The 57,671-nt window shown below is 72.2% G+C and carries 31 protein-coding genes and 1 pseudogene (2 of these 32 running past the window's edge); 18 read left to right on the plus strand and 14 right to left on the minus strand.

The features are described from left to right. From AB0I23_RS09285 to eccD, 9 genes are all read right to left on the minus strand, one after another. Positions 1 to 15,595: the 5' portion of a hypothetical protein gene (locus tag AB0I23_RS09285; protein WP_359108339.1), read on the minus strand. The gene continues 36,581 nt to the left of window position 1, outside the view; the window shows 15,595 of its 52,176 coding nt (coding positions 1-15,595); its start codon is at positions 15,593 to 15,595; its stop codon lies off the left edge, out of view. After that, a complete protein-coding gene (locus AB0I23_RS09290) occupies positions 15,592 to 15,936 on the minus strand; it encodes a hypothetical protein (protein WP_359108341.1) in 345 nt (114 codons plus the stop codon). Before AB0I23_RS09290 ends, AB0I23_RS09285 begins: the two co-directional genes overlap by 4 nt. 122 nt (positions 15,937 to 16,058) lie before the next feature. Continuing rightward, a complete protein-coding gene (locus AB0I23_RS09295; protein ID WP_359108343.1) occupies positions 16,059 to 16,574 on the minus strand; it encodes a YbaB/EbfC family nucleoid-associated protein in 516 nt (171 codons plus the stop codon). Then, entirely contained in the window at positions 16,571 to 19,225 is a 2,655-nt protein-coding gene (locus AB0I23_RS09300; protein WP_359108344.1) for an AAWKG family protein, read from the minus strand. The genes AB0I23_RS09295 and AB0I23_RS09300 overlap by 4 nt, the downstream gene beginning before the upstream one ends. Positions 19,226 to 19,291: 66 nt before the next feature. After that, complete coding sequence (locus AB0I23_RS09305) at positions 19,292 to 19,762, minus strand: type VII secretion system-associated protein (protein WP_359108346.1); 471 nt, start codon at positions 19,760 to 19,762, stop codon at positions 19,292 to 19,294. Positions 19,763 to 19,790: 28 nt separating this feature from the next. Beyond that, on the minus strand, positions 19,791 to 20,114 hold the full coding sequence (locus AB0I23_RS09310; protein WP_359108348.1) for a WXG100 family type VII secretion target: 324 nt from the start codon (positions 20,112 to 20,114) through the stop codon (positions 19,791 to 19,793). A 96-nt stretch (positions 20,115 to 20,210) separates the two neighbouring features. Then, positions 20,211 to 20,555, minus strand: coding sequence for a WXG100 family type VII secretion target (locus AB0I23_RS09315; protein ID WP_359108350.1), 345 nt, complete (start codon positions 20,553 to 20,555; stop codon positions 20,211 to 20,213). A 111-nt stretch (positions 20,556 to 20,666) separates the two neighbouring features. Further along, on the minus strand, positions 20,667 to 22,214 hold the full coding sequence (gene eccB / locus AB0I23_RS09320) for a type VII secretion protein EccB (RefSeq protein WP_359108352.1): 1,548 nt from the start codon (positions 22,212 to 22,214) through the stop codon (positions 20,667 to 20,669). Between the two features lie 85 nt (positions 22,215 to 22,299). Continuing rightward, positions 22,300 to 23,688 (minus strand): type VII secretion integral membrane protein EccD, encoded by a 1,389-nt coding sequence (eccD, locus tag AB0I23_RS09325; protein WP_359108354.1) that lies wholly within the window; start codon positions 23,686 to 23,688, stop codon positions 22,300 to 22,302. Between the two features lie 168 nt (positions 23,689 to 23,856). Between eccD and eccCa the strand changes: the two genes are divergently transcribed. Next, the gene (gene eccCa / locus AB0I23_RS09330) at positions 23,857 to 27,810 is read left to right on the plus strand and encodes a type VII secretion protein EccCa (RefSeq protein ID WP_359108355.1); all 3,954 of its coding nucleotides are present in this window, start codon (positions 23,857 to 23,859) and stop codon (positions 27,808 to 27,810) included. Between the two features lie 39 nt (positions 27,811 to 27,849). Here eccCa and AB0I23_RS09335 read toward each other — a convergent pair whose 3' ends face one another. After that, on the minus strand, positions 27,850 to 29,025 hold the full coding sequence (locus tag AB0I23_RS09335) for a S8 family serine peptidase (protein ID WP_359108357.1): 1,176 nt from the start codon (positions 29,023 to 29,025) through the stop codon (positions 27,850 to 27,852). Between the two features lie 217 nt (positions 29,026 to 29,242). On the opposite strand from AB0I23_RS09335, the gene AB0I23_RS09340 reads away from it, so the two are divergent. From AB0I23_RS09340 to AB0I23_RS09350, 3 genes are read left to right on the plus strand one after another with little or no spacing between them, the layout of a single operon-like run. Next, positions 29,243 to 32,632, plus strand: a complete 3,390-nt coding sequence (locus AB0I23_RS09340) for a right-handed parallel beta-helix repeat-containing protein (RefSeq protein WP_359108359.1) — start codon at positions 29,243 to 29,245, stop codon at positions 32,630 to 32,632. Further along, positions 32,629 to 35,151, plus strand: coding sequence for a hypothetical protein (locus tag AB0I23_RS09345; protein WP_359108361.1), 2,523 nt, complete (start codon positions 32,629 to 32,631; stop codon positions 35,149 to 35,151). The genes AB0I23_RS09340 and AB0I23_RS09345 overlap by 4 nt, the downstream gene beginning before the upstream one ends. 58 nt (positions 35,152 to 35,209) lie before the next feature. After that, the gene (locus tag AB0I23_RS09350) at positions 35,210 to 36,661 is read left to right on the plus strand and encodes a hypothetical protein (protein ID WP_359108363.1); all 1,452 of its coding nucleotides are present in this window, start codon (positions 35,210 to 35,212) and stop codon (positions 36,659 to 36,661) included. A 9-nt stretch (positions 36,662 to 36,670) separates the two neighbouring features. Here AB0I23_RS09350 and AB0I23_RS09355 read toward each other — a convergent pair whose 3' ends face one another. Both AB0I23_RS09355 and AB0I23_RS09360 read right to left on the minus strand, forming a co-directional pair. Beyond that, complete coding sequence (locus tag AB0I23_RS09355) at positions 36,671 to 37,105, minus strand: response regulator transcription factor (RefSeq protein ID WP_359108446.1); 435 nt, start codon at positions 37,103 to 37,105, stop codon at positions 36,671 to 36,673. Beyond that, a complete protein-coding gene (locus AB0I23_RS09360; RefSeq protein ID WP_359108365.1) occupies positions 37,095 to 37,277 on the minus strand; it encodes a hypothetical protein in 183 nt (60 codons plus the stop codon). Before AB0I23_RS09360 ends, AB0I23_RS09355 begins: the two co-directional genes overlap by 11 nt. Positions 37,278 to 37,705: 428 nt before the next feature. Here AB0I23_RS09360 and AB0I23_RS09365 point away from each other — a divergent pair, with 428 nt between their 5' ends. The 7 genes and pseudogenes from AB0I23_RS09365 (at position 37,706) to AB0I23_RS09395 (ending at position 46,217) form a co-directional block, all read left to right on the plus strand. Then, the gene (locus AB0I23_RS09365; RefSeq protein ID WP_359108366.1) at positions 37,706 to 40,498 is read left to right on the plus strand and encodes a helix-turn-helix transcriptional regulator; all 2,793 of its coding nucleotides are present in this window, start codon (positions 37,706 to 37,708) and stop codon (positions 40,496 to 40,498) included. A 119-nt stretch (positions 40,499 to 40,617) separates the two neighbouring features. Beyond that, positions 40,618 to 40,869 (plus strand): hypothetical protein, encoded by a 252-nt coding sequence (locus AB0I23_RS09370; protein ID WP_359108368.1) that lies wholly within the window; start codon positions 40,618 to 40,620, stop codon positions 40,867 to 40,869. A gap of 134 nt (positions 40,870 to 41,003) precedes the next feature. Continuing rightward, positions 41,004 to 41,309 (plus strand): annotated as a pseudogene (locus AB0I23_RS09375) (class I SAM-dependent methyltransferase); the annotation flags it as partial. Positions 41,310 to 41,540: 231 nt separating this feature from the next. After that, the gene (locus AB0I23_RS09380) at positions 41,541 to 42,020 is read left to right on the plus strand and encodes a DUF6643 family protein (RefSeq protein WP_037696125.1); all 480 of its coding nucleotides are present in this window, start codon (positions 41,541 to 41,543) and stop codon (positions 42,018 to 42,020) included. Positions 42,021 to 42,067: 47 nt separating this feature from the next. Further along, the gene (locus tag AB0I23_RS09385) at positions 42,068 to 42,892 is read left to right on the plus strand and encodes an MOSC domain-containing protein (RefSeq protein WP_359108370.1); all 825 of its coding nucleotides are present in this window, start codon (positions 42,068 to 42,070) and stop codon (positions 42,890 to 42,892) included. A 133-nt stretch (positions 42,893 to 43,025) separates the two neighbouring features. Continuing rightward, entirely contained in the window at positions 43,026 to 43,634 is a 609-nt protein-coding gene (locus AB0I23_RS09390) for an Rv1733c family protein (protein WP_359108372.1), read from the plus strand. Positions 43,635 to 43,784: 150 nt separating this feature from the next. Further along, a complete protein-coding gene (locus AB0I23_RS09395) occupies positions 43,785 to 46,217 on the plus strand; it encodes a right-handed parallel beta-helix repeat-containing protein (RefSeq protein ID WP_359108374.1) in 2,433 nt (810 codons plus the stop codon). Here the strand turns inward: AB0I23_RS09395 and AB0I23_RS09400 are convergent. Continuing rightward, positions 46,187 to 48,514, minus strand: a complete 2,328-nt coding sequence (locus AB0I23_RS09400) for a hypothetical protein (protein ID WP_436846903.1) — start codon at positions 48,512 to 48,514, stop codon at positions 46,187 to 46,189. The genes AB0I23_RS09395 and AB0I23_RS09400 overlap by 31 nt on opposite strands. Positions 48,515 to 48,800: 286 nt before the next feature. On the opposite strand from AB0I23_RS09400, the gene AB0I23_RS09405 reads away from it, so the two are divergent. From AB0I23_RS09405 to AB0I23_RS09435, 7 genes are all read left to right on the plus strand, one after another. Further along, positions 48,801 to 49,646 carry a DeoR/GlpR family DNA-binding transcription regulator gene (locus AB0I23_RS09405; protein WP_359108377.1) on the plus strand — a complete coding sequence of 282 codons (846 nt, stop codon included), beginning with the start codon at positions 48,801 to 48,803 and terminating at the stop codon, positions 49,644 to 49,646. Positions 49,647 to 49,722: 76 nt separating this feature from the next. Further along, positions 49,723 to 50,169: an SRPBCC family protein gene (locus AB0I23_RS09410; protein ID WP_359108379.1), complete on the plus strand. Its 447-nt coding sequence runs from the start codon at positions 49,723 to 49,725 to the stop codon at positions 50,167 to 50,169. 152 nt (positions 50,170 to 50,321) lie between these two features. Further along, on the plus strand, positions 50,322 to 52,343 hold the full coding sequence (locus AB0I23_RS09415) for a hypothetical protein (RefSeq protein WP_359108381.1): 2,022 nt from the start codon (positions 50,322 to 50,324) through the stop codon (positions 52,341 to 52,343). Positions 52,344 to 52,533: 190 nt separating this feature from the next. Then, positions 52,534 to 54,021 (plus strand): SDR family oxidoreductase, encoded by a 1,488-nt coding sequence (locus tag AB0I23_RS09420; protein ID WP_359108448.1) that lies wholly within the window; start codon positions 52,534 to 52,536, stop codon positions 54,019 to 54,021. A gap of 586 nt (positions 54,022 to 54,607) precedes the next feature. Next, on the plus strand, positions 54,608 to 55,162 hold the full coding sequence (locus tag AB0I23_RS09425; RefSeq protein ID WP_359108383.1) for a hypothetical protein: 555 nt from the start codon (positions 54,608 to 54,610) through the stop codon (positions 55,160 to 55,162). 69 nt (positions 55,163 to 55,231) lie between these two features. Then, positions 55,232 to 56,083, plus strand: a complete 852-nt coding sequence (locus AB0I23_RS09430) for an MOSC domain-containing protein (protein ID WP_359108385.1) — start codon at positions 55,232 to 55,234, stop codon at positions 56,081 to 56,083. Between the two features lie 266 nt (positions 56,084 to 56,349). Next, positions 56,350 to 56,646: a 2Fe-2S iron-sulfur cluster-binding protein gene (locus AB0I23_RS09435; protein ID WP_359108450.1), complete on the plus strand. Its 297-nt coding sequence runs from the start codon at positions 56,350 to 56,352 to the stop codon at positions 56,644 to 56,646. On the opposite strand, the gene AB0I23_RS09440 is transcribed toward AB0I23_RS09435, so the two are convergent. Continuing rightward, a protein-coding gene (locus AB0I23_RS09440) for a PLP-dependent cysteine synthase family protein (protein WP_359108387.1) crosses the window boundary here: on the minus strand, positions 56,550 to 57,671 show its 3' portion. It continues 12 nt past the right edge of the window; the window shows 1,122 of its 1,134 coding nt (coding positions 13-1,134); the start codon falls outside the window, past its right edge — the gene reads right to left on this strand; its stop codon occupies positions 56,550 to 56,552. The two genes, AB0I23_RS09435 and AB0I23_RS09440, sit on opposite strands and share 97 nt — an antisense overlap.

Here is a 57,671-nt window from a genome sequence, read left to right on the forward strand (position 1 = left end):
GCGTGCCCTGCGCGCTGTGGGAGGAGACGACATCGGTCGCGGTCTGGAGCAGCCGGGTCGCGTTCCCGGCCCGGTCCCACAGGCGCAGCTCGCTCGTGCTGCCCAGCGGCACGGCACGGTGGAGGTTCGCCTTGAACACGATCTCGGCAACGGAGGTGGTGCCCAGGTCGCGGTCGGGGACGTGCAGGGTGAGCCCGTCCAGCAGGGCCTCGACGGACGAGCGGACGCCGGTGCGGGAGGCCAGCTTGAAGAACTCCCGCTCCACGGCCGCGGCGTGCTCGCGCCCGAGGTTGGCCCTCATCCAGGGCATCACCCGGTCCGTGAGGAACGCCCGCAGGTCGGGGACGTCCCGGACCAGCGAGATCCCGAGCGCACCGTCCTCTTCGACGGGCGCCACCAATGGTTCGGCCGAGCCAATGGTGCCGACGGAACCGTCGGAGTCGCCGGGGGCCTCGGGCAGGGCCGCCATGGGGTGGTCTTCCGGAAGGAGCTCCAGTGCCACGGCCTCCGCGGCGCTGAACAGCATCAGGCCGTCGACGGTCACTTCGCCGGTCGAGGCCCGCTCACCGAAGCGGCTGAGGCCGAGCGCGCCGCCCACCAGCTCGGGCAGACCGCTCTCGTTCCATGCGGAGAAGCCGAGCCGCAGTCTCACCCGGGCGTCGCTCCACACCTGGGCGCCGAGGGAGGCGTCGATGAGATCCGTACGGCCGATCAGGCCCTCGACGGAGGTCTCGGGGGCGTCGTCGGTGTACTGGTAGCCGCCGCGGACGCGCAGGGTCTGGTCGGGGGCGACGCCCAGCGGCAGTTCCACGCCCGTGCCCACGCCGGAGAGGACGTTGCTCCTGTTCCGGGTGACGACGCTGCGCGCGCTGTGCCCGTACAGGGAATAGCCGAGGGACGTGGTGGGGCCGATGGAGCTCAGCCCCACCACCTCGGCATGCAGGGTGACAGCCGCCATCTGCCGGGCGCCCGACCAATGGGTGCCGACCTCGCGCTGGAACAGTGTCTGGGATCCCTGGGTGAAGTCCGGCAGCCGCTGGCCGAGGGTGTGCAGGATCCCTCGCAGGGCCGCGTGGTCGATCGCGTGGAGCCCGCTGACGCCGACGCTCGCGAGACCGGACTCGATCGCGGTGAGCGCCGGCCCCGTGTGCAGGTACGTCAGGGTGTCCAGGGGCAGGTGCCCGGTGGGATCGGGGGTCCCCACCAGGCCGCTGTCGGCGTGTCCGGTGGGGACGCGGGCGGGCAGGCCGTCGGGTCCCTCCTCGGAACGCAGGGACGTCGACGACACGGGCTCATGGCCGTCGGTCGGCGTCTCGTCGAGGAGTTCGTCGGGCAGGACGAAGGTACCGGTGAAGGTGACCGGCACCGTCCGCAGTTCGCGGGGCGGGGCGCCGGCGGTGACGGGGCGCGGGAGTCCCGCGTCCGCGTCGTGGGGGCCCGCCGGCTCACCGACTTCACTCGGTTCGTAACCGTCCCCGTCCCCGTCCACATCCCCGCTGCCGGGGAGCGGGCCCTTGACGTCCCGGTCGTCCGGGTAGGCGCCGGGCATGCTCTCGCTCGATCCCTGCCGGGACGGGGCGGATCGGTCCTGGAGTTCGATCTCCTCGGCCTCCTGGGCCGGCGTGTCTCCCCCGATGGTGGCGGGCGTCGGCGTGGGCAGCGGCAGCCGCTGCTCCACGCTGACCTGGACGGTGAACCGGGTGACGAACTCGGTCATCCATTCCGCGAGCACTCCCGTGCCGGCGCGCGCCATGACACCGCTCTGGGTGATCTGCGTGCGGGTCAGGCCCCGGGAGGCGTTGCCCCGGGGCACCACTCCGTCGAGCGGCCCGATCTGGGCTGCGGCGATGTTCAGGGACAGGTCGGCCGCGGCGCTGAGCGCGCTCCCGCGGGTGGAGGTCGTCGTCAGGTCGTGTCCGTAGGCGCTCAGGATCTCCATGTCGCCGGAGAGGGTGCGTACCTTGGCCGCGCTCGCCTGGTCGTACGTGGCGCGCGCGGTGACCTGGATCTGGTGCTCGTCGTCCAGCCCGGTCAGGACGACCGACTCGCCGACGTTCAGCATGGCGGCGAGCCTGCCGCGCAGTTGCTGGCCGCCCAGGGCAGCTGTCAGCTTGGCGAGGTTGCCGTGGAGCCGCAGGGTGTCCGCGTCCGCGCGCGGGCCCGGCCCGCCGGTCCCTTCGGGCGGCAGGAAGCCGGGGAACTCGGACCGGACCAGCGCCAGGGTCCGCAGCAGGATCTGCCGGGGGCCCTCCGGGTCGAGGTCGCCGATCCATACCGCTCCAGGCAGGTATGCGCGGAACCTGTCCGGAATCGTCAGCCGGCGCTCGGGGGCGGTACGGGCGCGCTGCTCCGCGCCGTGCGAGTCCACCTCCTCTGCGGGTTCCGTGCGCCAGCCGTCCGGTACCTCCGCGGCGAGCATCCGTACGTACGACGTGAGCGGGACGGTCTGGGTGCCGCCCTGATCGTCGGTGAGGGTCAGTTCGGTGTCGAACCGGACCACCGTGGAGCGTTCGTGGAGCATCAGCTTGGACGTGTCGATCCCGGTGACGGATTCCCCGGGCGTGCTCGTGCGGACGGTACGGGTGCCGGTCAGCCCGGCGTTGGCGGTCAGCCGCACCTGGGAGGTGCCCGCCGTGAAGTTGACGGAGCCGCCGAGCTGCAGACGGTCGGTCTTGGTGAGCTGCCGTCCGGCGGTCGTGATGTGGGCCCGTTCGAACTCGGTACGGCTGAAGTCGTCGTCGCGCACCACCGTCGGGTTGACATGGCGGGCCCTGACGCTGATCACCCCGTGTCGGGTCCCGTCGGCGGAGAAGTACTCCGGTGAGCGGAAGAACCCGTCGGTGGCGTCGTGCATGCCGGCGATCAGGGTGTCGAAGGAGGCGAAGTCCATGAGGACGGCGTGGCTGGGGTGACCCACCTCGGCGAACTCGGCCCCGACGAGCCGGAACACGGCGGACCGGAAGGCGGCGGCGCCCTGAAGCACCTCGAAGTGGGCGCGGCTGCCCAGGCGCACGTCGCCCGCCAGGGTCGGCGTACCGGGGACCGGGGTGGCCGGGACCGGGGAAGCCGGGACCGGGGAAGCCGGGACCGGGGTGTCGGCCGGTTCCCAGGACTGCCAGGCGAGCTGCCCGGCGGCCGTGTTCGCGCTCCGCAGCTGGGAGGCGGTGTCGAGTGCGGCGCGCAGCAGTTCGGCGTCGGCCTCGCGGGTGGCGGTCCGCTCGTTCCAGTACTCCGAGGTGGCGTAGTCGGGGCCGTCCTCGTCCCGGGGCAGGGTACGGGTGGCCTCGCGGGCGACGTTGATGAAGAGGGCGTTCTCCTTGAAGGCGTGCCACTGGCCCCGGCCGCCGCCCGGGAGCAGGACCACCGTGTCCAGGCCGAGGCCGGACAGGAAGGTCACGGCCCGGTAGGAGGAGTGCTTGACGCCTTGGTGGTCGAGGACGGTGGAGCCGACGTAGGTGGTCTCCGCCCTGTTCGCCGCCGACCACGGGCCGCGCAGCAGGGCACCGAAGCCGCGCAGCCCCCCGGTCAGGCCGAGGGCGCCGGACAGGGAGGCGTCCTGTTCGGTCGCTCCGGTCCGGGTGCGGCCGGCGAACTGGGTGGCGCGACGGTCGGTCATCCCGTGGACCCGGGCCTGCCGCTCGCCGTCATCCTCGCGCAGTTCGCGCGTGGCCGTGTCGAACACCCCTCTTCCTACGAGGACTTCGCCGCGCGGGTTGGTCAACTGCGTCCAGCCGGCCGGACGGGCCCGGAGGATCAGGGTGAACGCGGTGTCACCGCTGCCGATGGGGAGGGTGAGCGCGTCACTGATCGCGGCGCGCAGGTCGTTTCCGGCGTTCAGGCCGCTCAGGCGCTGGTCAAGGGCGGGGCCGGCCTGCGCGCGCAGGGATTGCGGCAGCAGGCCGAGTACCGCGTCACGCACGGAGGCGAGCAGCGTGTCGTCGACGATCTCGTACCCCTCGCTGCCGCTGCCGAGCCGGAAGTCCGGGTCGGTGAGGTGGCTGGGCGGCGCGAAGAGCAACAGGGTGTCAACGGCGTCCTGTTCGGCGACCCGGTCGACCGGGGCGTGCTCCGTCGCCGCCTCCCCGAACTCCTCGTGCGGGGCATCCCCCTCGTGGGACAGCGGCCCCACCACCCCGAGCGGGTCGGCGTCGACGGGGACGCGGGCGGGCCCGACGGGTCGCGACCCGGGCTCGGGCACGGGGTCGGGCAGGGGCGCGGGAGCGGGCTCCGGCGGGGCCGAGTGGCGGTTGAGGTCCGCCAGGGGGATGCCCTGGATGCGGGAGACCGTGTTGAACGCGGCCCGGGACACCGGCTCCGGCCACTCGGATGCCATGGCCACGGCGTAGCGGGTCCGCTGGATCCCCTCCAGCGAGGCCGGGCCGAGCTTGCCGGTGAGGACCGCCTGGGTGCGCTGCTTCGGGGTCAGGGTGATCCCGGCGCCGTCGAGCTGGCTCAGGGCGATGGCCGGGCCACTGAGGTCGACGGGCCCGGGCGGCAGGTCGGCCTCGGTCATGGCGGCGGCGACCCAACGGCCCAGCGCCGCCAGGTCGGGCCGTCCGTCGGCGTCGCGCATCCCCGGCTCCAGGGCGTCCCGGGTTTCCAGGGCCCGGAACAGACCCTGCGGGCTCGGGTCGGCCGCCTCGAGGGTGTGCTCCGGGCCCTCCTGGACAACCGGGGTATCGGCCACGCTGCCGGGCTCCGGGACCGCGCCGGACTCCGGCTCGCCCGGGGACTGCGACTCTCTCCGGGACTCCGGCTCCTGCTGCGGCTGCGGTTCGGGGCGGGGCTCCGGCTCGGCGGTGACGGATTCCGGCGTCGCCGGGTAGTCGACCGTGATGACCGCGCTGCGGCCGCTCGTACGCAGCTCCGGCTCGAGCAGGGCGCTCGCCCGGTGCGAGGTGGCCGACCCGGTCGTGGTGAACCTGAACCGGTCCGCCAACCCCGGCTCCGCGCCCAGCGCGCCGAGCTCCTCCGACACCAGACGGAGCAGCTCCGTACCCGCGGCCTCGGCGCGCCGCTCCCCCTTCTGCCGGGCGGCGGCCGAGGAGAGTGCGAGCAGCTGCCCGTTGCCGTACCCCACGATCCGGATGTCCGGCACGGCCCCGGGCACCGCGCGGTGCTCGTGCGCGTACCCGGCGAGCCGCCGCGCCAGCGGGCGCAGCGCATCGGTCTGTGCGCCGCTGATCCGGACGCCTTCGGCGAACATGACGCTGTGAGACTCGTCCGGGCCGGTGGCCGTGGTCCGCTCGGGCCGCGGCAGCGGGTGGTCCCGGAGCACGGGCCCGGAGGCGTGCGCGGCCTCGATGGCGGCGAGCGAGTCCTCCGTGACGACGAGCCCGCCCTCGGGGTCCGCCATGACCCCGTGCTCCTTCACCGCCGTCGAGTCGGCGGAGGAGCGGAACACCGCGTTCTCGGAGGCGTAGCGGTCGGACTCACCGAGGTAGTGCAGCAGTTCGTGGAGCAGGATCTCGTCGGTCTCCCCGAGGTCGAGGTGCAGTTGGTCCGCGTCCGGCAGGAGCTCCCCCTTCGGGGTCGAGGTGACGGTGATCGCCTCGTCGTGCGTGTCGCCCCGCTTCAGCTCGACGCGCACGTACAGCCGGTCGCCGGAGTCCTTGAACCTGTGCCCGCGGTCGTTCAGCGCCTGGTCCAGGATGCCCTGGAGCCGCTGCTCGAAGACCTCCCGGTCGGCGGTGCGCAGGCCGATGACGGGGAGTTCCAGCGTCACGTCGCGGACCCACGCCTCCGGGGTCACCTGGATCCGCCGGATCTGCGACCGGATCAGAGTGGTGTGCCCCTCGGCCATGGTGCGCGACGGGTCGAACCGCTCCGTGCTGAGGTGCACCACCGGGGCGTCGTCCCGGCGCGCGGCCCAGGCGGCGTCGCGACGCAGGGCGGACGGGCCGGGCTCGGGCGCCCAGGGGCCCCGGCTGACCCTTTCCGAGTGCGGAGCCGGCGAGGTCCGGAGTCCCGCCCTGCCCTGCCTGGCGCGGAAGGCGTCGACCAGCGTGTCGATGCCGGCCCGGGTCCGCAGCCGCTCGACCAGCTCGCGGGAGCGGATCAGCTCGGGGGCCTCCTCGGCGTATTCGATCGGGAGCGGGCCGTCCTTGGGCCGGGCGCCGCTGTTCTCCCACACGTAGCCGTTTCCCGAACGGGCCCGGCGCGTGGCCCGCGCGTAGACCAGCAGGTCCACCGTGCCGTCCTCGGGATTCGCGACGTACGTGTAGGAGATGCCGCCCCAGCCCGAGCCGAGGTGGGCGTGCAGGGCGCCGTTGAGGTACGCGGAGCCCTCTTCCGGATTCTTCGCTCCCGAGGCCAGCCTGGACAGGAGCCCCTCGTGTCCGCTGAGCAGGCCCTCGTGCATCCGGTTCGCGTACCGCACGCGGCCGGTGTACTCCCAGGTCGCCGGGGTGACCGGGTCCAGTGCGGTGAAGCGCGCGCGCACCCGCTCGACCCGCTCCTCCACCGCCGCACGGCGCTCGTCGTCGCCCCGGCGCCAAGCCGGCCGGACGGCGTCGCGTACGAGCGCGCGGTTGTCGTCCGCGAGGGCCACGTCGATGGAGCCGAGGTACCCGTCCACGTCCTGGTCCAGGTCCCCGGTGAGGGGTTCCCTCGCGGCGTAGTGGGCGAAGGTGAGGGTGGACGCGTCCTCGGGCTGCTCCTCCAGCAGCTCGACGAGGTCGGGCCGCAGGAGCAGCAGGGCGGCCAGTTCCGGCTGGCCGGGCAGTCGGGTCAGGATCGCGGGACGGTCCACGAGCCAGTCGGTCAGGGCCTGGTCCTGGGCCAGGAGTGCGGCGACGGGCGGGGCGGCCTCGGCGAGGGCCGCCAGCTGTGCGGCCTGCGCCGGTGTCTCGCCCGTCCCGGGCCGCGCCTGCGTGGGCGACGGCACGGGGGTGGGTGCCGGTTCGGGGGCGGCCACATGTGCCGGGGCGGGTACCGGTACGGGATCGGCGTCCGGTCCGGGTTCCGATGTGGTCGCGGAAGCGGGGTGCTTCGCACCGTACTCGTCCACGGCGCGCCGGAGCGCGCCGGAGCCGGCCCTCGCGGTCTTGCCGAGCTTTCCCTTCTTGCCGGTGCCGAGGGCGAGGACGGCGGCCTCGAAGTGCGGCTGCCCGAGGCCGTACCGCAGCAGTTCGGGGTCGCCGAGGAGGGCCTTGGCGAGCGCGGGCTGGGTGTTCAGCAGGGTGGTGAACGCCTCGTCGGCGAAGAGGTCGCGCAGATCCTCGCCAGTCAGCTCCGGGGAGGCTTCGGCCATGCTGTCGAGCAGGTTCGCCCGGCGGGCCGCCTTGGCCAGGAGCGCGGGATCGGCGTTCACCGCCGTGACGAGCGCCGGCAGGTGGTCCAGGGCCCGCCACAGCCGGGTCTGCCGATGAGCGTCGCGTACCAGGACGCGGTGGGCACGGACCAGGGAGAGGACCCCGGGCTTGCGCAACTGGCCGGAGAGGGCCGGTACGGCGATCAGGGCCTCGGCCAGGCCTTGGAGGCCGTGCAAGGCGGGCACCAGGTTCGGGTCGGCGAGGACGTCGGTCGCCAGGCCCATGGCGCCGAGGGGGTGCAGGTCGGGGTGGTGGGCGAGCAGGTCGGCGAATCCGGGGACCTTGAGCATGGCCTCGGGCAGCCGCGGCTCGTCGGCAACCGCGGTCAGAAGGTCGCGGGAGGCCAGGATCTGCTCGGTCACGGTGTGCGCCTGCTCCAGGCCGGCCACCAGGTCGGCGTCGGACAGAAGGCCGCGCACCTCGTCGGCATGGAGGAAGGCGTTGGGGTGCGCCGTGAGCGCGGACGCCAGGATCGGCGCGTCGTAGAGAATCCGGGCAAGGCCCGGGGTGCCCGCGACGGCTGCCAGGAGCGGGCTGTCGGCATCGGACGTCACGGCGCGCACGACCGCGTCGACGCGGTGGACCCGCTCCGGGGCACCGTCCCCGTAGAGGTCGAGCAGTTCCTCGAAGAAGGGGTCGTTGTCCCGCAGCGACGGGAGGAGCCGGAGGCCGTCGCGCAGCAGCGCGTCGGTCATGGCCTCGCTGACCTCGATGAAGCGCTCGGCCGGGGACTTGTAGCCGAAGGCCCCCTGCAGGTGCGGAATCCGCACGAACCGGAAGAGATTCCGGTTGCGGGCGATCTGATTCCCCGAGTCCCAGTCCCGTGCCAGTTCCTCGACCAGGAAGGAGTCCTGGACGAAGGCGTGATGGAGCGGGCCGTTGGTGCGCAGCGCCGCGGTCAGCTCCGTGTTGAGGTGGAGCGCGCGCTGCGCGTGCTTCGAGGGGTCGGTGAGGACGGGGAGGAGGTCCGGCCGGTGGCGGAGGGTGGGGAGCAGTTCCTTGTTCGCGTACAGCAGGTGGAGGAGGCCTTCGTCGGTTGCGACGGCATCCCGCAGTCCGGGGATCTCCTGGTACGCGTCGTGCAGGGAGTCGAGCACGCGCAGGCCGGTCTCGTCCTGGGCGCCGCGCAGCACGTTCCGGGCGGCCTCGTGGGACAGGGCCAGGGTGCGCAACCGGGCGGCGTCGTGCACCGAGATGTCGAGGCCGGTCTCGGTCATGGTCCGTACACCGGCGGCCTTGACCTCGCTCAGCAGGGCGACGCGGTCGTCGACGAGTTCGGTGAGGCGCTGGGGGTGTTGCCGGATGATCTGGGTGACGGCCGGCCCCTCCACCACGGCGTTGAAGATCTCCGCGTCGGTGGCGAGGAGCGGCAGCAGCGGCGCGGCCTGCTCCGTGGCGAGGGCGTCGAGCAGTTCGTCACCGAGCAGGAAGCGCGACCAGTGTCCCGCCGTGCGCGTGGTGGTGGCGCCCGGGGTGTGTGCCGTCTCGGGCGTCTGCGCGGCGGCGGCCGCGAGCGCCTTCAGTACGCGACCGTGCCGACCTCCCGCCCGGGTGGCGGCCGGGGTGCCCAGCAGCGCGTTCACGACGAGCGGGAATCGCGCCGCCAGTTCCAGGAGCGCCGTTTCGCCCGCCGTCAGCGCGGCCAGGGCGTCCGGCACCTCGTGCAGCAAGCGCATGAGGTCCTGGTTCTCGTTGAACACCGAGAGCAGCAGGCCGTCACGGCCGGCAGCCGCCACGAACCCCTCCGTCGCGGTCGCGACGGCGTAGGAGTTGGCGCTCACCATGGCCCGGAGCATCCATGCCCCGCTCCGGTGGTACGTCTCCGCCAGCTCGGGGCGGCCCCGCAACCTCTCCGCGAGCACGAGGAGTTCGTCGGTCAGCGCGGGGCTGATTCCCTGGACCGACGGGTGGCGGAGCATCGCCCGGAGCACGCCGGGGACGAGCAGTGCGTCCTCGTGGTTCAGGAGCAGGGAGCGGGCGTCCGCACCGTGTGTCGGGTGCAGCAGGCGCCGGTACTCGTGGGGTGCGGAGAGCAGATCAGGGCTCTGCGTCAGGATCCTCGTCAGTTCCGGTTCTGCGATCAAGCTCCCGACGAGGTTCTGGTGCCCGGTGAGCGCGGTGCGCAGGACCCGATGGAAAGCGGGCTCGGTCCCTTGATCGGCGTCCGGCCGGGACGTGGACTCCTCTTCGGTGGGCTTCGGGGCGGCCGAGGCGAGCGCCCGCTCCAGGGCTCCGCGGTCTTTCGAGGTCAGGGCCTTGGCGAGGGCATTCGGCTGATCCGAGAGCGTCGCGGCCAGTTGGGGGTTGGCGTAGGCGGCCCGCAGCAGCCCGGGGTCGGCGGCCAGCTCCTTGCCCAGTTCCGGCACGTCCAGGAGTACGTCCGAGAGGAAGGGGTCGCTGTCGAGTACGGACAGCGTTCCGGGGTCGAGGTGCGCCGCTGCCAGCATGCCGGGGACGCCCAGCACGGTCTTGATCTGTGCCGGGTGGGTTCGCATCGCGGACAGCAGGGGCCTGTCGGTGAGGAGCCGGTGGATCTCGTTCGAGTCGGCGAAGGCCTCCAGGTGGTCGAACATCTCGTACTGGAGGTCCAGGCTGTCCTTGATGGCGCCGAGCACCCGCAACAACTCGGCCTTTCCGTCCGTACCTTGGGCATCGAGGTCGATGAGCAGGGCCGCGAAGTGCGGTACGTCGGCCACGAGGTGGTTCGTCAGGGACAGCTGGTCGTGCCCCATGACGAGCCTCACCAGCTCGAGGTTGCCGTCCAGCCCCATGACCACCCGGTGGTTGCGCAGGACGATGTGGCGCAGATTCCGGTCAGTCTCCAGCTCGCGCAGCATGTACCCGTCGCCCAGGATCCGTTCCACGGCGGCGCCGTCGCGCAGCAATGGCCCGACCTCGCCTTGCAGATCCGGGTTTCCGAGCGTGTCCAGCAGATCCGGATGGGCAGCGAGCAGCGCGATGAGCCAGGGATGATCGTCGACGGCCTTCGCGAGGTCCGCGGAGCGGCCGGCGGCGTCCATGACCCCCCGCTCCCGGGCGAGCCCGGTCAGCGTGGCCGGGCCCAGGTTGTAGGGGCTGTCGGGATGCAGCTGGTGGGAGAGCAGGAACGCGACGACGCCCCCGTCGAGGACGAACTCGGGATGGCTCCGGGACAGTTCATCGGCGTAGCCGAGCAACGACGGCACCGCTTCGGCGACGAACTCCGCGCGCGACTCAGGGGTGGAGCGATCGTTGCCGGGGTTCCACGCGCGCCATTGGTCGTAGGCGTCGCGGATGAGTTCGTGCGCATTCTCGGGGGACAGTCGAATGCCGTTGAACAGCCCCCCTGCCTCGGAGTTCGGGGCGGCTGCGGAGCCGGCGGCGGCCGGGGTGGCCGCAGTGGCCGTGCCGGGCCCGGTGGAGGTTCCGGGTTCCTGGCCCCCCGGCTCGGCCGCAGTGGCCCTCTTCTTCGCCTTCTTCTTGGCGGAGGACTTGGCTCCGGCGAACAGGCCCGGCCGCTCCGGCGGGAGGTCCCCCATCAGGCGCTGCGCGAGGGCTCGGGCACCCTCGGTGTCACCGGGCCAGGTGTAGAGGTGATGCGCGACGCGGCGTACGACCTGGTCCTCGGGCTTGAGGCGCTCGTACGAATCGGTGTCGCGGTCGATCGTCGCGGGGAGCCTGCGCAGCGGGCCCACCAGGGCGCGCGCGTCGGCCAGCGCCGACTCCATGGCCTCCCCGACGGCCTCCCGCCGGGCGCTCGCCCAGAGCCGGTCGAACGCCGCCGGGTCGAACGGCAGGTCGGCGCGGCGTGCGGTGGTCTCGGCGGCGTCGTTCGCCTCGTCGAGGAGTCGCGCGGCGGCCGTCCGGGCTCCCTCGGTGTCTGAGGGATCGAGGAAGAGGTGCGCTGCTGCGGTCTCGGTGAGCGTGGCGCGCTGCTGCGGGGTGACCGTGGCGCCCTTGTCCGTGAGCAGGCCGTCCACCACAGTCCCGGCCTGCCGGGAGGCCTCGGCTGCCTGCTCCGCCTGCTCCCGCACCGACGGAGCCGGTTCCTCCCCGGGGGGCGGGGTCTTGGTGTCGAGCTCCCACGCGGCGGTACCGGGGCTCCCGCCCCGCGGTCCGAACCCCAGATCCCAGCCCCACTCCTCCACCAGCTCGGCGATGTTGATGTGGTCGGGCCGAGTCAGGACAGGAGCTTGCGAGGCCCGTCTGGCCAGATAGTGGGCCAGACCCTGGCCGGGGTACGTCAGTCCCTCCCAGCTCACCCGGTAGTGGGCGGCGACCGCCAGGAGCCAGCCCTTGCCCTGCGGGTGGGCCCCTGCCTCGGGGTGCCTGTCGCGGGCCCCCAGCGTCCAGCCCGCCGAACGCGCCAGATCACGCGCCGCCCGGTCTCCGCCCTCGCGCAGGGTCGGCCCGAGAACGACGGAGATGTGGCGGGGATCCGCACCGAGGTCGCGGGCCATCTTGTAGAGGCGGACCGGCGTCAGTCCCATCTCGACGGCGATCCTCGGCAGGTCCTCCGGGACCCGTCCGATGGTATCCGCGAGTTCGAGGAGGTCGTCGGCCTTGCGCAACCCCAACTCCCGCCGCAGCCGGTCCACGGCCTTGACGTCGAACCATTGGTACGCGAGGAGCCGGGCCGTGCGCTGCCGGTTCGCCCGCAGGTGTTTGGAGACGAACGAGACCAGGGCCGGTGAGCCGGCCGGGTCCGCCCTGTAGGAGGGCAGCTCCGACTGCTGCTCCACTGAGCCGGCACGGTCCGCCGTGTAGGAGGGCGGCTCCGGCTCCGGCTGCTGCTGCGCGGGCGATGCGCCGGCCTCCTCGTACGCCGGCGGGGGCGGCGTACCGGGCTCGTTCTGAGCGACCTGCTCGGCGGGGTCCGGCTGAGGCAGGAGCGGAAGGGATTCCGCGAGGTCCACGGCGTCGGAGTCCGCGTAGGCGAGGTCCGAGTTCTCGTCGTCCGGAAGCCGATCCCAGCCCTCGTCCGAGGAGACGGAGGAGACGGAGGAGATGAAGGAGGAGGTGTCGGAGTCGTCGTCGGGAACGGTGCCCGGCTCCATCACCGGACGGGCCGGTGCGGGGTGCGTCGCCGTGTGCGGGAACAGCGGGTCTTCGAGCAGTTGCACCGCCCAGGCGCGGGCCTCGGCACGGCGGGCGGGGTCGGTGCGGAGCCCGGCGTCGCTGTAGAGAAGCTCCGTGAGGCGGCGGGCAGCGCGGGCGTCGTTGTCGAGCTCGGAGAACGGAGTGGCAGTGAGCGGGTCGGTGACCCGGCCGTGCTCGACGAGCAGCGACCGCGCCGCCGCGGCGGCCCGCGCCAACTCGGCCGTGTCCGCTTTGATTTTGTCCCAGCGAATCTGGAAGGAGCGCTCCGACACCCGAGTGCCGTCGCGGTCGTCGTCCCGGTCGTTGACGAAGGTGTCCGGGTCCGTCTCTGTCGTGGACACGGCGACGGGCACTGCTTCGGGTTCCACGGAGGACTCCGTGACCGGACGGGCCGGAGCGGGGTCGCCGAGCAGGTGCAGGGCCCAGGCCAGGGCCTCGTCGCGACGGGCCGGGTCCTTGTAGAGGTCGCTGTCGCCGTGCAGGATGACCGCGAGGCGGCGGGCCGCCCGGTCATCGCCGTCGAGGTCGGAGAACGGAGTGGCAGTGAACGGGCCGACGACCCGGCCGTGCTCGGCGAGCAGCGACCGCGCCGCGGTGGCAGCGCGTGCGAACCCGACCGTGTCCGTGGGGAGTTGCTCCCAATGGCGCTGGAAGGCTTCTGCCGAAAGCCGGGCTGCCTCGGGTGACTCCTCGGGCCTGGCCGCCGCCAGCCACCGGTCGCGGTCGCGTCCCTGCTTTTTGGTGCGGCGGGCCCTCGGCAGGCGGGCGACCGTCACAGGGCGACCGTCCGGCGAGCCTACGAGCATCATGCTGCCGTTCGGCTGCACGACGTTGATGGTCAGCCCGTAGACCTCTCCGGCCACCAGGGGAAGGACATCGTCCGTGGCGTCGGACGCGGACGTGTACGTGCGCATCGCGTGCGCGAGCGAGCGCCGGTTGTCGTCGCCCCAGGTGTTGTGCACGGCCCGGAGCTCTTCCTTGTAGATCTCCGACCGCGTCAGCGGGTCTCCGAGCCGCAGCCGGTCCGCCGTACGGTCTGCGGCGACGGCTGCCTGCGCCTGGCTGTCGACGGCCTCCCACAGCGGGCGCGAGCCGGTCCCGGGGTCTGCGCCCAGATCGGCGACGAGGGCGTCCGCCAGGTGGGCGCGGATCTCAGCCGGCGTTCCGGTGACGAGATCGGGGGCGGATGCCTCGAGCGCGAGGACGAGGCTGTCCTGGCCGGGGGCGGTGGCACGCGGGACGACGCCCTGCGTGATCAGCGCATCTTGCTGACTAACCGTAAGTTCGCTCTGGCCAGGCACCTCCTGGTCCGGGGAGCCCAATCCGGCGAAGGTCCTGGTGTCAGTGAAGTCGGTGGTACTGGTGTCGATGGTGCTGGTGTCGAAGGTGCCGGTGTCGAAGGTGCCGGTGTCGAAGGTGCCGGTGTCGAAGGTGCTGGTGTCGAAGGTGCTGGTGGTGTCCTGGCCGCCCGGGACCGACACCGGGTCCGACGGGTTCGCCGGGTTGGTTCCGGGAGCGGGGTCGGTGCCGAACTCCTGGACCGTGTCCCCCTCGACGGTAGGGACCTGGAACCGCACGGGCTGCTGTCCGGGGCGCTGCCCGTCGGGGGTGACGTCACCGCCAACGGGTCCCGTACCGGGCGGGACTCCCGTGCTTCCCGGGCCGGTCACCGGGAGTGGACGGCCTTCCTGTCCACCCGCCGGGTCTGCGACGAACCCCCCGGGCCGGTTCGGGACCTGCCAGGTGTCCTGGCCCGCGTCGCTCCGGACGACGTCCGGGATGGGCATCGACGGCCCGGACGAAGGGGTGTCGCCGCCGGGCTGGTAGGTGGAGAGGTCGGGGAGGTCCTGCGTGTCGGTGGCCACGACCGGCTGGCGGCCGGATCCGCTGCTGTTCCAGCTGCCGTTCCCGTTCGGGTTCCCGCTGCCGTTCCAGCTGCCGTTCCCGTTCGGGTTCGCGGTGCCGTTTCCGTTGCGGCTGGGGTTTCCCCCGCCGGTTCCGTTCGGGTCGCCGACGCTCGATGTCGTGAGGGGCGGACGGCGGGACCCGCCGCTCGTGTTGGTGTCCGTACGGGGCCCCGTGCGGCCGTTCGTGTCGTTGCCGTTGTTCGTGTCCACGCTCCGGGGCGAACCGGGGTCCGAGTCCGGGTTCGCGCTTCGGGGCGGCCAGTTGTCGGAGCTGGAGTTCACCCCGTCGGGGGTCGGCGGCGGCTTCAGGAACTTGTTCCTGAGCCAGCTCGCCCCGCCCGCCGCGCCATGCTCCAGGTTGCGCTCGACGACGCCGCTGCTGCCGGCCCCCAGGAACGTCGACCAGGTGAACCCGTAGCCTTCGAAGAACACGCCCATCGCCGCCGCGCCGAGGCTCTCACCAAAGCCCTCGGACACGAAGTCGTTGGCGTTTTCGTAGCCCTCCTTGATCACGCGGTCGAAGTTCGTCGGGTTCTTGATGCCGCCGAAGTCCTTCGGGTTCTTGCCCAGCTTGGACAGGAGATCCTTGCCCTTGTGGAACGCGCCGCCGAGTATCTCGCCGAAGGCGCCCGCGAAGAGCCCGAAGAGGCCGTCCTTGCCGATCGACCCCCAGTCGAGGGACTCCCGCCTGAAGGCCTTGTTGCCGAAGACCTTGTTCGCGAGCTGGACTGCGAACGAGAGCAGCGCCTCCTCGAACGCCTCGAAGACGCCCGGCAGCACCTTGACGCGCTGGAGGAGCTGGAGGATGCCGGCCAGCACGGCCACCCGGGCCTGGTTCAAGATCTGGGTCTGGAGGCCCGCCAGGCCACCGAAGCCGAACGCGGCCAGGAACGCCACCCAGGCCAGCAGCGCCAGCATCTGGATCAGGGCGGCCAAGACCTGCCAGTACATCTCGTAGATCTGCCGTGACTTGTCCTCCAGGTCGAGGCGCACACCGTGCAGTTGCCCCATGAAGTCGTCCAGGCGCGACTTCCCCCGGCCGGAGGTGAAGCTGTTGACGACCCCCTCGAACTGCTTGCGGGCCTCCTCGGGCATGCCGTCGGCGATCTTCAGGCTGACGTTCCTGGCCATCTCCATCATCGAGTCGATGTCCCGCGCGAGCCGCTCATGGACCTGCCCGGCATCGAGGGCCTTCTGCGGCAGCGCGCTCGGAGGATCGTCGCCCGTCAGGATCTTGACCAGAACCCTGGCCCATTCGGGCCAGCCGCCGAGTCCGGGGTCAATGGCGGGGCTCATCCGCGGGGTCCCGACCGGCCGTCATTCCCCTTCTTGATCGAGGAGAGGACGTCGTTCTGGCGGTTGAGGTATTCGTTGGCGTTCTTCGTCGTGCCGTTCGCGAGCTCCGTCAGGGCCTCCGCGATGGCCTCCAGCGTCTGACGCGTGGTCTTGACGGTTTGCAAGTAGATCGGGCCCGCCTTCTTCGCGAACTCGTCGTCGCCCGTCCCGTACCAGGTGATGGTGTCGTTCACACCGTCGTTGTACCTCTGCACCACGTTGTCCACGTACGTCGTGAAATCGTGCAACACCTTGGACGCGTCGAGGACGTCATTGGCAGACGCTACGAAACTCGAGGGCATGCCTACTCCAGGTGTCGTGCGATGGCGCGGTGGTAAGGGGTACTCTGCGCCCCGAAATCTGCGGGCGCTTACGTCAGTTGACGCAATCGATTACGGGTCTGGCACGCCGGCGGGCCGACCGCTCAGTCGTGCGGGTCGCCGTCCACCTCGTCGTAGAGGGCACGGCCCCGCTGCCGGCGCCGGCCGCCGGGGCCGCCGGCCGCCCCCTCGGGCTCGGGGGGCGCCGCCGGGCCGAGGAACTGCCCGATCAGGGCGCCCCAGTCGGCCTGGGTTCCGGGGATGCCGGGCAGTTCGGGCATGCCGGGCATGGAGCTGAGGGCGTTCACGCTGTCGGTGAGCGGCTTGACCGCCTCGGTCACGTCCCGGGAGGCGAGGGACCGGGCCTTGTCGAAGGCCTCCATGACGGAGGCCGCCAGCTGCGCGGCGGCCATGCTCCGGTAGCGGCTCTCCAGGAAGCGGATGGAGGCCATCTCGCCGGTACCCGCGACGGTCACCTCGACGCAGCGGTCCTTGGAGGTCGCCGAGACCCTCATGCCGCGGACCTGCTCCTGGGCCTGGGCGGCCGCCCGCTCCGAGGCGTCCAGGTCTGCGATCGCCATGGCCAGGCGCTCCTCGAGCGAGTGCTGCGGCGAGCTCATCGGGCCTCTCCTGTCATGAAGGCGTTGTTCTTCGCTCCGGTGGTACCGGGCTCCTCCCGGCCGAGGACGGCAGGGTTGCCTTCGTCCTCCGTGCCCCAGACGTCCTCTTCCTCAGCCAGCCAGTTGGCCCGCTCGCGGTCGGAGCTCTGGGTCTGCTGGCCGCCCTGCTGGCCGCCGGGCGGGGGCATGTACGGGGGCGTGCCGCCGGTGCCCTGGGCGCCCGGGCCCTGAGCCATGCGGTTGGGGGAGCCCGCGGGGTCGCCGACGAACTCGCGGACCCGGTCACCACCGCCCAGTGCGCCGCCCGCGCCGCCCATACCGCCGGCTCCCATGCCGGGGGGCATCAGGGGCGGGGCCCCGGTCGCGGGGTTGCCGCCCGGCACGCCGCCGAGGGCGTTGGGGTCGCTGCCGAGGGCGTCCACACCGTAGTCGGGGAAGTCGGTGGACAGGTCGTAGCCGGCTTCCTCGTAGCTGGGCGGGTTTGCGAGGAGCGAGTTCCCGCCGCCGCCACCGTACGTACCGCCACTTCCTCCCGGTACTCCGCCGCCCGCTCCGGACACCCCGGGGAGGTCGAAACCGGGGCTGTTGAGGCCGGGGAGCTGCGGGGTGGTCAGGGGGAGGTCGGGGCGCTCCCCCAGCGGTTTGCCGTCCGGGCCCAGGTACGAGGTGTTGCCGTCGGGATCGGTCAGGGTGACGACCCCGCCCGGGTGCAGCACGCGCTTGGTGCCGTCGGGTTTGACTGTCGTGGTGGTCCCGTCGGGCTTGGCGGTGACCTTCGTACCGTCGGGCTTCTCCGTCAGGATGGTGCCGTCGGGGCTGCGGGTGACCTTCGTACCGTCCGGGCTGGTGGTGAGGACACTGCCGTCGGGCAGGACGGTCCGGGTACTGCCGTCGGGGAAGGCGACCGGCGTACCGGAGCCATCCCGGTTCTGGAGGGTGGGCGGCTTGGATCCGAGGAGCGTGGAGTTCGGCAGACCGGGAATGACGGGGCTGCCGTCGGGGTTTGTGCCGCCGGGGAGCTCGCTGCCGGGAAGGCCAGAGCCGGGGAGACCCGATCCAGGCGGGCCCGCGAGGTTGACGTTCGGGGCGGGCACCCGGGTGGTCGTGTTCGGGTTGCCGCTGCCGCCGGGACCTCCTGAACCGGTGATGCCCGGTATACCGCCGGGAACCCCGCCCGGCACGTTCAGGCCGGAGCCGTTGTTCAGCCCGCCGCCGGAGCCGTTACCGCCGGGGTTGTTGAGATCGGGAGGGGGCGCGTTCTTGAGGAACTCCTTCGGGTCGGGAATCCCGCCGTCCTCCCCGCCCGTACCGTCCTTCCCCCCGGTTCCGTCGGCCCCGTTGCCGCCCTTGTCGTTCAGGTCGTTGAGCTTGGGGGGCGGCGGGATCTTCGTCTCGTTGTTGCCGCCCTTGCCGTCGTCCCCGCCGAGGCCCAGCTTCCGCAGGATGTCTTCCCAGCTCTGGTCGGAGCCGTCGCCGCCCTTGCCGTCCTTGCCGCCGTTCTTGTCGTCCTTGGCGTCGCTGCCGATCGGCGAGGTGTTCCTGGTCACCAGCGGGTTGGTCAGGACGGCGGTGGCGTCGACGAAGGCGTTGTTCACTTCGCTGAGTTCCCTGTTGCCCGCCGGCAGCAGCATCGACTCGACGGCGTCGTTCCAGAGCTTGATCGCCAGCTTGCCGATGTTGCCCCAGCTGTCGATCTGGGTGAGATCCCCCCAAGTGGGGTGGTTCTGCTGGAAGGAGGGGCCGGCGAGCACGTCGTAGCCGTCATTGCCGCTCTGGTCAAGCAACACTTGGCTGATGTTGTTCGCCTGGATCCAGAGGGCGACGTCGTAGATCAGGTTCGACAACGCCAGCATCGGGTTGGACACCGGGTTCGCGGCCCACTGGTACCAGGCCATGACCAGGTCGTAAGCCGACTGGTGGACCGCGTTCGCCGCACCGATGAGGGAATCGCCCTGCTTGGTGAGGGAGGCGCCCCGCCCGTTCACCGGCAGCAGGGCGTAGTTCTTGGCCGAGAAACCGGGCGGGAGGAGCTGTTCCTTGTAACCCTTGTAGTTCTCCTCCATCCGCCTGATCAGGGCGGCGAACGCGTCGGCGGCCGTTCCCTTCATGTCCGCGTCCTTGTGCCCGAGGGAGTCGGCCCACTGCTTGAGGACGGCCTCCTCGTCATTGAAGTACTGGAAGGTGCGGTCGTAGGCGCCGGCGACATCGGAGAACGACCGCAGGTTTACGGCGTTCTGCGGTTCGATCACGAGACCGCCGTAGGAACGGCCCTGCGTGGAGAAGGGGTTGTTCACGATCCCGTTGAGCATGTTCAACGGGCCCAAGATGTAGTTGTCGAGCGGGGTGCCCGGCGGAGACGGGCGCTCGGACGGGTTCCACAGGAAGTCGATCGAGATCTTCTTGAGTTCGGCGTAGCCGCGTGGGCCTATTGGGCCCGTGTAGTAGGCGAGTACGTACGAGTGGCCCTCCACGTTGGGGCCGACGGTCGACAGTTTGTCCACTACGGCGAAATCGCCGAGCGTTTCGACCTTCACGTTCATCAACGGGGTCTTCTCGTCGGTACCGGCGAGATCCTCGAAAAGGGTCGAGCGGTCGGGCATCGGATAGCCCGTCAGCAGCTGGACCGCCGAGGCCCACAGGTCGGCAGGCATGGATACCCTCCGCTCTTCCTTCTGGTGCGGTCCGGTCGCTGAAGGCGCCGGTCTTGGTCCGGTCGCTCAGGCGCCGGTCTTGGTCGGGTCGTTCGGCGGTTTGGTCGGGTCGTTCGCCGGGCTGCCGGCCGACTTGATCGTGTTGAGGAACTCCTGGGCCTTGATGTCGTCGAGAGTCCCCCCCTGCTTCTTGAGGAACTCCTCCACCATCTTGAGGAGGGTGTCCTTGATCTCCTGCGACAGGTTCGTCATGTTCTGGAGCATCGTGTCGATGCTCTGTGTGAACTTGAGCGTGGTGCTGTTGAGGGTCGATCCGTGCACCGTGTCCCCGCCCGACATCAGCCCTATCGCCAGCGGCTTCGTGAGCGAGAAGGTGTCCGGGTTGGTGTAGCCCCGGGCGATGTTGCGGGGCGAGAGGGCGGTGCCCGAGTCCTTGCCGAGCTCTTCGATCACGGCAAGGAACTCGGTGAGCGGCCCGTTGATGAAGGCGTTGATCGCCGGGGTGTCGAGCTGGGTGAGCTGCGCCTGGGTGGGCACCGGGATGCTCCCTGGGTCCGGAGGGTGGTCAGTAGACCTGGAGGTTGCCCCAGTCCTGGGCCAGGCCACGGTCGAGGACGCCGTAGCCCTCCGCGATGTCGCTGAGCAGCTTGCCGCTGCTGGCGACGGCCTGCGCCGCGTGGTCGACGTAGCCGTGCCACTCGACGAACTTCTCGTTGAAGGCGCCCTTGTCCATACCGACGCAGCTGTCGGCCCACTGGGCGATGGCCTGCTGGAGGTTGTTCAGGACGGTGTCGATCGCCTCGCTCGCGTTGATGAGCTGGGCGGTCACGCCATCGGTCGTGGCGTAGTGAATGCTGATGGATCCGTGATCATAACTGGCCTCGGGCACGAGGTCCTCCTTCGTCTTCGTCTGCTGCCGGATGGGGCGCGGAGCGGCGGCGGGCCGTCAGGATGGTTCCGGGACCGCCGGGCAGGGCCGGACCGATCAGCCCTTGAGGCCGGCGATGGCGTTCTGCATGCGGGTGATCTGGCTGGTGGTCGTGTCCTGGAGGTCGCCCTGGCGGCCGGAGTTCCTGATCATGGTCTCCTTGACGCTTTCCAGGCCCCGCTCCACCTTCATCACGTCTGCGTCCCATGACGCCAGCAGGTCCTGGTACGCCTTGCCGTCGGCGCCGCCGTATCCGTTGGGGCCGACCAGGTCGTTGGCCGAGGACTGGACGATGCCCCGGATCCGGGTGATGTCGTCGTGGGCGTTCTGCATCAGCTCGGAGACCTTGAGGTTCGCCTCGACTACGGTTTTGTATGCTCCGCCGGGAATGTCATCGGGCATCGGGATCACCCTTTCCGTGGTGTGTTGGTCCTGGGGTTCGAGTCTGCTTCCACTCGCCCCCCGGGCGAATCCGTCGCGTGACGTACCTGCAGCCGCAAACCCGGATCTACGTCAACTTCCCGACCCGGCCGCCACGTTGCCGGCCTGCGTGGGCCGGCTCCCCGGCGTCGACTCCGGGGTGTCGGCGGCGCCCGGGCAGCTTCTGCGCGGGGCGCCCGAGTCCGCGGCGGGAGCCTTGGCGGCCGCCGCGGGGTCCAGGGTCGCGCCCGTCGGCAGGGTCATGAGCAGGGCCGAGGGCAGACCGCGTACGTCGGCGGCCGTGTAGCCGAGCGCCTCCAAGGCCCCGCCCGCGGCGACCGGGTAGCGTACGCCCGAGTCGGTGACGAGGAAGACGGTGTCGCCCATCCGGGTGCCCGCGCTGCTGAGAGCCTGGATCAGGGCGCCCTTGCCCGGCGGCACCTCCACCCGGTCCACGGGCAGGCAAGCCGGGGCCACCCTGTCGGCCGGCGGCTGCGCCACATGGTCCTCGGCGACGGCCGCGGGGGCGAAGGCGACGCTGACCCCCATGCCCTTGCCGTCGCTCGGCCGGACCATGGCGCAGGGCTCGGTGCCGGCGGGGATCGGGACCAGGCGGGGCGGCGAGGCCGGCAGGTCGGCGCCGGCCGGGCGGCCCGTCGCGGGCGCCAGGTGGCCGCGGGCGGCCTCCGCCCCGACCGTACGCGCGACCGGGGTCTGTCCCTTGTACGCGACTTTGCGGGTCTCCGGATCGCCGAGGACGAGGGCGGTCTCCGTCTCGGTCAGCGGAGTCAGCCCCTCGCGCAGCAGCAGGTGGAACTGGCTGGTGGCACCCGGGACTTCCACCTTGAAGACCTGGCCGATGCGGGTCGGGTGCCCGTCGAGCGCGGGTCCGGATTCCCCGCGGCCCGGTACGGCGGGCGCGGCAAGATCGGCGGCGGCGGGGAGCGCGACGAGGAAGGCCGCGGAGACAGGGTGGGCCACGGCCGATCCGTAACCGAGCGAGGTGGCCGCGCCTGTGGCCTCCTCCAATAGGTGACGTTCCCCTCCCAAGAGCACCGAGCGGCGCCCGTCGGGTCCCTCGACGAGGAGCCCCTCGCCAGGGCCCAGCGGCCGCTCGCCCTCGGCGGCACCGAGGGCGAGCCGCGTGCGTACCACCACCTCCCCGGAGGTCTGCCGGGTGGTGGCCGCGCACACCTGCCAGGGGGAGGACAGCAGGGCGGCGCGGCCGGGGAGGTAGTCGGGGGCACTGGGGATGCCCACGGGCGGGCCGTGCGGGGCGTCCTTCGTGGCCTTGCTGCTGACCGTCGCGGACTTCATGTCGCCGCCGAGCAGGAGGCGCGCGGAGGCGTAGTTGAGGACGGGGCGCAGGCGGCCCTGGTCGTACACGTACCGGTTCCCGGTGTCCTTCTCCAGCACCAGGGTGCCCTCCGCCCGCCAGCTGGTCGAGCCGCCCGGGGAGAAGAGGCCCCAGAGGGCCGAGACGAGAACCGCGGCCACGCCGATCGCCAGCCCGAAGGTCATGCCGCGGTTGGTGCGCCCGCCCGGGGTTTCCAGGTGGTCCGGGTTGGCACGGAGCATTCCGGAGGTGAGCCGGCCCATCTGGAAGAGATGGGCCTGTACCTGGTCGCGCCTTGACTGCACGGGGCCCTCCGGCCTGCTCGTCGGTGTTCGGGATGTATGCCGGGGCGGGGAGGCGGTGCCGGCCGGGAGGCGGGCGGGGCGGGTGTCAGCCGGTCAGCTCGCGTGCCAGGCCGTACACACCCAGGACCCACAGAGCGAGGGGCAGCAGGGCGAGCGCCACCAGGGAGTGCAGGAGTTCCGCCGCGCGCCCCCAGTACGGCACCAGCCGTCGTCCCGGTACGGTCCAGATGGCGATGGTGAGGACGATGGCGAGGGCCACCAGGACCGCCACCAGGCCGAGCCTGCCGCCGTCGCCGAGGGCCCCGGCCGAGGCCATGGCGAGGACGGCGACACCCCAGACGCCGGGGGCGAGGATCGACACCCGCTGCCAGACGCTGCCGAGCTTGCGGCCGTGCAGGAGCAGCAGCACCGTCAGGGTGGCCGCGGTGACGGCCTGGGCGAGGCCGAAGTGCTCGGCGAGGACGGTGACGCAGACGGCACAGACGAGGCCGGTCGCGGCGTACAGGGCGGTGAGCCAGGCGTTCGCCGTCGCCGCGCGCCGGGCCACGTCCTCGCTCGGGTACGGTTCGATGGACTGCTGGAGTTCTTCGGGCGAGGTGGGCAGGGGCCGCATCTGCATGCCGGACATCCGGAAGGCGAGCGCGGGGACGAACCCGCCGAGGATCACGGCCCCGACGGCGGTCACCGCGGCGACGTGGGGGGCCGGGAATCCGGTGGCGGTGATCAGCCCGCCGGCGGCGGTGGCGAAGGCTGCGACCACTCCGACGGAGAGGAAGACGGCCGCGGAGGCGCCCACCACGGACAGGGCGAGGACGGCGCCGCCGGCAGCGGCGGCCCCGCCGGAGAAGAGCCGGGGGCCGAGCAGTTCCGCGCCGGGCGGTCCGCCGGGCAGCAGCCAGCCGGCCAGGGTCAGGAAGGGGACGGCGGCACAGCCCAGCATGACCGCGGTGAACGCGTCGCCGACGGCCCGGCTCGCGGTGCCCGCGCCCGCCAGGAGGAGTACGCCGCACAGCGCGGCGGTCAGGCCCCGGTCGACGGGCGGCAGTCCGGGCATGGCCAGGACCAGGGCCACGGCGGTGAGGAGGGTGGCGGCGACGACCCGGACGAAGGTACGGCTGCTGGACTCGGTCCAGTCCCCGCCGAGGCGTCCCATCACGGTGGCGACCCCGTCGACGATGTCGTCGAAGTGGGCCTCGGGCATGGCGTCGGCGGCCGACCGCAGGTAGAGGGTCTCGCCGTCGCGCACCTCCAGGGTGGACAGCGTGCCCTCCGCGTCCAGCGGAGCCTCGCCCAGGCGCTGGAGCACCCAGCCCTGTCCTTCGACGGTGGTCTCCTCGGCCGCAGTGCCGGCGAAGCCGAGCAGCGCCGGCAGCAGGTCGGACACGGGGATATCGGTCGGCGCCGCCAACTCGACTCTCCGATGCGGCAGTTGAATGGTCAAGCGGCTCAGCCCGGCGAGGGGACTCTCACTCATGGGGCGCACACTACGTGCGGATGAGCGCTCGCCCCTTCCGACGAATGACGCAATTTCGCGGCGGGGATGACGGTGTTCTCCCGCGACCGGTCCGGGTGCGCCGGGCCGCGGCCTAGGGTGCGGAAACCCGTAGCGCCGCGCCGGCGCGCGCAGACGAAGGAGCAGTCCGTGAGCGTGGTCCTCTTCCGCAGGCCGGCCCGCCGGCGCGGACCGGAGATGCCGGACGGAGAGCTGAACCTCCAGGAGCCGCCGGTCCTCGCCGAGGCCCAGCCGAACGCCGGTGGCATCTGGACGTTCCTGCCCATGGGCATGATGTCGATGTCGATGATGTTCATGTTCCTGCGGCCGGGCGCGGGCGGAGTGTTCATGTACGTGGCGGTCGGCATGATGGCCACGGGCATGGTGGCGATGCTGGTCGGTCAGGCCATGCAGCGCCGGGGCGAGCGCAAGTCGAAGATGAACGGGGAGCGGCGCGACTACCTGCGCTACCTGTCGCAGGTCCGGCGGCGGGTGCGCAAAGCCATCGTGGAGCAGGGCGAGGCCCTGGCCTGGCGCCATCCCGAACCGGGAGCGCTGTGGTCGCTGGCGCGCTCCAGCCGGCTGTGGGAACGGCGGGTGAGCGACGAGGACTTCGCCGAGGTGCGCATCGCGCGCGGATCGCAGCGGCTGGGGCTGCGCCTGGCGCCGGTGACCACCCGTCCGGTGGAGGACCTGGAACCGCTGACGGCGCACGCGCTGCGCTGTTTCGTGGAGGCGTACGCGCAGATACCCGACCAGCCCATCGCCGTGTACCTGCGGGCGTGGTCGCGGGTGCTGGTGCGCGGGGAGCCGGAGGAGGCCCGGGCCTTCGCGCGGGCCGTGCTGGGGCAGTTGGCGACCCTGCACAGCCCGGACGACCTGTGGATCGCGCTGTGCGTCTCGGACGAGGTGAAGGAGGAGTGGGACTGGGCGAAGTGGCTTCCGCACGCACTGCACCCGCAGGCCACGGACGGCGCGGGGCCGACCCGGATGGCCGCCCCGGCGGTCGGTGAACTGACCGATCTTGTCGGCGCCGAGTTCGCCGAGCGCCCGCCCTTCGATCCGACCGCCTCGCCCACCCGGGAGGAGCCCCTGGTGGTCGTGGTGATCGACGGGGGCAGTGTGTCCACGGGGCACCGGTTCGACGGCGCGGGGTTCCGCAACTGCGTGGTCATCGACCTCTCCGGGGAGCTGCGCTGGCGGCCGGGCCGCACCACGCTGCGGCTGGGGCTGACCGAGGGCCGTGTCGAGCTCGTCCGTACGGACAGCAACCGGCGGGAGCAGTCGACGGTGCTCGGCGTCCCCGACGCGCTGGGGCCGAACGCGGCCCGGGCGCTGGCCAAGGAGCTGGCGCCCTTCCGGGCGACGACGGGCGGGGAGTCGGCCGAGCCGCTGGCCTCCGACATCCAGCTGACCGGGCTGCTCGGCATCAACGACCTGCGCCGCCACGAGCCGGCCACCCTGTGGCAGCGGCGCACCGCCCACCAGCACCTGCGGGTTCCGATCGCGCTGGGCGGCAACGGCGTACCGGTGGAACTGGACCTGAAGGAGTCCGCGCAGGGCGGGATGGGACCGCACGGCATGCTCATCGGGGCGACCGGCTCCGGCAAGAGCGAGCTGCTGCGCACCCTCGTGCTCGGGCTGGCCCTGACCCATTCCTCGGAGCGGCTCAACTTCGTCCTCGTCGACTTCAAGGGCGGCGCGACCTTCCTGGGGCTCGACACCCTCCCCCACGTCTCCGCGGTCATCACCAACCTGTCCGACGAGGCCGCCCTCGTGGACCGTATGCAGGACGCCCTGCACGGTGAACTGATGCGCCGCCAGGAGCTGCTGCGGCAGGCCGGCAACTACGCCTCGGCCCTGGACTACGAACAGGCCCGGGCCGGCGGTGCTCCGCTCGCCCCACTGCCGAGCCTGGTGGTCGTGGTGGACGAGTTCAGTGAACTGCTCTCCGCGCACCGTGACTTCATGGACCTGTTCGTCATGATCGGCCGACTGGGACGCTCGCTGGGGGTGCACCTGCTGCTCGCCTCGCAGCGGCTGGACGAGGGCCGGGTGCACCAGCTCGAAAGCCACCTGTCGTACCGGATCGGGCTGCGCACCTTCTCCGCGATGGAGAGCCGGGGCGTGCTGGGCGTGCCGGACGCCTATCTGCTGCCGCCCGAGCCGGGCAACGGCTACCTGAAGACCGGCGTGGAGGAGCTGACCCGGTTCCGCGCCGCGTACGTGTCGGGGACGTACCGGAGCCGGGCGGGAGCCGTCTCCACGTCCCGGGTGGCCAACCAGATCGTGCCGTGGACCACCACCTGGGTGGTGCCGCGGCAGCCGGTGGAGCCGACGGAGGAGGAGGCGCGGGCCGCGAGCGAGGAGGAGTCCGACTCGCTGCTGTCGGTGGCCGTGGGCCGGCTGGTCGGATCCGGGCCTGCGGCCCACCAGGTGTGGCTGCCGCCGCTGGCTGCCTCCCCGCCACTGGACATGCTGCTGCCGCCGCTGGAGCCGCACCACGAGCGCGGGCTGACCGCCGTGGACGGGGAGGGGGAGCCGCGGCTGCGGGTCCCGGTCGGGGTGGTCGACCGGCCCTTCGAGCAGTTGCGCGACCTGCTCACCGTCGATCTGTCGGCGGCGGGCGGGCACGTGGGTATCGCGGGCGGGCCGCAGAGCGGCAAGTCCACGATGCTGCGCACCCTGATCGCCTCGCTGTCGCTGACCCACACCCCGCGTGAAGTCCAGTTCTACTGCCTGGACTTCGGCGGCGGCACGCTCTCGGGCCTGGCCAAGCTCCCGCACGTGGGCGGGGTGACGGGCCGGCTGGACGAGGACCGTGTGGGGCGTACGGTCAGCGAGGTGAGCGTGCTGCTGGGCCGGCGCGAGCAGTTCTTCCTGGACCACGGCATCGACACGGTCACCAGCTACCGGCGGCGGCGGGCGGCCGGGGAGTTCGCCGACGAACCCTTCGGTGACGTCTTCCTCGTCGTCGACGGCTGGCCGACCGTGCGTCAGGACTTCGACCAGCTCGTCAACGACATCAACAAGATCGCGCAGCGCGGGCTCAACTACGGGATCCACCTGATGCTGTCGACCGCCCGCTGGATGGAGCTGACCCCCGTCCTGCGCGAGGCCATCGGCACCAAGATGGAGCTGCGCATGGGTGATCCGATGGACTCCGTCATCGACATGCGCAAGGCGGCGACCGTCCCCGCGAACACGCCGGGCCGGGGACTGACCGCCCAGACCAAGCTGCACTACCTCACGGCGCTGCCGCGGATCGACGGAGCCGAGTCGGTGGACGACCTCGCCGACGGCGTCGCTGGCCTGGTCAGCGCCGTGGCGGACGGCTGGGCGGGGCGTCCTGGGGCGCCTGCGGTCCGCATGCTCCCGGCCCGCCTCGGGTACGGGCAACTGCCCGCCCCGCAGGGGCACCGGCTGCCGATCGGCATCGACGAGAACGAACTCCAGCCAGTCCACCACGATTTCGAGGAGAGCCCGCACCTGGTGGTGGTCGGCGACACCGAGTGCGGGAAGACCAACCTGCTGCGGTCGATGGCCCGTTCGATCGTCGCCCGGTACTCCCCGTCGGAGGCGAAGATCCTGATCGCGGACTTCCGGCGCGAACTGGTCGACGCGGTGCCGCCGGAGTACCGGCTGGGCCACGCCGTGTCCGGGGACGCGCTGCGCGAGTACGCCCAGGGCGTGGCCCAGGCCATGTCCGAGCGGACCCCGGGCGAGGACATCCCGCCGGCCAGGATGCGGCTGTGCGACTGGTGGGACGGGCCGCGCCTGTTCGTCCTGGTGGACGACTACGAGATGGTCGGCAGTGGCTTCAACTCGCCACTGGAGTCCCTGCTCCCGCACGTCCCCCTCGGCTTCGAGGTGGGCCTGCACATGGTCGTGGCGAGGGCCTCGTCGGGCGCCGTGCGCGGCGCCTCGGACAGTGTGATCCGGACCCTGCTCGACGCGAACAGTACGGCGCTGATGATGTCCTGCCCGCCGAGCGAGGGGACCTTCATCGGGAACGTGAAGCCGAAGCTGCTACCGCCGGGGCGGGCCATCCGGATCGCCAGGCGGCGCAGCCTGATGATCCAGACCGCGCTCCTGGAGGACTGAGCGGGCGCGCGGTCGGCGGGCCCGCCGAGCGGATTTCGCTCAGCCGGCCCGCCAGCCGCGCGCCCGTGCCTTGGGCAGCAGCCGGCCGAGGGCCCCGAGGATCAGGACCAGGGACACGCATCCGATCGCGATCAGTATGCTGCGCGACCGGGCGCCCCCGTCCGAGGTCGCGACCGGCAGGGTGACCGGCCCGGCCTGCTTCATGGCCGCCGCGGAGTCGGCCGGCAGCACCCCCGAGACGGCCGCGTAGGGGTCCAGGCGCGGCACGGCGGCGGTGTACGAGCCGCCCAGCAGCCGGGTGCGGGTACGGTCGGCGCCGATGCCGGGCTCGTAGGACCGGACCAGGGCGGCGGCGCCGGCGGCGAAGCCCACCGCGAGGGAGGAGCCGGATCCGGTGAAGGCGCCCTCGCCGCCCGGCCCCACGCTGACCACCCCGTCCCCGGGGGCCCCGAGGTCGGCGTGGCGCGGAACGACGGAGTTCTGCGGGCGGGAGCCGTCGGCGCCGAAGTCCATGACGGAGAGCACACCGGGCTCGGCGGCCGGCCAGTAGTCCCGAGGCTGCGCGGCGTCCGCGCCGCCCTGGCGGGATGGCTGGTCGGGCACGGAGGGCGCCACCACCAGGGCGTCGGCTCGCCGGGCCCGCTCCACGGCGGCGGTCAGCTTGGCGCTGCGGTCGGGGAACGCGAAGGGCACGGCGATCACCTTGGCCCCGCCGGCGACGGCGGCCTCGATCCCCCGCGCCACCTTGGCCGGGATGGTCGCGCCCCTCGGGGTGGTGACCCGGACGGCCAGGATCCGCGCCTCGGGGGCCACCCCGGTGAAGCCGGAGCCCTCGCGCGGTGCTGCGGCGATCAGTCCGGCGACGAAACTCCCGTGGCCCACACAGTCCTGGCCGCTGTCGGCCCCGACCGGAGTCACCCGTCCGGCGAGCGCGGGGATCGTGGTGCCGACCCCGGTCCCGACCACGGCGACGGTGACCCCCTGGCCGCGGGCCATGCGCCACACCCGGTCCAGGCCGAGCATGTCCTGGGTCCACGGCGGCTGCTCGGCCCGTTTGCCGGAGGCCGGACGGCAGGGCGCGTTGTCCGCCAGGGTCTGCACGACCACCGGCAGGGTCTCGTCCGCTGCCCCTGCGGCCGCGCCGGGGGCGGCCGCGGCGGCGACCAGAGCCATCGCGGACATCAGGGGGGCCGCACCCCGTCGCATCGCTCTCATGGACGCAGCGTAGGAGCGTCATCCGTCAACCGGTGCCCGCTGGAGATGAGTTCGGCACGTATGGGGTCCACCGCGCCGAAATCTACGTCATCGGCCGAGCGCCCTACGTCGCGCGAACCAGTCATTGTTCGGTAGCGGCGGCCCACCGGCCCCCGGCAGCCTGTGAGCCGGTGCGATACGCGTCGCGCACCGCCGCACCATCAAGGGAGGCACCGTCGTGGTACGCCAGGTACTCACCGTCGATCACAACGGCTCCGGCGAGTACCGGACCATCAAGGAGGCCCTTTCCCACGCCCGCACGGGCGCGGTGATCAGCGTGCAGCCCGGTCGGTACGTGGAGAACCTGCTGGTGACCACGCAGGTCACCATCGTCGCCGACGGCCCCAAGGGGAGCGTGGAGATCATCCCGCGCCGCGACACCGCGATCACCCTGGCCGCCGAAGCGGTGATGCTCACCGACCTGCTGCTGCGCGGCGGGGAGAGCGACGTGCCCGTGGTCCATGCCGCCCGGGGCCAACTGGCCATGCAGGACTGCGAGGTGGTCGGCAAGGGCTGGGCGGCCGTATCGGCCTCCGACGCCGGCTCACTCGCCCTGCGGGACTGCCGGATCACCAACCCGGACGGGGCGGGCATCGTGGTGACCTCCGCCCAGCCGAGCGCGGTGGAGGACTCCGTCATCGAGCACTTGGGGACCTCTGCGGTCGTGGTCGTGGACCAGGGCCGGCTCAGCGTGCGCGGCTGCCGGCTGCGCGACGCGCGGGGCAACGGGATCCTGGCCAACGGAGAGGCCCGCGGCTCCGTAGAGAACTGCGAGATCTCCTCCACGGACAAACCAGCCGTGGCGCTGGAGGGTTCCAGCAGCGTCACCGTGCAGGACGTCACCGTCACCGGGGTGACCGTGGGGGTCTACGTCACCAGCACCTCCCGCACCGTCCTGGAGAACGTCCAGGTGACCGACACCACCGGTCACGGCATGGTCGTCGCCGCGGGCTCGGACCCCCTGCTGCGCCGCTGCGGAACCGCCGACACCCGGGGCAGCGGACTGCTCGTCACCGGCAAGTCCCGTGGCACGTACGAGGACTGCGTCTTCCGCGCCTCGGCGCAGGCGGCCGTACGGGTCGCCGAGTCCAGCAGTCCGGTCCTGACCGGCACGACCGTACGGGACACCGAAGGCGTCGCCGTACTCCTCGTGGACGAGTCGGTCGCGGAGATCGACCGGCTCGACGTCCTCGACGCCGGCGGCCACGGCATCTCGGTACGCTCGGGGGCCAACCCGCTGCTGCGGCGGGTGCGCGTCAACGGCACGAAGGGCTACGGGATCGAGGTCGCCGAGGACGGCCGGGGCCGGCTCGAACACTGCGAGATCGAGAACACCGGTTCGGCGGCCCTGCGCATCGAGGGGCACGGCAACCCACACGTCGGCAACACCACCATCCGCGGCTCCAAGCAGGCCGGGGTGTCGGTGGGCTCCCTCGGCCGGGGTTCCCTGCGGGACTGCGAGATCAGCGGAACGGGTACCGAGGGCGTGTCGGTGGAGGACGGCGGCGAGCTGTCCATGACCCGGGTGAACGTCAAGGAAGCCGGCGCCCACGGCATCCTGGTCGCGACCGGCGCACGGGCCGCCCTCAACTCCTGCGGGTTCGCCGACAGCACCGGCGACGGCATCCGGGTCGACAGCGCCGAGCAGGTCACCATCACGGGGTGCGCGGTCCGCACCAACCGGGGCGCCGGGCTGCGGCATTCACGTCCGGGCACCCGGCTCTCGGTGGACGGACTGGTGAGCACGGGCAACGGCGCCGCGGACATCTGGGAGGGCGCCCCGAAGCAGGAGATCCCCGCGGGCGGCGGGAACGGGGGCCCGGCGGAGACCGTCCCGGGCGGCGCGGCCCCGGACACGACGCCGAAGGGACCGCTCGGCGAACTGGAGGCCCTGGTCGGGCTGGAGGGCGTCAAGCACCAGGTGAGTACGCTGATCAACCTCAACAGGCTGGCCCAGCAACGCGCCAGCCTGGGGATGCCCGCACCGCCCATGAGCCGCCACCTCGTCTTCGCGGGCCCGCCCGGCACCGGCAAGACCACCGTGGCCCGGCTGTACGGCAGCATCCTCGCCGAGCTGGGCTCGCTCCCCTCGGGCCACATCGTGGAGGTCTCCCGGGCCGACCTGGTGGCCCAGATCATCGGCGGTACCGCCATCAAGACCACCGAGACCTTCGAACGGGCCCTGGGCGGCGTCCTGTTCATCGACGAGGCCTACACCCTGCTCTCCGACAGCAGGGGCTCGGGGGCCGACTTCGGCCAGGAGGCCATCGACACCCTGGTCAAGCTCATGGAGGACCACCGCGACGAGGTCGTCGTCATCGTCGCCGGCTACTCCAAGGAGATGCAGGCCTTCCTGTCCGCCAACCCCGGACTCGCCTCCCGGTTCACCCGGAGCATCGAGTTCATCAACTACACCGTCGACGAACTCGTCACGATCGTCGAGAACATGTGCGTCGCCCACGGCTACCAGCTGGCCCCGACCGCGCGCGAGGCCCTCGCCCTGCACTTCACCCGGATGCCCCGGGACGCGAGCTTCGGCAACGGCCGTGCCGCGCGCAAGGTGTTCGAGGAAATGGTGGACCGGCAGGCCTTCCGGCTCGCGTCCCGCTCCGAGATCAGCCAGTCCGACCTGGCGCAGCTCGTCGCGGAGGACGTGGGCGAGGAGGAGGCGGCCATGATCAGCTCGGGCGGCGAGGACCGGCCCGCGGACTCGGAGGTACTGGCCCGCCTCAACGGCATGATCGGTCTCTCCGCCGTGAAGGAGGAGGTCGCGGGCATGGTCGACCTCCTCGCGGCGACCCGGCAGCGCCAGGCCGCCGGACTGGCCGCGCCCAGGATCAGCCACCACCTCGTCTTCGCCGGACCTCCCGGCACCGGCAAGACCACCATCGCCCGTCTCTACGCCGACCTGCTGTGCTCCTTCGGGGTGCTGCCCCGCGGCCAGCTCGTCGAGGTGGCCCGCGCCGACCTCGTCGGCCGGTACATCGGCCACACCGCGCAGCTCACCCGCGAGGCCTTCGAACGCGCCCTTGGCGGGGTGCTCTTCATCGACGAGGCCTACACCCTCACCCCGCTCGACGCCCCTTCCGACTTCGGACGGGAGGCGGTGGACACCCTGCTCAAGCTGATGGAGGACCACCGCGACGAGGTGGTGGTCATCGTCGCCGGCTACACGGACGAGATGGGCCGGTTCCTGGACTCCAACCCCGGTCTCGCCTCCCGCTTCTCACGGCACGTCACCTTCGAGGACTACACCACCGACGAACTGGTGACCATCGCCGACCGGCACACGCTTGAACTCGGCTACCAGTGCGCCCCCGAGACCCTGGAGGCGCTGCGCCTGCTCTTCGAGACGACTCCCCGCGGCAAGTCCTTCGGCAACGCGCGCCTGGCCCGCCAGCTCGTGGAGACCATGATGACCCGGCAGGCCGGCCGGCTGAGGGGCCTCGCCGACCCCAGCCTGGAAACCCTGAGCCGACTACTGCCGGAAGACCTGCCGTTGGACGCCCTCGCCGCGCGCGGTGACAGGCAGAAGGTCCTCCAGCACGACGGGGGTGCCCTCTCATGAGCCTGTGGCAGAGCTTCCTCGGCCGACGGGCGGCCGGCAGCGGCCGGAACACCCCGACGGCCGGCGCCCAGAACCCGCCCGGGCCCGAAGGCGCCCCGGGCGTCCACCTCTTCCACCCCACGAAGCAAGCGCCCCAGTACCTGACCGACGCCGCCCACTGGCTGGGCCCCATGGCCCGGGACCACCTGGTGTTCCTGGTGGACAGCGGGGTCGAGGACACCTCCACGCTCCTCGACCAGTTCACCCCCATCCTGGCCGCCGCAGTACGCAACCGGTTCGACCGCGTGGCACTGGTCATGGCAGACGGCGCGGGCTCCGGCATCGCCGGGCGGATCACCGAAGCCTGGCCGGTCGAGGTGCTGGCCTGCCACGGCGTGCCCGTCGTGGGACCGGACGGCACCCTCTTCTCCCACCACGGCTGGCTGCGCTTCGCCGCCGGCCGCGCCCCCGAGGTCGTCGGCCGCCGCTTCCCGGCGCCCGTCTGGCAGGCGGCGTTCTCCCGGCTGGCCGCCGACACGGCCGAGGGACACCGCATCGACCACATCCCGGCCGGGATCATCCTGCGCCCCGACCGGTACGCGGCTCCCCCGGTGCCGGCGCTCGCGCACACGGTGCCTATGGAGGCGACCAGCGCGGTCCTGCTGGTCGGCGGCCCCGGCGCCGGCGGCACCACCGCCGAGGCCGTCGCCAGCGTGCTGGCCGCCCTGCCGGACCGGATCCGCCGGGCGACCCGGCTGATCCCCTGGTCCGGGGACCTGCTGCCGGTGGCCAAGGCGGTCGCCCACCTGCTCGACACGGAGGTGGAGGTCTCGGGGGGGCTGCCGCTGCTGCTCGACGCGACGGACGACGAGTCGCCCGAGTCGCGGACCCTGCTGATCTCCTCCGAAGGGGACCCGACCTGGCACTCGTACGTGGAATCGGTCGTCTACGGGCCCCTCGACGGTCCGGCGGGGCGCCTCAAGCGCTGGCGGCCGCCCCTCGCCGGCCTCGCCCCCGGGCAGCAGGACGGGACGTACCGGCTCTCCGCCGACTGGCAGGTGGCGGTGACCCGCGCGGGGCTGTGGGTGGGCCCCACCGGCCAGGTCACGAGCGCGTGGGAACGCCCGGTGGAGGCCGAGGTCCTGGCCATCGACGTCGGACTGCCCGGCGTCGCCACGGACGACTCGCTGCTGCCCGCGCTGGACGGCATGCTCGCCGAGCTGGAGACGTCGGACCGTGAGCGCGCCATGCTCCAGATCCACGCGGACTGCACCACCGACCAGCTGACGCAACTACGCCGGATCACGGTCCGGCACGGCATCGGCCTGGCCCGCCGGGGCTGGCTGCCCGGTGTGGGCGCGAACGCGTACCTGCCGGGCCACGCCCCGGCCGTCGCGGAGCCGCCTCAGCAGCAGCCCGCGGCCGCCGTCGCCTCGGCGCCCGCCTCCCTGATGTCCTCCACGACCCCTTCGCTGGCCCCGGCCGAGCCCCAGCCCGTGCCCGAGACGGAGAATTCGGAGGCCACGCAGGTACTGGCCCTGCCGCAGATCGACATCGCCGAGGGGCCGGGCGCGGCCGCCTCGGCCGGCGCCCTGCCGGGCTGGCTGACCTCGGGCACCCCGCTCCCGGCGGCAGAGCCTGCCGGGCAGGCGGCGACAGCAGCGACAGCGCAGGTGGAGCCGGCATCGGCTCCCACCCCGGCCCCGGCGGCCGTCGAGGTCCCCGCACCGGAACCCGTAGCGCCTACACCTGCACCGGAACCCGTAGCGCCTGCACCCGTACCGGGCCCCCCGCCTGCGGAGCCCGCCGCTGGCCCCACCGACCTGCACACCCTCCTCGGCCCGGCGTGGGAGAAGCACCACCAGGCCGTGGTCCGCGCGCTGACGCGTTTGCCGTCCGTACGCAGCCGCGCCGACGACGCGATGCGGTCCGACCTCGTCGCCCTGCACCTGTACCTGACGGGCGAGGCGGCCGTCCTGCCGGAAGACCGGCGCCGGGCGGCGATCAACGCAGGCCTGCGCCGGCTCCCCTCGTACCGGGGACCCGCGCTGCGGAGTACAGGCCCGGGCGCCGGGACGGCGGATCCCGAACCGGGTACGGAGCTGAGTTCCGACGCGCCGATCAGTGCGCTCGCCGCCGACCGGCCGCTGCCCCAGGCCGGCGGCGACCGGTACCTGATCTGGTCGGCGACCGCACGCCGGATCCGGCCGCTGCTCGAGGGCGGGGCCGCGGGCGCCGACGCCGTCGAGGAGGTCGTTTTCGGCGCGGGGACCCGGCTGCGCGTACTCGGTGTAAGGGACGATCGGGCCGGCGGCCGACTGGTCCTGCTCCGGGAGCTGCCCGACTCCGCTCCACCGGCCGCACCCGGTGAACTCGACCCCCAGGACGCGCTGTTCCAGGAACGACTGCTCACGTGGCTCGCGGACTCCGAACCACGGTGGGACGAGGCGGCCGCCTGGCCCGACCGCTGTGTCGGTCGGCTGACGGAGCGGCCCGGTGCCCGGGGCCCGGCAGCCGGTCCCGCACCAGTCCTGTCCTGAAGGGCAGGCCCGACATCCATCGACAGAGGAGATTCCAGTGACACAAGGGGAACGGACCATGAGTCAGGGCCCTCCGGGCGTCCGGCCCGAGGGTACGGAGCGGCCGAGGATACGGCAGGCGGTGGCCCTGCACGACGCCACCGCGTCCGAACGGACCGTCTCCGGGACGGTGTTCGTTTCGCAGCCGGCCCCTGCCGAGCCTGCACCGCGGCCGGCCGCGGCCGAGCCGGCTCCCACCCGCCTGACAAGGCGCGCCCACCGGCGCTCCCGGTCCACCGCGGAGGCCCGCCCGGCGCCCCCCACGGCGACGCCGGCCGCACCGGCCTCCGCAGCCGCGGCCGAGCGGGCGGACGACGGCGGCTCCGCCCCCACGGGCACGGCGGCGGCCGCTCCCACGGCAGCGCCCCCGCGCGCGGCAGAGGACGGCTCCTCACCGCCGCGCCAGGCCGCGGGCGGGAGTGGCAGCCAGGGTGGGCGTCCGCTGATGGCCGCGGCGGCCATCGCGGGAGCCGTACTGGTCTCCGTACCGCTGGTGGTGGTGAGCCAGCGCTCCGATGCCGACCAGGCGACGCGCGCGGTCGGCGACATCACCGCCTCCACCCCCGTCGCCACGCTCGGGGAGCGCGGCGGCGCCACCTGGCCCAGCACGCAGGGCGGCACGGACCAACAGTCCCTGAAGCCCGCCGATCGGCTCCAGCAGCCTCCGGGGGTACTGCCGTCCAAGACCGCTCCCGGCCTGCCGGATTCGGTGGACACCTCCAGGTACAAGCCGCCGCTGATCACGCCCGCCGACAAGAAGTCGACCGAAAAGGCCAGGGCAAAGGACCGGAAGGCGGGCGGCGGACAGCCGGCCGGCCCGCACAGGGCGATCCCACCCGTCCGGAGTACCGACGTCGTCGGCAGCGACAGCCCCGACACCCGGGCCCCGGACTCGGGCAGGACGCCCAGGACGCCCAGGACGCACACGACGGTCCTGGCGGCCTCGGACACAACGTCCACGAAGCCGGGCCCCAAGGTCCGGCGCACCGCTCCTTCCGACTCCGGCTCGAGGACCACGACCCGGCCGACTGCCGCTCCGCGGGTGAAGGCCGCCGCTCCGGCACCCGCACCCGCCCCGGTCCGGGCCACGAAGAAGCAGACCACCGCCGCACCCACCGCGCCGACGGTGAAGGAGGGTCAGACCAAGGTCCTGCACGGCACCTACGTGATCGGGCGCGGCCAGTCGGTCGCCACGAACCGCATCTCGCTGACCATGCAGCAGAACGGCAATCTGGTCATCTTCGACGCCACCGGCCGGGCCCGCTGGTCCTCGGGCACCTCCGGTCGCGGAGACCGCGCGGTGTTCCAGGGCGACGGCAACCTGGTCGTGCTGGCGGGCGACGGCACGACCGTCTGGTCGTCCCGCACGGACGGGAACCCGGGGGCTGAACTGGTCCTGCAGAACGACGGCAACGTCACGATCCAGGCGGCCGACGGCAGGTTCCTCTGGGGCAGCGGCACCCAGTACTGATCGCGGCGCTCATCCGCGGAAGGAAGAAGGCCTCCACCCAGCAGCTGTTGCCGGGCGGAGGCCTTCGTGCTGTGGGCTGACGTACCGCCACAGGAGCTTGCGGCGCAGCGCGTACGCCACGGCGTGCGAACGGTTGCGCAGCCCCAGCCGGTTCATCATGCTGGCGATCACGCTCTCGATGGTCCGCTCGGAGTAGTTGAGCCAGGCCACTTCGACCGTGTCCCATCCGTCGGCGAGGAGCCGCAGTACGTCGATGTCGCGCGGGGAGAACGCGCTGGGGCCGACGAGGGTCCGCGCGGTGCAAGGGCGCCCTGTTGCGCCGTGTGCATCCGGTCGATGAGGGAGCGGATGCAGCTGCCCGGAAGTTCCGCCCGTCCGACCCTGCTCGCCGGCACGGTGTCGCGCACCTGGGCCAGGGTTGCGGTGCCCCGCATCATGAAGCAGACGAGGCCGTGGTCGAAGCCCGGACGAGCTTCCAGTCGTCGATGTCGTTGGCGACGAGGACGATCCGCATCTCTCCCACCCGCAACCGCTGCGCCGCCCGCCCCATCCACTCGATGGCCTCGTCGATCACCTCACCGGCGATCACGAGCAGGACCTCGGCGTCGCACCGCAAAGGTGAGTGTCGTCCGGGTCGTTCTCTCCTCGGTCGGCATGTCGATCCCGTTCCCGTCGCTGCCGTCTGTGCTCCTGGCGGGCCTCGTCCGGCCAGGGTAGATATCCGCACCTCCTGGAGATCCACCCGCGCACAGATCCGTCCCGCTGGGTCGATCGCCTTGCACACGAGGTCACTGCAATCGGCATTGCATAGCCACACGTTAGGCATTGAGAACTACCTGAACCAAGCGTGATCCCAGCCAACTGGCCAAATGCGCGCATATGTGTTGGCTAATCAAACCGGTCCTCCGAACCCTCCCGCTGCCCGGGTGGACACACGTCCTGCACAAAGGGGACGGACTCGGGCCGCCGGTGCCGGGATCCCCGGATCCGCGTGCTGTGCTGAACGACGAACCGACAGGAACACGAGGCAAGGGGGCGAACACGATGGAGTCCGCTGAGGCGAGGACCCCCCGGCAACTGGTCGGCAGAGAGAAGGAGACGGCCCGGCTGGACGCCCTCGTACACGGACTGCCGCAGGAGGACGCCGGCCAGGTGTTGACGCTGCACGGCCGACCGGGCATGGGCAAGACCGCTCTTCTCGACGGCTGCGCGGCCGAGGCCCGGGCCGCAGGGGCACTGGTGCTCCGGGCAGCGGGCGTGCGAACCGAGGTGTCCTTGCCGTACGCGGCACTGCACCAGGCCCTCTGGTCCGTCCAGGACGAGCTGGACGAGCTTCCCTGCGCGCAGCGCACCACGCTCCGGTCCGCCCTCGACACCGGCGACACCTCCTGCGCCGATGTCTTCCGCCTCTCCACGGCGGTCCTCGCCCTGCTCCGGCACTCGGCCCGGGAGCGGCCCGTACTGCTGGTACTCGACGACATCCACTGGTTCGACCCCGAGAGCCGCGCGGTGTTCGGCTTCCTCGCCCGCCGGCTGACCAGCACGCGGATCTCGCTCGTCGCCGCCACGGCGGACAGCGCCAGCCCCTTCCTTGACGACGCGCGGACCGCCGCGTGCCCCGTGGGCCCGCTGCCTGGGACCGACGCGGCGGCGCTGCTCGACGCGCGGCACCCCGCGCTCGCCCCCGAGACACGGCGCAGGATCATCGAGGCCGCCGACGGCAGCCCGCTGGCGCTGGCCGAACTGCCCGGGGTCCTGTCCGAGGCGCAGTTGGCGGGGCGCGAGCCGCTTCCCGCCCTCCTGCCCGTCAGCGAGCCCCTCCGCAGGGTGTACGGGCCCCCGGTGGAGACCCTCCCCGAGGAGGTACGGGAGCTGCTCCTGCTGGCGGCCCTGGAGGCGCACGGCAGCACGCGCACGGTGTGGGCCGCCTACCGCCACGGCTGGGAGGCCGCGGGCGAGGCGCTGGTGACCGCCGAGAACGCCGGAGTCCTGCGGGTCGCCGGGGAGCGGGGGCGGCTCGTGTTCACCGAGCCCCTGCTGCGTGCCGCGGTGGTTGCAGCGGCGGCGCCCGACCGGCTGCGGGCCGCGCACCGGGCGCTGGCATCCGTACTCGACCATGAACCGGATGAGCAGGTACGGCACTTGGTGGCATCGGCCGTAGGGCTCGATCCCGCCGTGGCGGGCGCGCTGGCGGCCGGTGCGGCCCGCGCGGCCCGGCACGGCTTCGAGCACCTGGCCCTCACGGCGCACAGCCGGGCGGCCGACCTGTGCGGAAGCTCCCCCGAACGCGCCGAACTGCTGGCGCTCGCCGCCCACAGTGCCGGGCGCGCGGGGCGGTTCGCGCTCGCGGCGGAGCTGCTGGGTCAGGCCCCGGCGGGGGCGGCCCGGCCGGAGGGCCCGGCCTTCGCCCTCGCGCAGGCGCAACTGCTGGCCGAGCGGGACGGCGACAGCCGGGCCTCCTTCCACCTGCTCCTGGGCGCCTTCGACTCGTGCGGGGACGCGCCGGGCGCCGACTCCGGCCCCCGGGGCGCCGGGCGCGACGAGCTGCTCACCCGGCTCTTCTCCCTCGCCGTGGTCTCGGGAGACGCGGAGCAGTGGCACGCGATCGCCTCCAGGCTGAGCATGGGGCCCTCCTGGGCCCGTCTCGTCAAGGAGCTGTCCGCGCCGCTCGCCGACGGGGGCCCGCGGACCCCGGCGCGGCTGGACGCGGCCATCAAGGACCTCCCCCCGGACGCCGGCAGCGCCGAGGTGCTGCGGCTGGCCCACCTCGCGCTCGCCCTGGACGGACTCGGCCCGCTCCAGGACCGGCTGCGGCGGGTGGTCGAGGCGAGCGACGAGGGCGGTGCCGTCATCGACTGCGCCGACGGACTCGGCATCCTCGGGCTCGACCTCCTCCTCGGCGGCCTCCCGCAGGATGCCGAAGAGGCGACCTCGCGGATGCTGCGGCTCGCCGAGGAGCACGGACTCGTGCTCACGGCCCGGCGTGCCAAAGCACAGTCGGCCCTTGTCGCGGCGGCCCACGGTGACGCGGGGACGGCGCGCGCGCTGATCCGCGAGCTGACCGCGGTAAACGGTCTTTCGGGGCTCACGTCCCTGATGGTTCATCAGGCGAGCGCCTGGGTCGCCCTGTCCGAGGGCGCGTACGCCGAGGCCTACGCCCATGCCCTGCGGGCCTCCGGGGCGGTGGCGGACAGCGCTGCCCTGTCCCCCCTGCACCCCTGGGTGTTCCTGACCCTGGTGGAATCGGCCGTACTGACCGGCAGGGTCCACGAGGGACACATGCACCTGGCGGCGGCCCAGGCCGCGGGACTCCCCCACCGTTCGGGCCGACACCTCGTCCTGGTCGCGGGCGCGCGTGCCCTGCTCGCCCCGCCGCAGCAGGCGGAGTCTCTCCTCGAGGCATCGGTGGGCTCCTCTGAGCGGGAGCGGCACCCCTTCGAATTCGCCCTCCTACGCCTGGCCTTCGACCGCAAGCGCCGCACCCCCGGCGGCGGTGGCAGCGGCGTCCTGCAGGCCGAGGTGCGCACCGCTGCGGTCCGGGCCGTCATCCGTCGACCGCAGCGGGAGCACGAGCGTGCGGGGGTGGCCGCGCTCCTGCCGGTACCCGCGGGTCCGGCCGGCAATCCGGCCGACCTCACCCGGCAGGAGCTGCAGATCGGCCGGCTGGCGGCATCAGGCCTGTCCAACAAGGAGATCGGCCGCCGGCTCTACCTCTCCCCGCGCACCGTGAGCACCCACCTGTACAACCTCTTCCCCAAGCTCGGCATCACCTCCCGGGCCTCCCTGCACCAGACGCTCTCCGAGCTGGGCTACCACGAGGAGACCCGGCCGGCCTGACCGGTCACTTCAGAGTGAGGTTCGGAGGCATCTCAAGCAGATGATGCTGGCGGCGAGTTGGAGTCCGAGGTGGAGGTCGGCGTGTCGTAGCCGCGGTCGGCGAACAGCCGGGATCGGTCGTGGACCTGCGCAGCACCTTCGCCTTCCAGCTGCCGGTGACCGTGATCTGCCAGCTGTACGGCCTCGACGACGTGGAGGCGCGACGTCAACTCACTGTGGACAGCTACCTGTTGCTGAGCGGCGCGACCCCGCCCGATGAGCGGCTGGCTGCGGAGGCCAGCATCTTCGGCAGCATGGCCCAGCTGATCGCCGCCAAGCGCAAGCAGCCCGGTACCGACCTCACCTCGGACCTCCTCACCGCGCGGTTATGATCCGTGGGCTACGTCTCCGCCAGCATCTCGGCGGGCGTGTGCATCGCATACGTTGCCCAGCAGGTGGCACAACACCTGGCGCAGCCCGGACTCGTCGGTCCGCTCGAGTAGTGCACCCTCGGCAGCGACAGTGACCGGGCGTTCGGGCTGTCGCGGGCCTGGCCCGGCCATGGCCCGCGCCCGCCACGCCGCCCGAGGAGGCGGTGCGCCGCAGCGGCCCCCGGCGCACCAAGGCCAGTGACAAGCAGGCCGTCAGCCACCACTACGACGTGGGCAACGAGTTCTACGAGCGGGTGCTCGGCCCCTCGATGGTGTACTCCTGCGCCTGCTGGAGACCCGGTGGGAGCCTGGAGGACGCCCAGCGCGACAAGCTGGACCTGGTCTGCCGCAAGCTCGCCCTGCGCCCAGGCGACCGGCTCCTGGAGCTCGGCTGCGGCTGGAACCGGTGGCCGGCAACCCCGCCGAGCCCGGCGAGTGCTACATGGATGTCGCCCTTTGTAGCCCCTCCGCCACTTCTCGTTAGCCATGGGGCCCTCCATCGGGAATGCCCCCGCTATCAACGGAGGCCTTAACGATGTTTTCGCAGGTCAGGCGGACAAAAACGGCGTAAAACAGATGACCCTAAGATTAGGCCTCCCCAACCAGCACATCGTGGGCTTAACTTAGGTGCCATGACCTCCCCCCGCTCCACCTACGGCGGCGGCTACTACGCCGCACCGTCGTTCCCCGACACTCCGATCTACGACTCCCTGGTCGCGGAGCGGGGTACGCCCCAGATTGCCCCGATCCGGGTGCCGGCCGCGTACGACACCGGCAACAGCTACCTGCCGGCGCTCCCGTCGGCGCTGCCGGCGCTTCCCGCGGCGCCTTCCCAGCCGAACCCGTCGTACGGCTACCCGCAGCAGACGGCCGCTCCGCAGCAGAGCTACGCGCCGATGCAGCCGGCTCAACTGCAGCACGCCCCCGCGCCGTACATCCCGCAGCAGCCGACCGGCATGCGGGGCGGCTACCAGACGCCTCAGCCCCAGCAGCAGCGCCCCGCGCCGGGCACGGGGTACGAGTCGATGCGCCCGGCGTCACCGCGGCCCGTCCCCGCGCCCTCTCCGTACGAGGACCCGTACAACCGCCCGTACCAGGGCCGGGGGTACTGAGGCCCGATCCGAACGACGGGCCCCGGGGTGAATGGCAGGATGGGGACATGGGTCCTCCCTTACTGCGGGCCCTACACATCCATCCGGTCAAGTCGCCGGCCGGATGCGAGCCGGGCGAGGCCGCCGTCGAGCCATGGGGACTCGACGGCGACCGCCGGTGGATGCTGGTCGACACCACGGGCCGGGCTGTCACACAGCGTCAGAAGCCGCGCATGGCGCTGGTCTCCGCCGTGCCGCTGCCCGGGGACGGCATCGGTCTGTCGGCGCCGGGCAGCGCGCCGCCGGCCGTCGAGGAGCCCGAGCCCGGCCCCACGGTCCCCGTGGCGCTGCACCGGTCCACCATCGAGGTGGTGGAGGCGGCGGCCGCCGCGCACACCTGGTTCAGCGACCACCTGGGCACGGAGGTCCGACTCGTCCATCTCGACGCGCCCGGAACCCGTCGGCTGATCGATCCCGCGTACGCGCGCCCCGGCGAGACCGTCGGATTCGCCGGCGGCTACCCGCTGCTCCTGACCTCCAGCGCCTCGCTGGACGCCTTGGACTCACTCATCGCGCAGGGCGACCACGCAGACGAGGACCCACTGCCGATGAACCGTTTCAGGCCGAATGTCGTCGTGGACCTCACGGCGCCGTGGGCGGAGGACGGATGGGACCGGATCGCCATCGGCGACGTCCCGTTCCGCGTCGTCAAACCGTGTGCCCGTTGTGTCATCACGACCACCGGCCAGGGCACGGCGGAGCGCGGCAAGGAGCCTCTGCGTACGCTCGCGCGCCACCGCCGTGCCGGGCAGGACCTGCTGTTCGGTCAGTACCTGATTCCGGACGGGACCGGATTGATCCGCGTCGGGGACCCGGTTCGGATTCTCGGCTGACGGCCCGACCGGGAGGGGAACTCGCTGGACCGGCCCGCGCGTTGGACGGGGTGAGGTAGCTCTCTCTTCGTCTGCTCGGCGCGCGGACTGTGCCGTATCGGTATATGACGGATGCGGAAGGGGGTGCAGGACTGTGCGAGCGGTATCGGGAGTCTGGCGTTGGCGGCGCAATCCCCTGCGCCGCGCCACTGACCGGCGCGAGGCGTGGGTGGCTCTGGTGGCGCTGCTGCTGATGGTGCTGGGGACGCCGGCACTCGGGTGGCTGTGCGGGTCGCTCATGGACGACGTCCTACAGGAGTCGGTACGGATCCAGCAGGCGCAGCGTCATCCCACGACGGCGGTTGTGGTGCGCCGCGCCTCGGGGGGGCCGCGCCTTGTCACCGACCCCGAGGTGTCCTCGGAGCGCACGACGCAGACGTCGGTGGTGGCGCGCTGGAAGGCCCCGGACGGCACAGCCCGCAGCGGAACGGTCGCGACCTCTTCGCAGATCACCGATCCCGGCTCCCGGGTGCGGATCTGGACCGACCTGGACGGCCGCCCGGCACTGCGCCCGATGGACGCGCCGACGGCCCGCACTCATGCGGCACTGGCCGGGTTCGGGGTGGCGCTGCTGGGCGTCGCACTGATCGAGGGCGGGCGGCGCCTGGTCGTATGGCGCATGGTGCAACGGCGGTATGCGCGGCTCGACCGGGCGTGGGCCGAGGCCGGTCCGGACTGGGGCAGGACGGGCACCGGCAGCTGATGAGCTGGGATCCCGTCAACTCCCGCCCTCCGCGCGCGCTACGGTGGACCGGTCCGCTCACCTCTTCGGCGGGCGGACCCGCGACGACCCCTGCCGCAAGGCCGGTCGCACGGACATCGGACACGCACGAGGTGGGGGCACAACAGCGCCATGGCACAGGGCACGGTCCAGGTGACGCACACCGGCACATCGCGGTGGCGGCGCCGCACTGGCGAATACGCCTCCCTCACCGCAGCCCTTGAGGCCGCGGCGGACGGTGATGTCCTCACCGTCGCGCCGGGTACCTACCGGGAGAATCTCGTCCTGCACCGCGCGGTGACCCTGCGCGGTCCCGAGGGCTCCGTCGGCTCGGTGCGAATCGCGCCGGTCGACGGCGTTCCCCTGACGGTGCGTGCCTCCGCCGTCGTCCAGGATCTGCATGTGGAGGGCCAGGATTCGGCGGCCCCCGCACTGCTCATCGAGGACGGCGCCCCGGAGCTGGCGGATCTGCGGATCGTCACGCGGTCGGCCGCCGGAATAGAGGTGCGCGGTGCCGCCCGGCCGAACGTACGTCGCTGCACGGTCGACAATCCGGCCGGGGTCGGCCTTGCCGTGCTCGACGGGGCGGGCGGACTGTTCGAGCAGTGCGAGATCGTGTCGGCCGGGCAGTCCGGGGTCTCGGTGCGCGACGGCGCGCATCCGCGGCTGGAGCACTGCAAGGTCCATCACTCCTCGGGCGCCGGGCTGAGCATCACCGGCGAGGGAAGCGGGCTGGAGGCCGTCGGCTGCGAGGTGTACGAGATCAAGGGCAGCGGCATACAGGTCACCTCCCGCGCCTCCGCACACCTCACCGACTGCACGGTGCACCGCACTTCGGCGGACGGGGTCACGCTCGACACGGACGCGGTGCTGACGCTCGCCGACTGCGACATCCATGACATCCCGGAGAACGCGGTGGATCTGCGCTCCCGTTCGGTCCTCACGCTGACCCGTTCCACGGTCCGCCGCTTCGGGCGCAACGGCCTCTCCGTGTGGGACCCGGGCACCCGGGTCGACGCCAACCAGTGCGAGATCCACGACAGTACGGGTGACTATCCGGCGGTCTGGGTGAGCGACGGCGCGACCGTGATACTGGACTCCTGCCGGGTCCATGACGTGCCGGACGCGATCTTCGTCCTTGACCGGGGCTCGCGGGCCGATGTCGTCGACAGCGACCTCACCCAGGTCCGCAACACAGCGGTGTCGGTGAGCGACGGGGCGACCGCGCAGCTCGACGACTGCCGGATCCGGGAGGCGTCCACCGGCGCCTGGTTCCGCGACCACGGCAGCGGCGGCACGCTGAACAACTGCACCATCGACACGGCCCAGACCGGGGTCATCGTCACCAAGGGCGCCGACCCGACCATCGAGCGCTGCACGGTCACCTCGCCCGCCGAGGCCGGTTTCTACGTCTCCGCCGAGGGGCGCGGCACCTTCGACAGCTGCCGCGTCACCGGCAGTGAGGGATACGGCTTCCATGTGATGGACGGCTGCCGTACGACGCTGACCCGATGCCGTACCGAGCGGTGCGCGCGCGGCGGCTACGAGTTCGCCGAGGGCGGTTCGCACGCCGACGGCCAGGGGACGAGTCCGGTCGTCGAGGACTGCACCAGCGACGAGAGCGCGCTGCGCACTGCCGCTCCCCCGCCGCCCGCGGTGCTGACGGCAGCCCAGTCGGCCCCCGGGCTGCTCGGTGGGGTGCCCGCACAGCGTCCGGCCGCGCCCGCCGCCGTCGAGGCACCCGCCGAGCCGGTGCGTACCTCGGGCGCCGTTCTCGGTGAACTGGACGCGCTGGTCGGCCTGGACAGCGTCAAGCGCGAGGTCCGGGCACTCACCGACATGATCGAAGTGGGCCGCCGCCGTCTGGAGGCGGGGCTGAAGGCCGCGTCGGTGCGGCGCCATCTCGTCTTCACCGGCTCCCCCGGCACCGGCAAGACGACCGTGGCCCGGCTGTACGGCGAGATCCTGGCCTCGCTCGGGGTGCTGGAGCGCGGGCATCTCGTCGAGGTGTCCCGGGTCGATCTGGTCGGCGAGCACATCGGCTCGACCGCCATCCGCACCCAGGAGGCGTTCGAGCGGGCGCGCGGCGGGGTGCTGTTCGTCGACGAGGCCTACGCGCTGTCACCCGAGGACTCCGGCCGGGACTTCGGCCGGGAGGCGATCGACACGCTCGTGAAGCTGATGGAGGACCACCGGGACGCGGTGGTCGTGATCGTCGCCGGCTACACCCACGAGATGGAGCGGTTCCTTACCGTCAACCCCGGTGTGTCGTCCCGTTTCTCACGGACCATCACCTTCAGCGACTACGAGCCCGCCGAACTGCTGCGGATCGTCGAGCAGCAGGCCGAGGAGCACGAGTACAACCTTGCCGAGGGCACCGGTGAGGCGCTGCTGAAGTACTTCACCGAGCTGCCCAAGGGCCCGGCGTTCGGCAATGGCCGGACCGCCCGCCAGACTTTCGAGTCGATGGTCGAGCGGCATGCCGGCCGGGTCGCCCAGCTCGCCGAACCGAGCACGGACGACCTCACCCTGCTCTACCCGGAGGACCTGCCGGAACTTCCCTGAGTCTGCCCGGAGCCCCCGTCGGCCTGGCGGGGCAGCGCCGGCCCGAGCCGGACGAGCAGCGCCGCCCGTTCCTCGGCGAAGACCGGGTCGGCCTGGTAGTCCGAGTGGCCCAGCACCGGTTCGGGCAGCGGATGCTCCGGCGTACGCCCGTAGACCAACGGGTCCCGCAGAGGCCCTCGGTCCACTTCGGGGCCGGGACCCCCGTCGAGCCGGACCCGGCCGCCGATCGGGTCGGTGGCCCGCCACAGGTTGCGCCAGCAGTGCACGGACCGGTGCAGTCCATGCAACGGTCCGGGGCCGAAGTAGGCCGGGAACCAGCGTCCGTACAACCGCTCGACCGGCGAACCGTAGGTGAGCAGCGCGACCCGTTTCCGGGCCCCTGCGGGCAGCTGCCAGACGGCGGACGCCGCGAGGACGCTGCCCTGGGAGTGCCCGGAGATGACGAGCCTGCCGCGGGTGCGGCCGGTCCAGCCGGACATCCGGGATGCCAGGTCCGGGACGGCACGCTCGGCGTAGCAGGGGGGCGCGAAGGGGTGGGCGGCGCGCGGCCAGAACGTACCGACGTCCCAGAGGATGCCGATGGTGCGCCGGGTGGAGGCATCCCGATAGGCGCGCCGGCCAAAGGTCACAAAGACGATGAAGCCGAAGCCGATCATCCAGGAGCCGGTCGACTGGGCGGCTTCCGCGACCGACTCGATGAAGGCGCCGTCACCGTCCAGCGCCAGCCCCGGCACCTCCCCGCTCGCCCATGCCCCGGCGACCGCTCCCGCGCCGAGCAACAGGGTGGCGCCGGAGACCAGCCCGAGGAACCAGGGCGCGGAGTCGGTGAGCGCCGCCAGGGCCCGGGTCCTGGCGATCTGCCGGGTGCGGGCGGCATCCGGCCGCTTCTCCCCGTACTCCTTGTCGACCTCGGGTTCCATGGTGCGGGCGGCGAGCCAGGTGCGTACGCCCAGCACGACGGCGGGAATCAGCAGCAGGGCCAGGAGCACCGGAATGACCGAGGCCTGCCAGCTCAGCAGGACCGGCGGCCCGTCGATGAGGGAGCTCCGGCCCATGCCGGGGGTGCCCGGTCCGTCGAGCCAGTCGGCAACGCGCTGGGCGACCCCGCCGGACATGACGCCGCCGAGGGCGCAGGCCAGCATCGCGACCGCGGGGCCGCCGAGTCCGTACATGACCGTACGGGGCTCGGGCGTCCGGCGGTACAGGCCGAGCGCGACCGCGGAGAGGGCGACCACGAGCATGCCCTGGCCGACGGTGAGGACGCGGAAGGTGACGTCTCCGTGGAGCGTGCCGACGGAGACCCAACCGGGACGGGACCAGGCCGCGTACACCTCGGCGACGACGAGCAGCGCGAGGGCGGCGCCGGGCAGCCAGGTGATGACGGCGCCGTCGAGCCGGTTGTCGAGCCGCCGCTCGCTGCGGCCGCGGCTGCAGACCACCCAGAACACGACAAGTGCGCCCAGCACGAGCACGGCCTCGATCAGCCGCCCCAGGAACTCGGGGACGGGGCCGGTGACAGCGCGGTCGTGACGGGCCGCGGCACCCGCGACGGATGCCGCCACGGTCAGGAAGCCGGCGGCGGTGTGCGCGGCCCGCAACCGGGCGACGAGCCGCCGGCCGTACCAGAAGCCGGGGCGGCCGAGGGCGGGGCGGACAACCGGGGTTCCGGCGGCGGGGGTTTCGGCGCCAGGGCTCTCGGTGGTGGGGGTGGCCTCGGTCCCGTTGCCGAGATCGTCGTCGTCCGGTTCCGCGCCGGTGAGCGGGCGTTGCGACTCGTAGGCGCTCCAGGTCCGGTTGGACAGGAACCAGAGCAGCCCCACCAGCGCGGTGGGCACCACAGCCGCCAGCGCGAGCCGCCGCCCCGGCTGCGACCACCAGCCGTCCTGCGCCGTCGACAGGAAGCCCAGCCAGGAGCGCTGGTTCGAGCAGTCCGGTACACCCGCGCACTGCCAGGCCACCAGATCCAGCGCGACCTCGCACGCCGCAGCCGTCAGCAGGACGGTCAGGCTGAGGGCGACGAGGCGGACGAGGACGCCGTACAGCCGGACCGCGCGGGTGCGACTCCTGGCCGTGGGCCGCATCCAGTGGGCCAGGTTGACGACCATGAACGGGAGCAGCAGCAGCCACAGCGCACGCGAGCCGTTGCCGGAGGTGAGATTGGACCAGCAGTACGCCTCCTCGATGGGCCGGTCCCGGTACCGCTCCGGATGCTGCTCGGCGTCGATGTCCCCGGAGCGCCGGAATATGGCAGCCGTCGCATCACCGGTGACCCGGGCGATGCGCGGATCCCGGAGCATCTCCTGGGGGGTTGCTCCGCCGACGCCATGGACCAGGAGTTCCAGCGCGGCCCCCGTACTCTGCGGGGCCTCGGTGACAGGGGGCACGTGGGTGACTCGCTCTCTTGCTGTCGCGGCGTTCCGGCCTGCGTACTGATGCGTAGTCACCAGAATCCCGGAACTCGGGCCGAGCCGGTACCCGGATCACCGAATCTCCCCAGTGCGGCGCCGAACGGGGCTGCGTGGCAGGATGAGCCCGTCCGACGGACTGCTGTACGGACACCAGAGGGAAGGAACGGACCCGGCGTTGAGCGAGAACCAGAATCTCCTCGCGGAGCAGCGGCGTGCACTGATCCTCGACGAGGTGCGCAGGCGCGGCGGGGTCAGGGTCAACGAGCTGACCCGCAAGCTGAGCGTCTCCGACATGACCGTGCGCCGGGACCTGGACGCGCTGGCCCGCCAGGGTGTCATCGAGAAGGTGCACGGCGGCGCTGTGCCGGTCGTCGAGGCGAGTACGCACGAGCCCGGTTTCGAGGCCAAATCGACGCTGGAGCTGACCGCCAAGGAGGACATCGCGCGGGCCGCCGCGGCGATGGCCGTTCCCGGCAGTGCGATCGCGCTCTCCGGTGGTACGACGACGTATGCGCTGGCCCAGCACCTGCTGGACGTACCGGAGTTGACGGTGGTGACGAACTCGGTGCGGGTCGCCGATGTGTTCCATGCCGCGCAGCGGTCGACGGCGACGGGCGGCCCGCGGGCCGGGGCCGCCACGGTGGTGCTCACCGGTGGGGTGCGGACCCCGTCGGACTCGCTGGTCGGTCCGGTGGCCGATCGGGCGATCGGTTCGCTCCACTTCGACATGCTGTTCCTCGGGGTGCACGGGATCTCGGTCGAGGCCGGGCTCTCGACACCGAATCTGGCGGAGGCCGAGACCAATCGGCGCTTCGTGCAGTCGGCGCGGCGGGTGGTGGTGGTCGCCGATCACACCAAGTGGGGCACGGTGGGGCTGAGTTCGTTCGCGACGCTGGAGCAGGTGGACACCTTCATCACGGATTCCGGTCTGTCGGCGGGCGCCCGCGAGGAGATCGAGGAGCATCTGCCGGGCCTGGTGGTGGCGGGCGAGACCGCGGCCGACGACCTCTCCGAGCGCTGAGGGAACAGGAATCCGGAGGGCGGGCCATGGGTTCCGCTCAGCTCGCGCCATGGCCGGGACGTCCTAGGATCGTGCTGTGGCCGTATTCCGGATCGAACGATTCACCTCCCTCCCCGCCGCCGAGTCCTGGCGCCGGGTGACCGACTGGGAACGGCACGCCGCGCACGTCCCGCTCACCCGGATCACCGTCCCGGCCGGACTGCCCACCGGACTCGGGACCGTCTTCGTGGCCCGCACGGGTGTGGGCCCCCTGGCGTTCGACGATCCGATGGAAGTGGTGCGCTGGATGCCGCCGGTGACCGGGCGAGCCGGGCTCTGCCGACTGGAGAAGCGTGGCTCGGTGGTGCTGGGCCGGGCATCGATCGACGTGTATCCGACGAACTCCGGGTCCCATGTGGTGTGGGTGGAGGACATACGCATCCGGCTGCTGCCGCAGTGGGGCGATCCGGTGATCGTGGGAACGGGCCGCCGGCTGTTCGGCCGGGTGCTGGACGGTCTGCTCGACGGCCCGGTGCGGCCGTAACTCCAGCGGTGCGCGGCTGCCGCCCCGGCCGCGCGGCCGACGCCGCAGCCGGGCGGCCGTGCGTCCCGTCCCGTGCCCGATGTGACCGTCACACGATCGACTCGTTTGTCGGTACGACGGTTACCGCCAACGGCTCAGAAGGCACCGATCCCATGCCGATCCACCCATCCGGCCAGCGCTCCCCCCGCAGCGGCGAACGCCCCGGCGTCCAGCAGGCCGAAGCCGCGCTCGTGGAACACTACCCACGTCTCGTCCGGCTCGCCTACCTCGTTCTGCCGCCCTCACTCGGTCGGCACCGACGGGTCCTCGCCGCCCATGCGGCGGTCCAGCGCGCCCTGCCCGGCCGGCGCACCGCCACCGCGGGACCTCCCGAACCGCTCCGGACCCGGGTCCCGGCACCGGGGCGGGGCGTACCGTCCTCGTGGCCCCTCGCCGCGGCGCACGGTTCCTCCGCATACGCATGGGTGCGGCTGCGGGTGCTGCGTACCGCGCTGGCGTACGAGCGGCGGCCCCGCTGGTGGCCCGCGCGGATCCCGGCACCGGCCTCACTGCGCCCCACGCTCCCCGTCGTCCGGGGACTGCGGCTCCTCCCGCACGCCGGTGGTGCGGAGGAACTGGCCCTGGACCGGACGCTGTCCACGGTGTCCGCTGCCGTGCGGGCATCGTTCGCGCTGCGGTTGCTGGAGGAGCTGAGCGACCTCGAGGCGACGGTGCTGCTCGCCCGGGCGGGGGCGAGCGACGCGGCCGGCGCGGTACGCGCGGGCGGTCGGCTGAGCTCAGCCGACCTGCGGCAGACCGAATCGCTGCTGCGCTCCACCGAGTTCGACCCGTGCACACTCCAGACTCGCCCCAGCGATCTGTTGCGGCGCAGGCACAAGCTACGGGCGGTGGCCTCCGCTGCCGCGCTGTGCGTGGTGGCGGGCGGCCTGGTCGTCCTGGCCGCGGAGAACGGTCCGGACGCCCCACAGGGCGTTCCCGCGGCGGCACGGTCGGCGCCCGCCGTCGATCCGGCAGCGCTGCTGCGTACGGCTGCCACGGAATGGGCGGACACCTCGCGCGTCGACTTCACCGCGTGGCCGGCCCGCGGGGACCGTACCGGGGACCGGGATCTGCTCGGCCGGGCACTGCGTACCTGGGGGCGCACGCCGCGCACCGTCCACGTCTCCACGTCGCCCGGGACGTCCTCCGTACCGCCCGCCCAGCCGCCCCGGCTCCTGTACGCGGGCGACGTGGACGGTGCGGCGGTGGTGCTGTTCCACGACGGCGGCGTACGCGTGGTCCGTTACGCGGAGCCATTGACCGGATCCGGGACTGCCGCGCTCGACTTCGCCCGGACCGATGACGCGGATGTGACGACGGGGGCGGCCGTCGTGGTCAGCCGCAGGGGAGACCGGGCCCGGTTCCTGCTCGCCCCGTGGGTCTCGGAGATCACCACGCGCGATCTGCTGGAGCCGAACGCTGCGGCGCGGTCGCTGAAGGTGGGCCGCGACGGTGTCACCGCACCTGTACCGCGGCCTTCGCCGGGCGGCAGTTGTGGCTCCTGGCCGGTGATGCAGCTTCGCTCCTCGGAGCGCATCGTCGAGAACCACGCGTTCCTCCTCACCGATCTGGGCGACCTGGCTCCGGTCCATCTCACGTACACACCGCTGCCCGGCAAGGGCGCGCCGCCGCGCGGGCCGCGTGAGGCGACCGCTGGTCCGGCCCTGCTGAGCTGGGTACGTACGGTGTGCTCGCTGCGGGCGCTGCGGGGCAGCGGCGTCCGCGCGGTCAACAATTGGGCCTTTGCCCGTCAGCGTCTCCCGGAGGGCGGGACGCCGGCGGACTGGATGTGCACCCGGGCCGACACCTGGCAGGGGCCCGGCCGGGTTCTGATCCAGTTCCTGCAGCCCGCCGCGTCGCTCACCGCCCCTGGTGCGGTGGTGGCCGACCGGCCCGACACGGCGCTGTGCAGCCGGTTCGGGCAACACGTCCTGGCGGGCACGCACTGGCGGGCACCGTCCGGCCGGTGGTACGTACTGGCGGCGGGCAGCCGGGCCGTGAACCGGATCGAGGTGACAGGCACCGTGCGCGGGTCGGCGGGCGGTACGACGCTGGCGGTACGGGCACCGCGGGACGCGCGGCTGGAGCTGAAGGCCCGGCTGCGCGAGGGCGGGACACTGACGGTGGTGCGCTGAGAGGCGGATCGGGGAAGGAGCGAGAGGGAGGGGCCGTTCGGAGTCCTCCGCCGCGCCGGCGCGGCGGTCCGGTGCGAGACTCGGCCGCGTGAGCGAATCCTCCGGCTCCGCGCCCAACTCCGACTCCGCCCCCGCACCCGCACCCGCACCCGCACCCGACTCTCCCGGTGGTGCGCGGCTGCGATGTCTGGTGACCGGTGCCACCGGATATATCGGCGGCAGGCTGGTGCCGGCGCTCCTCGATGCCGGCCACCAGGTCCGCTGTCTGACCCGCACCCCACGGAAACTGCGCGACTACCCATGGGCGGACCGGGTCGAGGTGGTGCAGGGCGATGTCGCCGATGCCGCGTCGGTGCGGGCCGCACAGGCGGACATGGACGTGGCGTACTACCTGGTGCACGCGCTCGGATCGGGGCGTGGCTTCGAGCAGACGGACCGCCGGTCGGCCCGGATCTTCGGCGAGCAGGCGCGAGCGGCCGGGCTCCGACGGATCGTCTACCTCGGCGGGCTCACCCCCGCCGGGGTTCCGGATCGCGAACTGTCACCGCATCTGCGGTCGCGGGCCGAGGTCGGGCGGATCCTGCTGGACTCCGGTGTGCCGACCGCAGTGCTGCGGGCAGCAGTCGTCATCGGGTCGGGTTCGGCGTCCTTCGAGATCCTGCGCCATCTGACGGAGCGGCTCCCGGTGATGGTGACGCCGAGCTGGGTGCGTACCTCGATCCAGCCGGTGGCGGTACGGGACGTGGTGCGGTACCTCGTCGGCGCCGCCTCGCTCCCGGCGGACGTGAACCGCACCTTCGACATCGGCGGCCCGGACGTGATGACCTACCGCGACATGATGCAGCGGTACGCGCGGGTCGCCGGGCTGCCGCGCCGGGTGATCCTTCCTGTCCCCGTGCTCACACCGGGGCTGTCCAGCCACTGGATCGGTCTGGTCACCCCCGTACCGCGGGCCATCGCCCGTCCGCTGGCCGAGTCGCTGCGCAACGAGGTCGTCTGCCGCGAACAGGACATCACCCACTACGTGCCCGATCCGCCGGGTGGCCCGATCGACTTCGACCAGGCGCTGCGGCTGGCACTGCAACGGATCAGGGACGCCAGGGTGGACACCCGCTGGTCGTCCGCCGCGGTACCCGGCGCACCCAGCGATCCGCTGCCGACCGACCCCGACTGGTCTGGCGGCAGCCTCTACCGCGACGAGCGCGAGCTGGCCGTACCGGTGGCACCGGATGCGCTCTGGCGGGTGATCGAGGGCATCGGCGGGGAGAACGGCTGGTACTCGTTCCCGCTGGCCTGGGCGGTACGAGGGTGGCTCGACCGGTTCGTCGGAGGCGTGGGGCTGCGGCGCGGGCGGCGGGACGCCCAGCGGCTGCGGGTGGGCGACTCGCTGGACTTCTGGCGGGTGGAGGAGATCGTTCCGGGTCGGCTGCTGCGGCTGCGTGCGGAGATGCGGCTGCCGGGTACTGCGTGGCTGGAGCTGTCGGTCGGCCGGGACGAGGAGGGGCGGACCGTGTACAGGCAGCGGGCCCTGTTCCATCCGCGCGGGCTGCTCGGCCACGCCTACTGGTGGAGCGTCTGGCCGTTCCATTCAGTGGTCTTCGGCGGGATGGCACGTAACATCACGGCGGCCGCCCGGGCAGTACCACCGCAGTCTGCGGTACAACACCCTTGCAACTGAAGACATCTGACGCTGCGACAGTTGTGGTGCGCGCGTCGCGGGCCGGGCGGGTCCGCCGCCGTTCGCACGGGAGGTGCATCCCATGACACGTCGGCTCCGCTCCGTGGACCTCGGCTTCGTCCGGGCCAATGCGGGGAGGTGGCCTCGGCCAGTTGCTCGCGGCCGCCTCCAGCACGGGAGCGGGCGGGGATCCGCTCCAGGTTCGCCGGGTACTCCTTCGCCGCTCGCGCCCGCCAGGCGTCCACCTGCTTCTCCGACACGTCCGCGAACAGCAGCCATGATCAAGTCTCCTGACGTGCGCTGGAGCAGGGCCGCGGGCCGCTCACGCAACAGCAACGCCCGCGTGCGGCTCTTTCGACTCAACACTCGAACCGCGCACCGCCGGACACAAACGCACAGCGGCGAGTCAGTGGCGATCCTCGGGGTCACGACACGACGCGGCCGCCACCCCGAGGCCTTCCCACCTCGAATGGTGCCGTGACGGTGTGCGTGTAAGCATGCCTAGGAGGAGATGTCGGCGTCGCCGGGTCGCGGGACGTCACGCTTACCGGCCCCGTATCGCCAAGACCAGCAGGAGCGTTGCAGAATGCGCACTCCGAAGCAGTTGACTCCGCTCAGCGTGATCGCGTCGGGTCTGGCCGCCGGCCTGGTCGGCACCGCGTGCATGGACACGGTTCGGTTCCTGCGGCAGCGCCGGTCCGGTGGTGAGCGCAATCCCCTGCGGTGGGAGTTCGCTCCCGTCCGCACCTGGAAGGAGGCTCCGGATCCCGGGCAGGTCGGCAAGCGCCTGATCGAGGGCTTCACCCAGCGCGAACTCCCGGATGCCGCGGCCTGGCCGGTCAGCACGTTCATGCACTGGTTGTACGGCGCGGCCTACGGGGCGCTCTACGGCGTAGTCGCCGGCTCGGTGCGCAAGCCGCCCTCTGGGGTCTACGGCGTGCCGTTCGGCGCGGTCGTTTGGATCAGTGACTACATCACCTTGCCGATCGCGGGGCTCTACGAGCCCATCTGGAAGTACGACCGCAAGACCCTCGCGGACGACCTCGGCCCCCACCTGGCTTACGGCGCCGCGACCGGGACCGTCTTCTGGATCCTGGGCAAGGCACGCACCGTCTGCGTCCGGACTCATCCGAACGGGTGAACGCGCCCCGCGGCCCGGATCCAGCTCCATCTGGTCGGTGCGGTCCGCGGCTCAGCGAAGGGATGTCGTATGGCCACGCTGATCGCCGTGAACGTCGGCATGCCCAAGGACGTCGCCTGGCATGGCAACATCATCCGCACCGGCGTCTGGAAGCAACCCGTGGCGGGGCCCCTGATGGCGCGGTCGCTCAATCTGGACGGCGACGGGCAGGGCGAACTTGCCGGGCACGGCGGCGAGCAGCGTGCCGTACTGGTCTACCAGTTGGACTCCTACCGCCACTGGCAGGAGCACATGAAGCGGGACGACTTCACGTACGGCCAGTTCGGCGAGAACTTCACCGTGGACGGACTCGCCGACGACGAGGTGTGCATCGGCGACCGCTATCAGATCGGCGGGGCGGTCTTCGAGGTCACGCAGCCCCGCGTGACGTGCTACCGCGTGGGGTTGCGGATGGGGGAACCTCAGATGGCGGCGCTGCTCGTCTCCCACCGCCGCCCGGGCTTCTACATGCGGGTGCTGGCAGAAGGGCAGGTGCAGGCCGGGGACGAGATCGTAAGGATTGCGCCAGGCCCCGAGGAGATGACCGTCGCCGAGATGGACGGACTGCTCTACCTGCCCGGCCACTCCCGGCCGCAGCTCGAACGCGCCCTGCGTATTCCTGCGTTGAGCCCCGGGTGGAAGACGTCGCTGCGTGCCCTGCTGGACGATGTGGATCGCGGCCCTGGCACCGTGGGCGGCAACAGCGGCGGTCCTGGCCATTCTGTACGGTCTCGCCGCGGAGCCCTCACAGCGCCCGGTGTGGTGGCTGTACGCGGCCCGAGACGGCGAGAACCACCCCTTCGCCGACGAAGTGCGCGCGCTGCTCTCCCGGCTGCCCGCAGGCCGGTCATTCGTCTCCTACAGCCGTCCGCGCAGCGTTGATCGTCCAGGTATCGACTACACGGGTATCCGGGCGGCTCAGCATCGATCGGATCCGCGGCCTCGAACTGCCCCCGGACACGGACGCCTATATCTGCGGGCCGGTCGCGTTCATGCGGGACATGACCGCGGCCCTGGAGGCCTGCGGCCTGCCGTCCACGCGGATCCACACCGAGACCTTCGGAGCCGCGCCTGCCGTCACCCCCGGTGTGGTGGCGGAATCCACCCGGGCACCGCACCACCCGTCCCATCCTCCCACCGGACGACCAATGTCGTCCGTGTCCTTCGCTCGCAGCGGCCCGACCGTTCCCTGGCACCCTGACTACGGGACTCTGCTCGAACTCGCCGAGGCATGCGGCGTTCCCGTGCGCTGGTCCTGCCGGACCGGGGTCTGTCACACCTGCGAGACCGCGCTGTTTTCGGGCCACGTCGACTACTCCCCGGTCGGATCGCAGGTGCGGGACGTGCTTCAGCAGGGCCAGTTGCCGGTGGCCAGGAAGCGCTGGATCGTCGCGGCATACGGGGCGATGTCCAGGCCCTGTTCGGCGAGCCAGGTGTCGGAGTAGTACTTGTCGAGGTAGCGGTCGCCGGGGTCGCAGAGCAGTGTGACGATGCTGCCGGTGCGGCCCTGGTCCACCATTTCGGCGACGAGCTTGAACGCGCTCCACAGCCCGGTGCCGGTGGAGCCGCCCGCCTTCCGGCCGATGGCCAGCTCCAGGGCGCGCACAGCGGCGACGCTGGCCGCGTCCGGCACCTTCATCATCCGGTCGATGGCGCCGGGCACGAAGCTCGGTTCCATCCGGGGCCGGCCGATCCCCTCGATGCGTGAACCGCAGTCGCTGGTGGCGAGGGCGTTGTGGTCGGCCCAGCCGTCGAAGAAACAGGAGTTCTCCGGGTCGGGCACACAGATCCGGGTGTCGTACTGCATGTAGTGCGCATAGCGGGCGATGGTCGCCGAGGTGCCGCCCGTCCCGGCGGTGGCGACGATCCAGGTGGGCTCCGGATAGCGCTCCAGACGCAACTGCTGGTAGATCGACTCGGCGATGTTGTTGTTGCCGCGCCAGTCGGTGGCCCGCTCGGCGTAGGTGAACTGGTCCATGTAGTGGCCCCCGCTGTCGGCGGCGAGCCTTGCGGACTCCTCGTACAGCTTCTGGGCGTCGTCGACGAAGTGGCACTGGCCGCCGTGGAATTCGATCAGCCGGCACTTCGCGGCGCTGGTGGTACGGGGCATCACCGCGATGAACGGCACCCCGATCAGCTTCGCGAAGTACGCCTCCGAGACGGCCGTCGAACCGCTGGACGCCTCGATCACCGGCTTGCCCGGCCGGATCCAGCCGTTACAGAGCCCGTAGAGGAAGAGCGAGCGGGCCAGCCGGTGCTTGAGACTGCCCGTGGGGTGCGTCGACTCGTCCTTGAGGTAGAGATCGATCCCCCAGGCCTCGGGCAGCGGGAAGCGCAGCAGATGCGTGTCGGCCGAGCGGTTCGCGTCGGCCTGGACCTTGCGGACGGCCTCCTTCAGCCAGGCCCGGTACTCATGGTCGGTGCGGTCGACGTCGACGGTCGCCGTGACCTCGCCGTCGGGCCCGCGCTC

This window comes from Streptomyces atratus, assembly GCF_040655115.1.
In the GTDB taxonomy this organism is placed as follows: domain Bacteria; phylum Actinomycetota; class Actinomycetes; order Streptomycetales; family Streptomycetaceae; genus Streptomyces; species Streptomyces atratus_D.

Coding starts and splice junctions, on each gene's coding strand:
- AB0I23_RS09290 (WP_359108341.1), bottom strand. CDS start 15,936: ATGCCCTCGAGTTTCGTAGCGTCTGCCAATGACGTCCTCGACGCGTCC.
- AB0I23_RS09295 (WP_359108343.1), bottom strand. CDS start 16,574: ATGAGCTCGCCGCAGCACTCGCTCGAGGAGCGCCTGGCCATGGCGATC.
- AB0I23_RS09300 (WP_359108344.1), bottom strand. CDS start 19,225: ATGCCTGCCGACCTGTGGGCCTCGGCGGTCCAGCTGCTGACGGGCTAT.
- AB0I23_RS09315 (WP_359108350.1), bottom strand. CDS start 20,555: ATGCCCGATGACATTCCCGGCGGAGCATACAAAACCGTAGTCGAGGCG.
- eccD (WP_359108354.1), bottom strand. CDS start 23,688: ATGAGTGAGAGTCCCCTCGCCGGGCTGAGCCGCTTGACCATTCAACTG.
- AB0I23_RS09335 (WP_359108357.1), bottom strand. CDS start 29,025: ATGAGAGCGATGCGACGGGGTGCGGCCCCCCTGATGTCCGCGATGGCT.
- AB0I23_RS09345 (WP_359108361.1), top strand. CDS start 32,629: ATGAGCCTGTGGCAGAGCTTCCTCGGCCGACGGGCGGCCGGCAGCGGC.
- AB0I23_RS09350 (WP_359108363.1), top strand. CDS start 35,210: ATGAGTCAGGGCCCTCCGGGCGTCCGGCCCGAGGGTACGGAGCGGCCG.
- AB0I23_RS09365 (WP_359108366.1), top strand. CDS start 37,706: ATGGAGTCCGCTGAGGCGAGGACCCCCCGGCAACTGGTCGGCAGAGAG.
- AB0I23_RS09380 (WP_037696125.1), top strand. CDS start 41,541: ATGACCTCCCCCCGCTCCACCTACGGCGGCGGCTACTACGCCGCACCG.
- AB0I23_RS09385 (WP_359108370.1), top strand. CDS start 42,068: ATGGGTCCTCCCTTACTGCGGGCCCTACACATCCATCCGGTCAAGTCG.
- AB0I23_RS09395 (WP_359108374.1), top strand. CDS start 43,785: ATGGCACAGGGCACGGTCCAGGTGACGCACACCGGCACATCGCGGTGG.
- AB0I23_RS09400 (WP_436846903.1), bottom strand. CDS start 48,514: ATGCTCCGGGATCCGCGCATCGCCCGGGTCACCGGTGATGCGACGGCT.
- AB0I23_RS09415 (WP_359108381.1), top strand. CDS start 50,322: ATGCCGATCCACCCATCCGGCCAGCGCTCCCCCCGCAGCGGCGAACGC.
- AB0I23_RS09425 (WP_359108383.1), top strand. CDS start 54,608: ATGCGCACTCCGAAGCAGTTGACTCCGCTCAGCGTGATCGCGTCGGGT.
- AB0I23_RS09430 (WP_359108385.1), top strand. CDS start 55,232: ATGGCCACGCTGATCGCCGTGAACGTCGGCATGCCCAAGGACGTCGCC.
- AB0I23_RS09435 (WP_359108450.1), top strand. CDS start 56,350: ATGTCGTCCGTGTCCTTCGCTCGCAGCGGCCCGACCGTTCCCTGGCAC.